The organism is Eubacterium sp. An11 (assembly GCF_002161065.1).
Lineage (GTDB): Bacteria > Bacillota > Clostridia > Lachnospirales > Lachnospiraceae > Anaerobutyricum > Anaerobutyricum faecale.
Genome location: NZ_NFLV01000023.1, coordinates 1 through 50,945 on the forward strand (window position 1 = coordinate 1; position 50,945 = coordinate 50,945).

The following is a 50,945-nucleotide window of genomic DNA, read 5'->3' on the forward strand; positions in this document are numbered from 1 at the left end:
TTTCTCCAGGTCTTAGACAGTCCTCCCTCACAGCTCGCGGTCGGAAACTGTATGCACTCCGAATGGCATCTGTATATTGGAAAAATCTTTGTTCCACCTTTGCAAAAATCCTGTGCTACGCTGGCAAAACAGCAGTCTATGGCTACAGACAAATCAACTGATACCCAAATTTATGGTTGTGTCTGTCTGGTATAAACCTGCAGAGCAGGCCACACAGGTAGCTCTTCTGTCGGTTTGAATCAGGTACTTTTGCTATAATCCGGGTGATGCAGGAGACAGGAATTTGCGGCACGGTAGAATCGTGATAGAAAAACGGATCAGGGAAGATCGACGACGACTGTGAGCGCAGGCGTCGATGGTAATTACCAAAAAGGAATCCGGTTACCAGCCTGCCGAAGTGGAGGAGGAGACTTCCCTGACTGTGTTTTTCTATGATACATATAAGACCGCAAATTCCGTCTGTTCTTCTTCGCCGGGATCATTTCAAAACCTATAGGTTCAAAGCGACAAATCCTAATTCTCCTGTATTTTTCCGCACATGGCGTGATTAGATACTGCGTCAAATACAAAAGTAAATCCCCTGCTTTCTCTTACGGAGATCATTCCGGCAAGCTCCGGATATTCCGGGCAGATCTTCAGGAATATGTCCGGCTGGTCCAGGAGAAGTTCCGGGCGGAAGGACAGGGTTTTCTGATTATTCCAGATGGCGCAGTAGATCATTTCCGCTTCCACCAGATCCTGGAACATATGGCTGCCATAACTGAGTTCCGGCATATAACCCACCCGATTGTCAGCCACTTCGCAGATAATGGAAAAGTTTGAGATATCTCCAAAAGCTACTGGTACGCCCAGCTCAGGTGAGGAGGTGCCGATGCGCCCCGGTGTCATCAGCATAATGTTATCTTTAGTCCCTTTACGATCCTGATAATGGCGGTTTATTTTATGAATGGCAGATACCACGTCATACTTTTTGTTGTATGGATAGCTGTAATAGAGAACCGGATCTACCTGGATTACCACATCCACCGGGCGGCGGTCGGAGGCGCCCATGGAAGCGTCTTTAATGTCAAAGAAAATGTCGTCCCATTCTATTTTAGAAAAATCAACCTGTTTGCTCTTTTTGCTGGTATAAAGCGGACGGCACTGCAGAAGATTGACGACAAAATCCCCGGTTTCATCCATATTTACCGTATATTCGATATCTACCGGGTTATGGTATACCTTTTCAAGGGTGTGAAGAATGCACTGCATCAGTCCGGTAAACCCGGAGTTGGACAGAAGACCCTGACAGCTGACAAACCACACATCCCGGTAAATACCCCGTTGCTGCAGGAGCATTTCCGCATCCCGGTCGTGTTCCAGAAGAAGTTTTTTGTACCAAAGCGGAAGAACAGGAAGAAGCTGATTTAAAGGAAGCTCACGGGCGCAGTTTTCCGTGCAGTCCAGCACATCGATATTACGCTGGGAATACCGGTGTTTCTGCTCTGTGGTGCTGTAAATGGTGGCTGTAGGGCGGTCCAGGTTGGACAGACGTGGATAGTCTTCGGAGGTCCGGTCCACGGCTTTGGTGCCAAGACCCATGACGATGCGCAGCATTCCCGCAGAGGAATCCATATCCGGCATCCACTTGTAGGTACTGTGGCTGTAGCCGACTCCGGCGGCGCCGGGCATGAAATAATTGCCATATCCGGATCCGGACACGCGCTGTACAAGAATTGCCATCTGTTCGTCCCTGGTATCCAGTCCGCGCTGGTAGCGGTATTCCAGAGCAGAATAATTCATGGTGCTGGCATATACCTGCCGCACAGCCTGTTCAAATTTCTCCAGACGTTCCTGAGGACTCCCCTGATTGACACAGAAGACAGATTCATATTTTCCTGCGAAAGCATTTCCGAAGCCGTCTTCCAGAAAACTGGAAGAGCGGACGATGATCGGACTCTGCCCGTAGTATTCCAGCATGTTCAGAAATTGTTCCCGGATATTGGCCGGAAACTGTCCGGTGAGCAGATGGTCCCGAAGTTCTCCGGCGGCGCTGAAATAGCCTTCTTTTGTCCGCTGCCGGATGCGGAGCCGCCAGCAGTCGTTGGACACAATGTAGGTATAAAAAACGTCGGAGCCGATATAAAAAGAGTCATGGGGCTCGTTGTGTCCTGTGAACTCCGGGATCTCTGTCTCACAGATTTTCCGGGCGAGAACCATACCACAGGCTTTGCCGCCAATGGCACCGCTGCCGATCATCCGGTTGCGGAGCAAAAAATAGTCATCCGGAGTGAAATACTGCCGGACCAGCTTTTTCAGCCGCTCGTCTTTTGTCATGGTGCTGTCGATGATCTGTTCCTCGGTATCTTCACTGAAGATTCCCCGGGTATATTCCATTTTTGCCAGATTAAAGAAACGGTCATAGCTGTCGTAATTCTGGTCCGGATGATTTAAGGAAAGGTTCTGCAGAAGCTGATAATACCGACTCATGCCAACGCCGCCCTCCACCGGGCGGAACTGCCCGTCTTTTCTTGAAAAGTGGTGGGGCAGAAACATCTGGCCCGAATATCGGTTCCATACCTTGAGAGGATGCAGATAGATATCGTCCCCGCCGGAATAGACGTCCAGCAGAAGCTGGGTGGTATCCCGGATCCTTGCCACGGCGTCGAAGGAATGTCGTCCCCGGAGCAGTGGAAAATAAGCCACCGTATCCAGCTCAAACAGGTAGGGGCAGGTTACCCGGAAAAAGTTTCCCATCATCAGATCTGTATACCAGACAGACTGCAGTTCTGAGAGACAGTCAAACACATAGAACGCGTCCTTTCCGTGAAGAGTGATTTCATTGTGAATGGCCACGGTGAAAGCCTCAAAACCTTCATCCGGATTAAATCGTCGGACGGTCACACCGCTTAGATCTTTGATGACCGGGTCATGATGCGCAAAGCGTATGTAAATGACATCCCGTTTATCTCTGACTGCCTGACGGACAAAAGGTTCCGCAAAGATACGAAATTCCTCCACATCGTCCACCTGCCAGACCACATTGTCTCCGAGACGGATGGAATCAAGCAATGCGTCGAGACCAGCATATCCGCTTCGTATTCTGTCAAAAGCTGCCATAAATATTTTCCGCTCCTTTCTCCGGGCCGGTGCCGGCAAAGGCATCCGGCTGTTTTATTTTATGCGATAAAAAACAGGACAAAGAAGTCACAAAACTTCTTTGTCCTGTTGCTGAAACTGTATTTATCATAGCATATCCGGCAGGGAGGCGCAAGCCTTCGCCGGATATGACGGCTGAAAAGCAGACTAGAAATCTACCTCGGTTCCGTAATAGGTGCAGGTAAACAGACGTTCCATTTCAGCCGGAGTGATCTCACGAGGATTGGAACCAGTACATGCATCGCCAACGGCCAGCTCAGAGATATTGGCGACCTTGCTCTTGAATTCTTCTTCATTGATGCCGAATTCTTTCAGAGTCTTTGGAATGCCGAGGATGACATTAAAGTCATCAATCTTTTTGCACAGGCTGTTGATCAACGCCTTCTGGCTGGTGCCGTCCAGTCCCATGCGGCGGGCAATCTCAGCGTAGCGTGCAGCAGCTACCGGATCCTTTGCGTTATATTTGATAACATATGGCAGATAGATAGCGTTGGCGCATCCGTGCGGAATATGTCCGGTGGAGAAAGCAGCGCCGGTCTTGTGTGCCATGGAGTGGACGATGCCCAGCAGCGCGTTGGAGAAAGCCATGCCGGCCAGACACTGTGCGTAGTGCATCTGTTCTCTGGCGTCCATGTTACCATGGTAAGAAGCCGGCAGATAATCAAGAACCATCTCGATGGCCTGCAGTGCCAGAGGATCAGTGAACGGTCCGTTCAGAGTGGATACATAAGCCTCGATGGCGTGGGTCAGAGCGTCCATGCCGGTGTAAGCCACCTGTTTTGCCGGAAGTCCGGAAACCAGATCAGGATCTACGATGGCAACGTCCGGTGTGATATTGAAGTCAGCCAGCGGATATTTTACGCCGGTCTCATAGTTGGTGATAACGGAAAATGCGGTAACTTCTGTAGCGGTACCGGATGTACTCGGAATAGCGGCAAATTTAGCTTTTTGTCTCAGTTCCGGGAAATTAAACGGAATACAGAGATCTTCGAAAGTAGTATCCGGATACTCATAGAATGCCCACATAGCTTTTGCAGCGTCGATTGGTGAACCGCCGCCCATGGAAACGATCCAGTCAGGCTCAAACTTGCGCATAGCCTCAGCACCGCGCATAACAGTCTCCACGGATGGATCCGGCTCAACGCCCTCAAATACTTCCACTTCCATACCTGCCTCTTTCAGATAGCCGACGGCTTTATCAAGGAAGCCCTGACGTTTCATGGAACCGCCGCCCACTACAAGGATGGCTTTTTTTCCTTTCAGGTTCTTTAATTCTTCCAGACTGCCCGGTCCGTGGTAAATATCTCTAGGTAAAGTAAAACGACTCATAACGCTCCTCCTCACATAAAAAAGAAAATGTGTTTTTTTTAACAATCTCATTGTAACATAGAATTGTAAAAATACAAGTAAAATTAAGAAAAATTTTTATATTATTTTTGATAATGTGAAAAAATCCTAAAAATGACAGGAGAAAATTTGTGAGATAGGAAAAAAATGTGAAGAAACAGGAAAGAAAAGAAGAAATATATATAAAATCCTGACGTTGAAATTGTTTTAAAAATAACGAAAAATGCAGGAGTGAAAAGAGAAAATTGCAAAAAATTGGCCGCGAAGGGCAGCGCCTGCTGGAGGCGTCTGCCCTTCGCGGCCGAAATATACGGAAATTACCTGCCTGCCGCTTTGTCAGTCATTTCATTTTTTACAATGGATGCCACTGCCTGATGCACGGTCTGAGGTGCTTCCCTGGCAATTCGGAGATCAGACAGAGGGATGGCCTTTTCACCGTCCGCCGTGGTCAGTGCTTCCCCGTTTTCGCCGGTGATGTAGGCTTTTCTGTTTTCAAATTTGACGATCAGCCCGTAAGTGCCGTTGTAAGAGACCTTATCTCCCAGATGGAAAGTGATAGACTTCTCGTCTTCACCATCTTTGACGTAGATGACGTAATCGTTCTGCGGAGATGTGTAGGTGACAGTTTCTTTGGCTTTTTTCTTCTTCTGTTTCGGTTTCGAAATCACCCAGAACGGTCCGCCGGCGCTGGCGCTCTTGGACTGAGCGATGATATCGGAAAGCGCGTATTTATAGGCGGAACGTGTCCGGCTTCCCACATCGGCTACAGTGACATTGTCATCATCGTCGATGCCGATCAGCACCATGAAATGCCCTTTTCTTGTGAAATATCCTGGCCCCATGAGAGCAACCACCGGTTTTCCTTTTTTGAGAGCCTTTTTGATGGAAGCATAGTCGGTGCCGACGCCTTCACAATTTAATCTGTAGGCCTCAGATATGGCGGGGATCAGTGCGTGGGCGGAACCGGCAGAAGAATAGTAGCCGTGCTCATATGCCCAGACCGTAGTATCCACCGGGGTCACCCACTGATCAGTGAGAGAGGAGATGACCACCGCCATGGAAGTCGGACCACAGCCGGCGGACGCGATCTGATATCCATTCTGGTTCCAGATACTGTCAGTCTGATTGAAATAAACGAAGTCCCCCATGTATTCCGCGTCATCTCTGGTGACAATCTGGGCGCTTCCGTAAATTTTTGGAATGATCGCGGAAGGATCTTCATCTTTTTCCGCGGATTCCTCTTCGTCAATGACTGTGCCGTCCAGTTTCTTCAGCTCTTTTTCGTCTTCTGTGTTCTTTGCTTCATCTTTGGAAGACTTTTTGGCATTCTTTTTGTCAGAAGAACTGTCTTTGTCAGAATCTTCAGAAGAAGTTTCTTCTTTTTTGGAAGTGGAGGCAGCCTTTTTGCTGCTGGTGGAAGTTTCGGAACTTTCACTGGAAGAAGTGTTCTTCGTCTCCTCTGTGTCTTCCTTTTTGTCGGTTTTTTCTGTGCTGCCTCCGGTGCCTGCTTCCGTGCTGGAAGAGGTTTCGGATTCAGAAGACGAACTTTCCGTGGTACCCTCTGTGGAGGATGAGGTGCTGGTTTCTTCGCCGCTGTCAGTATCATCGGAGCTTTCCGAAGAATCTCCTTTGGAATCAGGGGAATCCGGAGCAGACTCATCGTCCGGAGAACTTTCCTTTGACGGATTTTTTGTCTCTGATTTTGTGGTGGAATATGTATCCGTTTCCTGAGCCGGAGTCTTTGCCGCATAGGTAAGAGCCGGCTGTGTCCCAAGCATGATGGCACAAAGCCCCCACACTGTAAAATGTTTTAAAAAGTGCAAGTGTGATTCCTTCTTTCCTATATATAGATGTAATGGTTTATAAATATCTCTCTGTTTCAAACTCCCTGGAAGGAGCTTATATTATACCATAAAAATAAAAGATTGTGAGCGGTTTACGGTGAATTAATTGTGAAATTTTACGAAATAATGAATAAAAACATGGAAAAACTAGTATTTTTTCAGGAAAACATAGGAAATGTGTCCGAAAAGACATATTTAAAACCATTACACTTGAAAAATGTGACTAGGAGAGAACTTTTGCCGGATGACCGGTGCGGAAGTTTTAGGTGGAGAAAAGGAACGGGAAGTGATAAGATAGAAACAGAATAAAAATAAGCAGGCCGGAAATAAAAAAATTAAGAATCCGGCACAGAAATAAAAATATGTAATAAAAAAGGAGAATTGATATGAAAATTGTCATTTTGGACGGATACGCGGAGAATCCCGGGGATTTATCCTGGGAAGGTTTTGAAAAACTGGGAGAACTGACAGTATATGACCGGACGCCCCGGGAGGATGTGGAAGAGATACTCCGGCGGATCGGAGATGCGGAGATCATCTGTACCAACAAGACGCTGATCGGCAGAGAAGTCATTGAGAGAGCGCCGAAGCTTCGATATATCGGTGTGCTGGCGACGGGATACAATGTGGTGGATGTGGACGCAGCCGCAAAGCGGGGGATACCAGTGACCAATATTCCATCTTACGGTACCGCCGCTGTGGCTCAGCATGTGATGGCGCTGCTTTTGGAGATATGCAACCGGACCGGACACCACAGCCAGGCAGTTCATGAGGGAAGGTGGCAGCGGTCGGAAGATTTCTGTTTCTGGGATTATCCTCTGATGGAACTGGCCGGAAAAACCATGGGGATCATCGGATACGGACATATCGGAAAGGCTGCGGCCCGGCTTGCCGGGGCCTTTGGGATGAAAGTGATCGCCTGTCGCAGGCCGGGACACAGTGTTTTAGAAAATGTACAGGACGACGGGGTATCCATGGTTACCATAGAGGAGCTGTTTGAGCGTGCGGACGTTATCTCGGTCCACTGTCCGCTGTTTCCGGAGACAGAAGGGTTGATCTGCCGGGAGAATATTTCCAAAATGAAGGACGGAGTCATTATCATCAACACTGCGAGAGGGCCGATCGTGCAGGAGAAGGATCTGGCGGAAGCGCTGAACAGTGGAAAGGTGTACGCCGCCGGCGTGGATGTGGTTTCCACGGAACCAATCCGCGACGACAATCCTCTGCTGACAGCCAGAAACTGTTTTATCACGCCGCACATCGCCTGGGCTTCCAGGGAGAGCCGGCAGAGACTGATGGATACAGCGGTGGACAATCTCCGGGCATTTCTTGCCGGAGAGCCGGTCAATGTGGTGAATTAGAAAGGACGGGTTATGGCAGAGCAGGTATCACAATGGAGAAAAACATTTTGGAAGTCCCTGCGGTCAACGTTTCCGGTGATTCTCTTTTTCCTCACCACATTTTTGAGCGTCTATTTTCTCTTTGGCATCCATTACGCGATGATGGTGTCCATCATCACAGTCTTTTTTAAGACAAGATATAAGAAAAATGATAATACGCTGATACGGTACATAAGACTTATTCTGGTGGGAAGCCTGCTGGTGGTGCTGGCCTATGTGAGTTCATGGAGTCTCTGGATGTGTGTTCTTTTGAACATCACTGTGCCGTTTTGCCTGGTATTTACCCAGAGTACACAGTTTAAACCGAAGGGATACTTTTCTTACGCCATGATTTTTGTGTTTTTGTCCCTGATCCCCCCGGATAACCTGGCGGGGCTGGGACAGGAGCTTACGGTTTTCTGGTTCTGTGTGATTTTGCTGGCGGTTTTCATCGGAGGATATTACCGGTTTTTTGCCCGGACTTCAACGCAGACTCTGACGCTGGAGTACATTTTCTGTGAAGTTTCGGGCATGATGTTCCTGCTTTTTCAAAAGGGAAAGCAGAAAGAACTGGAACGGCGTTTTCAGAATCTGCTCCATGATTTCAACCAGACTTCTTACCATCAGAACTTTTTTTCCACCAGAACCAGAGAGAATCAGATTTATGATATGGTAAATACCCTGCTTCAGAGATTTTCCTACCTGATCACAGACGAAGAATGGCGCAGCGAGATGGATGAGGAGGGCATTCTGCTGCTGGGGCGGATCGCCACTTTTTTGAGGGAGACGGCGGAACGGCTGGATCCTCCGGCAAGTGATAAGCAGATAAAAATCGCACAGATGTATCTGGACCGTATGGTGGTGCCGGAAGGAAGAATCCGGATCTTCTGCCGGAGCATGCTTCACATGATGATCCTGATTTTAAAGACGCGGAACAGAAAAAAGACGCCGATGGAAAGACTTCATCAGGTTAATTGGCGGGAAATCTGGCAGCAGATACGGATGCGTTTTTCACTGGAATCCTTTGAGACCCGTGTGGCTATGCGGGTTTCTGCTGTCATGACCATCAGTTGTGTGGTCAGCTATGTGCTGCCGGTCACACATTCCTACTGGATTCCCCTCAACGCGTTTCTTTTAGTGCAGCCCAGCTGCGAGGAGAGCAGTTACCGGATGAAGACAAGACCCATCGGGACATTGATTGGCTGCTGTATTGAGTTTTTGCTGCATCCGTTTCTGCCGGGAATCGTCGGACAGCTGGCTTTTGCGCTGGTGATGATTTCGCTGATGTATTGTTCCACGCCGGGAACCTGGTATCATCCGATCTTTTCTACCTGCTATGCGCTGACGCTGGCGGGAATGGTCATGAATGAGACCACGGCTATCACTCTGCGGCTGCTGTTTCTCATGGCAGCGGTAGCGATTGTGTTTGTGGTGAACCGTTTCTTTTTCCCGGTGCGCAGAGACGCGCTTTTCCGCTATAATATTAAAGCGCTTCTGCGCTTAAACTGCAGCTATTGGAAAATCATCGAAAAAGGGTTGAAACGAGACATAGATCTGTCGGTGTCCGGAGAAATCCTCACGTATTTTCATATGATCTATGAAGAATGTATCGGATATCTGAAAAAACATCCCGGACTGCCCACTTACGAGGGACTGCGGGTAATTCTTCTGACCCTGTGGCATATGTTTTCAGAACTGGAACAGATGCACTATCTGGTGAGTGCGGGGGTGATACATCCGGAGGAAAGGGAGCGTATCGAAGACTTTATAGAGAGAATGCGAAAAGCGTTGTATCCGAAGTTTGACAATAAGGAGGTCGCGGCATTGCGCAGACAGGTGAGTTACCTGGAACCGGAAGTAAATTATGTGCTGAACAAATACGTACTCCGGGCGGAGCGGCTGGGACGATACCGGACATGTATTCCGGGAAATGAAAGATAAAAAGGGAGCGGCAGCGTTTTGACTGCCGCCCTGTTTTTTTATCTCCGGCAGCGTCCGTTCCTGCAGCAGCCATTACTGTTTGCATTTACGCCTTTATCAAAGGCCGGGTTAAAGGCGTAGAAGTTCCGGCTGTCCAGATGATCCTGCACGATCCTGAGACCTTCGCCGAATCTCTGGAAATGCACGATTTCCCGGGCCCGGAGGAATTTGATGGCGCCGTAGACGTCCGGGTCGTCTTTGACGAGACGGAGGATATTGTCGTACGTGATCCGGGCTTTCTGTTCCGCAGCCAGGTCTTCCGTCAGGTCTGCGATCGGGTCGCCGGTGGACTGGAAGGTCGCCGCGGAAAACGGCACGCCGCTGGCGGCCTGCGGCCACAGACCGGTGGTGTGATCCACATAGTAATCGGCAAACCCCTGTTCTTTGATCTGTTCCACAGTGAGATTGCGTGTCAGCTGATGGACGATGGTACAGATCATCTCGATGTGATTTAACTCTTCTGTACCTGTATCGGTGACAAAACCGCTGTCAGGGAGCGGACGGATGCAGGGGGTGCGGCGAATGTTTGTGTTATTTTACTCTGCATGGAGCAGGCGGCGCACATGGGCTTTTTCCAGAGCCGCGGCGATGGCGTAGTAGGCGGCGATATTGACAACGCCCTCCAGAATCAGGCCCGGTGCGGAGGCCAGTCCCGCAGGAATACTTCCATATAAAATACTGCCGACGACAACATAACCGATGACCATCCACGCCATGGAAAGCACAGCGGCGAACAGATTGCGCGGGTGCCAGAGACGGTAGCCGCCTTCTTTATCGAACATCAGCTGGCTGGCAATGAGTACGATGATGACCTTGATGAAAAATGTAGGAATCACCCACTGGGTAAATCCCGTTAGAAGGTCGGCCAGAGAAGAGCCGATACCGCTGGCCCAGACGGCTTCCCTCCGTCCGAAGTATGCCACGCCCAGCAGAATCATCGCGTCGCCCAGATGTGCATATCCCAGAGGAATGGGAATCTGAATGACCATGGTCATGATGCAGACAAGGGCGGTCAGAAGGGCGCCGCAGCAAAGGGAAAAAGTACTGATTTTGTGTTTCATGATGTCACCTCATTTTTCTTTTTTGTACATGTGCCACTATATCACAAAACTGGCATGTCATATAGAACCAATTCATGACAAATATAAAGGTCAGATTAGGAATCTACCGTCAGCGAAGAGATGGCTGGGGCAGGTCGGTCAGATGTTTTGTACAGGTCAGATTGCATGGGATAGGTTCACGTTTTGGACGGACGACGCCGGGAGCGGCGGGCCAGTTCTTCCTGCGTCCGGTTCCAGAGCTCCCGATCGATGATGGGCGCATGGTGGTCTGTGATGGTGATGAAAGCTTCCTCTCCGTGGTTGGATTTTTTCAGATGGGTGAGATAGTCGGGAGTGATAGTTTTTTTCTGACAAAGATCGCCGACATATTTTTCATTTCTCAGAATCTTGATGATGACGCCGGGAGACCAGCGGGCGGCATATTTGGGCGAAAAGCCCTCTTCCAGCAATTCCGCTGCAATCCGGCGGGCGCTCTTTCCTTCTTCCGTATATTTGTGAAAAATGCGCCGGACGACGAAGGCCTCCGGTTCATGGATGGAAAGCCGGCCATCCCGCACGGTATAGCCAAGAAGATCCCGGCCGAAAACAACACCCTGCTCCATTCTCCTTTTCTGTCCCCATTTCACCCTCTCCGAGATCTTGCGGCTTTCTTCCTGGGCCAGGCTTGCCATGAGAGTGAGCCGCAGTTCCCCGTCGCAGTCTCTGGTGTCAATGTGATCCAGAATAAAAATCACGCCGATGCGACGTTCCCGAAGCATCCGCGTGTAGGCCAGAGCGTCTACCGTATTTCTGGCAAAACGGCTCACCTCCTTGGTGAGGATCAGATCGATCCGTCCATCCATGGCGTCGTCGATCATCCGGTTAAATCCCGCTCTTTTCTTTGTCTGCGTTCCGCTGATCCCCTCATCATAATAGACTTCGGTCAATGTCCAGTCCTCCCGCTGCCGGATATAGTCCGCAAAGTACTGCTGCTGGCTGCGAAGAGACTGGGCCTGTTCTTCCCTGTCGGTGGAAACCCGGCAGTAGGCGGCAGTTCGCAACATCATGAACTCCTGTGAATATGGTTATTACAAGAAATATGAAGAAGATAGGGGGAGTATTCCGTATTCCGGCCACTTAGTCTGAGAAATTAATTCTTCTTTCTCGTGGCCGTGGTCTGAAAGGAAAAGTAGTCCGGGCGGTGGCGGGAATGGGTGTACTCAAACATGATGCCGTCGTCGTTGAAGGTCTGGCCGGTGACCACTGCCAGGCAGTTGTAATCGCCCAGTTCCAGAAAGGACTCGTCCGCCGGGGTGACGTGTTCCACGGTCATGGTCCTTCTGCTGGTCACAATGGCCATTTCCAGCTCATTTTCAATGTATTCGTAAATGGAAGTCTCGGCGATGGCTTCCGTGAGGCCGGGCACCAGACTTTTCAGAAAAAAGTTCGTGTCAAGAATCAGCGGTTTGCCGTCCAGATACCGGACGCGGCGCACATAATAAAGTTCGTCGCCAGGCTGAAAACCGGTGCGGCGGGAGAGCCGCTCGTCGCAGACAATCTCGTCAAATTGTACTACTTTTGTCACCGTGGTCCGGTGATTGCGCCGGGCGGATTCCTGAAAGGATTCGATGCCGCCCATGAGAAAACTGTTGGTGTGGACAGGCTGGTAGATGACGCGGACGCCTTTTCCGTGCAGCGGCTGCACATAGCCGTCATCGGTCAGCATGGAGACGGCGCGGCGGACCGTATTGCGGGAACAGTCATAGATATCCACCATGGTGTTTTCCGACGGGAGCATCTGCTGATATTCATATTCGGACGTCTCTATCTTAGATTTTAAGTCTTTATATATCTCATTAAATTTTACTCTGGGCATAAAATCTCCTCTATTTTCTCATAGTAAATGTTTGGTAACTAATATCATTATAACAGAAAAATGAAAAAATACAACTTGTTTAAACAAGATAGAAAAATGTTCTTGACTTGTTTAAACAAGTGTGCTATAAATAAATCATCAAACTTGTTTAAACAAGATAGATGCATAAATTCCGGAACTTGTTTAAACAATAAACCGATGCTTTATTCAAGGAGAAATGATAGGGAGGAATAGTAATGGGAAGATATCAGGAAGATTCCAAAGAACTTTTGGAACTGATAGGTGGAAAGAGCAACATTGCCGCAGTATCGCATTGTATGACCAGAATGCGTTTTGTACTCAATGACCCGGGAAAGGCGGACATAGAAGGCATCGAAGCCATGAAGGTGGTCAAGGGAAGTTTTACCCAGTCGGGGCAGTTTCAGGTGATCATTGGCAATACGGTGGCAGATTTCTATAATGACTTTGTGGCGGTTGCCGGCGTGGAAGGCGTCAGCAAGGATCAGGTGAAACAGGCCGCCAAGCAGAATCAGAACGTGCTGCAGCGAATCGTCACAGCACTGGCGGAGATTTTCGCGCCGTTGATCCCGGCCATCATCACCGGTGGTCTGATCCTCGGTTTCAGGAACTGCATCGACAGCCTTTATCTTTTTGAAAACGGAACGAAGACCCTCTGTGATCTGAGCCAGTTCTGGAGCGGCATGGACAGCTTCTTATGGCTCATCGGTGAAGCTATCTTCCACATGCTGCCGGTGGGTATCTGCTGGTCGGTGACCAAAAAGATGGGAACCACCCAGATGCTTGGTATTGTTCTTGGTCTGACCCTGGTATCCGGACAGCTGCTGAATGCTTACGATGTGGCAACCACAGCCGCAGCGGATATTCCGGCGTGGGATTTCGGATTTTTTAAAGTGAACATGATCGGTTATCAGTCTCAGGTGATTCCGGCGATTTTGGCCGCATTTACTCTGGTATATCTTGAGAAGTTCTTCCGTAAGATCACGCCTGCGGTGGTTTCGATGATCGTCGTGCCGTTCTGCAGTCTGGTTCTCGCCGTCGTTGCGGCACATTTTATCCTCGGACCGATCGGCTGGAAGATTGGCTCTGCCATCTCCTCTCTGGTCTTCGCAGGTATCACCGGTTCCTTCCGTGTTGTATTCGGCGCTGTCTTTGGTTTCATATATGCGCCGCTGGTCATTACAGGACTTCACCATATGTCCAATGCCATCGACCTGCAGCTGATCGCTGACTATCGCGGAACCATGCTCTGGCCGATGATTGCTTTATCTAATATCGCACAGGGCTCCGCAGTTCTCGCCATGATCGTTCTGCAGAGAAAGAATGCGGAAGCCCAGGAAGTCAACATTCCATCCTGTGTTTCCTGTTATTTAAGTGTAACGGAACCGGCCATCTTCGGTGTGAACTTAAAATATGTATTTCCATTTGTGTGTGGTATGATCGGCTCCGCCATTGCCGGCGTTGTCAGCGTGGCCACAGGCACCACAGCATCCGCCATCGGTGTCGGGGGACTGCCGGGAATCCTCTCCATTCAGACCCAGTCCATGCTCAGCTTTGCCATCTGTATGGTCATTGCCATCGTGATTCCGTTTGTGCTGACTTTGATCGTGGGACAGAAGAAACTGACCGCTTCCCAGAAATACGGACCGGCTGTCATGGAAGGAGAAGACACTGCCGCTGCAGACGCACAGGGAGCAGGGAAGGACGAAATGTCCGATCATGAAGTTTCTGATGCAGGCAGTAATGCAGTTTCTGCCGCAAAAGAGATGCCGAAGGAGCTGGTTGCTTTCCTTGACGGAAAGGTGATTCCGGTAAAAGAAGTGGGAGACGGCGTGTTCTCCGAGGGAATCATGGGAGACGGCATCGCCATCATCCCGGAAAATGAAGTGCTGGTTTCTCCGGTGGCCGGTGAAGTTGCCGTGACCATGGATGAATCCCGCCACGCCTGCGCCATCAAGGCGGACAATGACATGGAGATCCTGCTGCATATCGGTCTTGATACCGTGGATATGAACGGGGATGGTTTTGAGTATCTCATCACCAAAGGACAGAGAGTGGAAGCAGGCACGCCGCTGATCCGGTTCAACAGGGAGAAAATTCAGGCGGCCGGACACAGAGACGTGACCATGTGCATTATTTCTGATCCGGGCAGGGCAGAAAATATTCAGTATCAGTTTACAGAAAATGCAAAGGCAGGCGAGACTGTCGTTGCCACATTTGAGTAAGGAAAAACATTTGCTGAGAAATGTCAGCATCCTCAAGACGAGAAAGAAATGGGTGAAAACAATGAATAATTTCAGTGATAAAGTCATTTATCAAATATATTTGAGGTCCTTCAAAGATTCCAACGAAGATGGAATCGGAGACATCAGAGGAATTACACAGCAGCTGGATTATCTGAAGGAACTGGGTGTGGATTATCTGTGGATTACTCCTTTCTTCGTATCTCCACAGAACGACAACGGCTACGATGTGGCTGATTACCGGAACATCGATCCGATTTTCGGCACCATGGAGGATCTGGAGGAGCTGATCCGGGAAGGCAAAAAACGGGGCATGGAGCTGATGCTTGACATGGTGTTCAATCATACTTCCACCAGCCATGAGTGGTTTCAGAAGGCCCTTGCCGGTGATGAAAAATATCAGAACTATTACATTTTCAAGGATGGAACACCGGACAAAATCCCGACCAACTGGGAATCCAAATTCGGCGGCCCGGCATGGGAATACGTGCCGCATCTGAAAAAATGGTATCTGCATCTGTTTGATGTAAGCCAGGCCGACTTAAACTGGGAGAATCCGGAAGTGCGGGAAGAGTTGAAGAACGTCATTCGATTCTGGCAGAAAAAGGGGATCGGAGGATTCCGGTTTGATGTGGTAAATCTTATCTCCAAACCGGAGCATTTTGAGGATGACCATATTGGCGATGGCCGCCGTTTCTACACAGACGGCCGCCACGTCCATGAGTTCTTAAAAGAACTGACCGCCGATACCGGTCTTGATCAGTATGTGACCGTGGGAGAAATGTCATCCACCACTCTGGATAACTGCATCCGCTACTCCAATCCGCAGGAGAAGGAACTGAGCATGTGCTTTAATTTCCATCATCTGAAGATTGATTACAAGGACGGAAAGAAATGGGAGTTGATGGAACCGGATCTGATGCGTTTAAAAGAGCTGTTTGAAACCTGGGGAACAGGTATGCAGGAAGGAAACGGCTGGAACGCCTTATTCTGGTGCAACCACGATCAGCCGAGAATCGTCAGCCGTCTGGGAGACGAGGATCGTTACTGGAAGGAATCGGCCGAAATGCTGGCTGCGTCCGTACATTTGATGCGCGGCACGCCGTACATTTACCAGGGAGAGGAAATCGGCATGACCAATCCGCATTTTGACGACATCCGCCAGTACCGCGATGTAGAGAGTCTGAATTATTACCGCATTCTGCTGGAACAGGGCAAAACCAGCAGGGAAGCCATGGATATCCTTCAGGCGCGCTCCAGAGACAACGGCCGGACGCCGGTACAGTGGAACGCCGGGGAAAACGCCGGATTTACCACCGGCACACCGTGGATCGGCATTGATAAAAACTACCAGACCATCAACGCGGCCGCGCAGCGAAATGACCCGGATTCCATCCTGGCTTTTTATAAAAGACTGATTCAGCTTCGGAAGGAGAAAAAAGTGATTGCGGAAGGCGAGATTGCTTTCCTCGAGAAAGAGAATGCAAACGTGCTGGCCTACCGCCGTGTCCTCGACGGAGAAGAACTGATCGTGTTTAATAATCTCACCGGTCATCCGGCGGAGGTACATCTGGATGAAGCCTGGAAAAATTATTCTATACTGCTGACAAATTACGAAGGGGAAAAAAGCAGAACGGAAGAAGCGCTGCATCAAGCTTCGGGAAATACATGGACCCTGCGTCCTTATGAGACGTTGACGCTGGAAAAATAGTTTCCGAAAAGGCAGTGCAAAAATAAAACCGGGGGACGGGAAGTCCTCCGGTTTTATTCTGCCATGAGAGTCATGACAGATAACTTTTCAGATAATGTCTTTATACTCTATACGCAATCAAAGCGATATTTTTTCCTGTTTCCTGACGGATGGAATCCTCCAGGGCACGAATCTTCTTCAGATATGTTTCTGAAAGAGACGCAACCGGTCTTGACTCAGTACCGTAAGCAAGAGCGGAATTGTTGGCAGTAGTTGGCGCTGCGTGATAGAGGACCTTCGATGAAGTCTTGTAATACATAATGCCGTCACTCCTTTCACAGATAATATGCACAATGAAACTATTGCTATACAGTTAATTATATCCAGCGAAAACCACCTGTGAAAGCTGTAGAAAGCAGATAACGGGAGTCGAACCCGCCTCTTCGGCTTGGGAAGCCAATGTTCTACCGATGAACCATATCTGCACACACCAGCCGGAGCGTGTTCCTCCGGGAAAATCTAATGTGTGAACCGAGACACCTCCGATACAGTGTAAACCATACTCCTCCCAGAACTGGTGCTATCCTCATTATAGCACCGGAAAAGAAAAATGCAAGGCTGCATTTCTTAGAAAAATTCGCCAATTATATATTTTATATGAACCGGAAATTTATCCGAAAGACAAAATCCATGCGGATAAAACGGACGCAGTTTCCGTGTCACCGACATACCTATATCGGTCAATATTCCCATCACTTCCCGGTACGGCATGGCGAAGCGCTGGGAGAGATAGCGGAGGGAGGCGCCGGTCTCGCCATCCGGACCTCCGAACTGCGTAATGATCGCCTTTGCCATCTGCGCGTCTGTTCTCCGGATATTTACCGGGTACTGTAATCTTTTCTCATAATTAAACATATCAACAATCCCCCTCCCAAGGCCAAGGCTGTGTCGCCCATTTCCAGGTATCATCTGTCTGCGCGCCGTTTAAGGTCAGAGGACCGAAGCGGACAGCGTATTCGTGGAGCGCCTGCTGTCTTGCTTTGTTAAAATGATGAAAATATTCGAGAGCTTCCGCGTCGTTTGGATGGGTATCCAGGTACAGAGAGGCGTCCAGAGCCGCAAAACTCACCGCGTCAATATAAAATAAAAGATTTTTCTGCTCCATTTTGGACATTATTTCACACATCTCCTTCCGGTAAAAGGTAAATTGAGTTCTTCAAAAATGGTGCCTTCCATGAGAGCGTCTTCCGCTTTATATAAATTCCCCCAGCTTTGCCATGGAACGTAGGCCATGGCCAGAGGGAGTGAATCAACATTTTTTATGTCAGTCGGATGATGATGCTCGGAAAAAGTTTTTATTTCTTCCATGTCCGTCTCCTCTCGGATAATTTGTACAATATCAGTATATGAAAAAGCAGAGCAAATGCGACACGGGAAAAAGAGGATATCGGTTCGGGATGCAGAACAATGCTTGCATTTTTGAAAAAAAAGGTTACAATATATTAGATGTTTTGTAAACGTTTTAAAATGGAAAGGACTGAAAAACATGACAAAGATAGATATTATCTCCGGCTTCCTGGGAGCCGGAAAAACCACATTGATCAAGAAGCTCATCGCAGAGGCGCTGCAGGGCCAGAAAGTTGTGCTCATCGAAAATGAGTTTGGCGAGATTGGCATTGACGGGGGATTCCTCAAGGAGTCCGGCATCCAGATCAATGAGATGAACTCCGGCTGTATCTGCTGCTCTCTGGTGGGTGACTTTAACGCGGCCCTCAAAGATGTGCTGTCCCAGTATGAGCCGGACCGGATCATCATCGAGCCGTCGGGCGTCGGCAAGCTGTCCGATGTCATCAAAGCGGTGCAGAAAGTGGTTGACGGAGAAAATGTAGTGCTTGACAGCTACATCACTGTGGCGGACGTGAAACGTGCAAAAATGTATTTAAAGAACTTCGGTGAGTTCTACAAGAATCAGGTGCAGTACGCCAGCGCCATTATTTTAAGCCGTACCCAGGATGTGAAGGAAGACAAGCTGGAGAAGACCATTGAGTTGATCCGCACCCTCAACGACCGTTCCCCGATCGTCACCACGCCGTGGGAGGATATCACCGGCGGGCAGATCCTTGCCGTGATGGAAGGAAAGAATGATTTTGCCGAGGAACTGCTGCGGGAGGCAGAGATCTGTCCGGAATGCGGCCACCATCATCATGATGGAGAACACTGCCATCATGAAGACCATGACCATCATCATGAGCACCATGAAGATCACGACCACTGTCACCATGACGACCACGGACATGATCATGACCACTGTCACCATGACGACCATGACCATCATCATGAGCACCATGAAGATCATGACCACTGCGGTCATGACCATCATCACGGTCATGAAGGCCATCATCATGCCGATGAAGTATTTACCAGCTGGGGTAAGGAGACGCCGAAGAAGTTCACAGAAGAACAGGTGCGGGGAATCCTTGAGAAACTGGCCGATGAGGACAGCAGAGAGTACGGTATTATTTTGAGAGCCAAAGGGATCGTTCCGGATGAGGAAGGCAGATGGCTGCACTTTGATCTGGTTCCTGGTGAGGAAGAAGTACGGTACGGTTCCGCAGAGTACACAGGAAGAATCTGTGTCATCGGTTCTGAACTGAAAGAAGATAAGCTTATGGAGCTGTTTGGCTTATAGAATCTGACGGAGGATGCGTATGCCGGGAAAGAAAGAAATGGAGATTCCTGTTTATGTGTTCATGGGATTTCTGGAGAGCGGAAAGACCACATTTATTCAGGAAACACTGGAAGAAGATTATTTTAATAACGGAGAGAGAACACTCTTGTTTGCCTGCGAGGAGGGCATGGAAGAGTATGATGAAGATCTGCTGAAGAAGACCAACACGACCATCGTATATGTGGAGGAGGAAGAAGATTTCAATAAGGATTTCCTCATCAGTAAAGTGCTGCAGTATTACCCGGACCGGGTGATCATCGAATACAACGGTATGTGGTCGGTGGAGCGGATGCTCACGGAGATGGACAATACGCCGTTGTTGGTGTTCCAGACCATCGTCACGGTCAACGGAGAGACCTTTGATCTGTACATGAATAACATGCGCTCGCTGGCGGTGGAAATGTACAAGATTGCGGAAATGGTCATCATCAACCGATGCACGCCGGAGATGCCGCGGGCAACCTGGCGAAGGAGCATCAAGGCGGTGAACCGCCGGGTGCAGGTGCTCTTTGAATCCGTGGATGATGACGATATGGGAGAGGAAGATGATACTCTGCCATTTGATACCGAGGGCGATGAGATCCATCTGGAAGATGAGGATTACGGCATCTGGTTTGTGGATGCCATGGAACGGCCGGAGGTTTATAATGGAAAGACCATGGTCATGAAGACAAGAGTCTTTAAATCCATCCGTCTGCCGAAGGGCTGTTTTGTGCCGGGACGCCACGCCATGACGTGCTGTGCCGACGATATCCAGTTTATCGGATATCTGTGTCACACCAATCATGCCAAATCATCTACGATCAAATCGCTGAAGAATAAAATGTGGGTGAATCTGACAGCGGAAGTCCGCATTGAATATAATAAAGAATACGGAGAAGAAGGGCCGGTGCTTTACGCTAAAAGAGTGGAGGTGGCAGAGCCGCCGGAAGAGGAACTGGTTTACTTCTAAAAAGAGATAACAAAAGCGCGGCGGGAAATCCCGGCCGCGCTTTTTGTCACTGTTTTTTGGAAAAATATTCTTTGGTCAGCCGGAATACGGTGCCTGACAAGAGGAAGACAGCAATCAGATTCGGAATGACCATCATGCCGTTAAAGGTGTCGGCGATACTCCAGAGAAGACCCAGATCGACGGTGGCTCCCAGGATGGAAACCAGAGAGTAAACCACCAGGAACGGCCGTGTGCTTTTTGGCCCCAGCAGAAATTCGATACAGCGGGAGCCGTAGAGTCCCCAGCCGATGGTGGTGGAGAAAGCAAAGCAGCAAAGGGCGACTGCAGTAAAGATGGATACCCAGCTTCCGTAGGTGGAGGTGAATCCGGCGATGGTCAGTTCTGCTCCGGCGGCAGCGCCGTACTGGAAATCAATCTGGCTGCACAGGATGACAAGGGCAGTCAGCGTACAGATGACAATGGTGTCAGCGAATACTTCGAAGATGCCAAAAAGTCCCTGCTGTACCGGATGGGCCACGTCGGCGGTGGCGTGGGCGATGGACCCGGTTCCCAGCCCGGCTTCATTGGAGAAAATGCCTCTGGAAACGCCGCGTTTCATGCTGACAAACATGGAGCCCACTACGCCGCCGGTGACGGCGGACGGCTGAAAGGCGCCCCGGAAAATGGACGCAAGTACTGCCGGCAGGTGCTGAATATTTAAGAAAACGACGCCCAGTGACAGGACGATGTATAAAATGGCCATGAACGGCACCAGTTTCTCGGAAACCCGGCCGATGCGCTTAAGGCCACCCAGAAGGATCAGTGCCACAATGACGGCGATGACGATTCCAAGAATCAGATGGAATGTCGGCTGAAAATCCGCGGACATCAGATGGTAGTTGAGCAGCGCGGAGTCAATGGCGGCGGTGATGGTGTTGACCTGAGTGGCATTTCCGGTGCCGAACACCGTGAGGATTCCCAGGACGGAGAATAAAATAGCCAGCCAGTACCAACGGCGGGACAGCCCGTTTTTGATATAGTACATCGGTCCGCCGACCCACTCGCCCCGGCTGTTTTTCTCCCGGAAATGCACGGCGAGAGTCACCTCGGAAAATTTAGTGCACATGCCGAGCAGCGCGGACACCCACATCCAGAAGACTGCGCCGGGACCGCCGATGGCGATGGCGCCGGCGACTCCCGCGATGTTTCCCGTTCCCACGGTGCTGGCAAGAGCGGTACAGACTGCCTGGAAAGGCGTCAGGGAGCCTTCGGCGGATTCTTTTTTGTCGAAGACTTTGCCAATGGTATGTTTCAGAGCGTAGGGTAGTTTGCGGATCTGGATGAATCCGGTCCGGATGCTCAGATAGAGTCCGATGCCGATGATGCAGATCATGGCAGGGAGACCCCAGATGAAATTATTGACGGCAGTATTTACATTTTCAATAACAGATAACATAAAAACCTCCTTTGTTGTTGATAATATTTCTGTAAGCTTTTCTGTTGAAGATTTACAGGAATTTCACGATTTTTTTACAAAGCGCGGGTTCTAGTTTATCACAAAAAAAGAAGGAAGTGTACTGTAAATACAGAGATTGTATAAAAAATAATACAGGAATGGGTGACTTCTTCAGTAATTCCGTGGCAGACTTTATGAGAAATTCATTCTTGTCTTTTGTCAGAAAATGTACTATACTATCCACAATTGGATAATATAAATCAGGGGAGCTTATGAATAAGCTGAGAGTAAGGTTAGACCTTAGACCCTTTTAACCTGTTGGATAATGCCATCGTAGGAAGTATTTGTGATGTTTTTTGCGTCTGCATTATGCGGGCGCTTTTTTCTTTGATAAAAATTTCACTGTAATTTCCAAAAAATTTACTGATAAGAACAGGAGGAAAAGTAAGATGAACGCAAGTGTTGCAATTCAGGTTTTACCAAATGTACAGGATGAGGATGAAGTAATCCGCATCGTTGATGAAGTGATCGATTATATTAAATCCACAGGTCTTCATTATTATGTGGGACCGTGTGAGACATCCATTGAGGGCGATTATGACCAGCTCATGGAGATTGTAAAGAACTGTCAGATCGTGGCTGCAAAGGCCGGCTGTCAGGCAATGAATACTTATGTAAAGATTTCTTATAAGCCGGAAGGAGACGTGCTGACCATTGACAAAAAGGTTACAAAGCATCACCAGTAAACTGCCGGCGGCTGTGGCTCTGGCGCTGATCGTTCTGTTCTGGTTTGTGCTGAGTGAAACCGGCGTGGTGCCGGGCTACATGCTTCCGTCGCCGGTGGACGTGGTGAAGGCGCTGATCGGAGATTTTCCGATTATCATGGAACATGCGGGCGTGACGCTGCAGGAAGCCTTTTACGGTCTTGCCATCGGAATTATACTGGCTTTTATCACAGCGACGCTGATGGATCATTTTCTGATGCTCAACAGGGCTTTTTATCCAATTATGATCATCACCCAGACCATTCCGACCATCGCCATCGCGCCGGTACTGGTTTTGTGGATGGGATTTGGGATGGCTCCGAAAATTACCCTGGTGGTCATCACCACCTTTTTCCCGATCACGGTGGGACTTCTGGACGGCTATAAGAGCGTGGACAGAGACTCCGTTGACCTGATGCGGGCTATGGGAGCCACGAAGCTTCAGATCTTCTGGCATGTGAAGATTTCGGCGGCGATGCCGCAGTTTTTTGCCGGACTCAAGATTTCCGCCTCCTATGCCGTAGTAGGCGCGGTCATCTCCGAATGGCTGGGCGGTTTTGTGGGACTTGGCGTTTACATGACCAGGGTGAAACAGGCGTATGCCTTTGACAAAATGTTCGCTGTCATCATTTTTATCGTGGTCATCAGTCTGCTGCTGATGGCGGTGGTCAATGTGATACGGCGGGTATCCATGCCATGGCTGGCAGTGGAAGAAAGAGGAGAGAAAAATGAGAAAGAATAACTGGAAAAAAGCAGTATCTGTTGTACTGGGAACATCCCTGCTTCTGGGACTGACCGCCTGCGGCTCCGCCGGCAATGAGGCGTCTTCCACAGAGGGGAAGAAGGATCTGACAAAGATTACCTTCTGTCTGGACTGGACGCCGAACACCAATCATACAGGAATCTATGCGGCTGAGGCCCTCGGCTATTATGAGGATGCCGGACTGGATGTGGAGATCGTCCAGCCGCCGGAAAACGGAGCGGCGACCATGTGCGCTTCCGGACAGGCGCAGTTTGCCATCGAGGCGCAGGATACCATGGCGGCAGCCCTGGATTCCGATGAACCGCTGGGTATCACTGCTGTGGCAGCGGTGCTTCAGCACAATACTTCCGGTATCATTTCAAGGGCCGGCGAGGGGATCGACAGCCCGAAAGGACTGGAAGGCAAAACATATTCCACCTGGGAGTCCCCGATCGAACTGGCGACTCTGAAAACTGTGGTTGAAGAAGACGGGGGAGATTTCAGTAAAGTGACGCTGATTCCCAACGATATCACAGACGAGCCGGCAGCCCTGGAGGCGCACCAGACCGATGCCATCTGGATTTTCTATGGATGGGGCGGCGTCAACGCCGAAATCCGCGGCATGGATTTTGACTACTGGAACTTCCGGGACATTAATCCGGTATTCGACTACTACACACCGGTGATCATCGCCAACAACGATTTCCTGAAGGAATCTCCGGATACAGCCAAAGCATTTATGGAGGCCACAGCCAAAGGGTATGAATATGCGGTGGAGAATCCAAAGGAAGCAGCCGATATGCTTATGGAAGGAGACAATACCGGATCCCTTTCCGGCTCACAGGATCTGGTTTACGCCAGCCAGGACTGGATTTCCAAACAGTATGTGGCCGATGCGGACGCCTGGGGTGTCATTGATCAGGGCCGGTGGGACGCTTTCTACACCTGGTTATATGAAAATAAACTGACAGATAAGGATTTGACCGGTATCGGTTATTCCAACGATTATCTGCCGCAGTAAGGGAAGACGGCATGACAGTATTAAAAGCGGAACATATCACAAAACAATATAGTGGACGGACCATCATCGAGGATATCAATATCGATCTGAGAGAAGGAGAGCTGGTTTCTCTTTTAGGCGTGAGCGGCGCGGGCAAAACCACGCTGTTCCACGTCCTCTCCGGCCTGGTTCCCCCGGAAGAGGGGCGGGTGCTTCTCTCCGGCGAGGACATCACGGCAAAGCCGGGCAGAATCAGCTATATGATGCAGAAGGATCTGCTTCTGCCCCACAAAAAGATCATCGACAACGTATCCCTGCCGCTGGTGTTAAAGGGCGAGAAGAAAAAAGAAGCCAGACAAAAGGCGGAACCGCTTTTTGAGGAATTTGGACTGGAAGGGACCCAGTATCAGTATCCCAGCCAGCTTTCCGGCGGTATGAGACAGCGGGCAGCCCTTCTCCGGACCTATCTGTCATCCAACGGCGTGGCCCTGCTGGATGAGCCATTCAGCGCGTTGGACACCATCACGAAGTCCAGCATCCACCGCTGGTATCTGGACGTGATGGAGCATATTAAGCTGTCCACACTTTTTATCACCCATGATATCGACGAGGCGATCCTGCTCTCAGACCGTATCTACATCTTAAATGGAAAACCGGGCAGGATCACAGAAGAGATTGTCATTGAAGAAAAGAAACCGCGGCCGGCGGACTTTAATCTGACGGACACATTCTTTCGTTATAAAAAAGAGATCATCAGTAAGCTGGCACTGGACAGATCACAGGAGCAGCGGCCATAAATTGGGATTTGTAAAGGTGGTAACAGATTTCTCATATATCAGACGATGCCATTCGTTTTCATACAGTTCCTCCCGACTCGACCCTCACTCGGACTGCTGATGTTTTCTGATCAGCAGGGAGAAACCGCAAAGCGGTTTCGGCTGCGCCTTACAGGATGAAAAAAGGCCTGCTCCTCGTGTAAACACGAGAGATATCCCTTTTTTCATCCTGCTCCCTGCTTTCTCCAGGTCTTAGACAGTCCTCCCTCACAGCTCGCGGTCGGAAACTGTATGCACTCCGAATGGCATCTGTATATTGGAAAAATCTTTGTTCCACCTTTGCAAAAATCCTGTGCTACATTGATAAAACAGCCGGTTATGGCTACAGATGAATCAGCGGATACCAAAATTTACGGCCGCTTCTGTCTGGCATGAACCAGCAGAGCAAGCTGCACGGGCAGCGCTTCTGTCGGTTTGAATCAGGTATTTTTGTTATCATCGATGGACCACAGTCAAAAACTGCCACAATCTGTTGTTTCGCCAGGGTAGCCAGGATTCTTTGTAAATCTCTATGCACGTAGACTGCATTTGGAGAAGACGAGGTATTGATATGGTTTGACGACGACTGTGAGCGCAGGCTGCCACGAACAGCCGGATATCTTCATTATCAAATAGAATCTGTTGCTCTGCCAGCGTAGCACAGGATGTTTGTAAAGGTGGAACGAAGAGGATTTTCAATAGACAAATGACGTTTTGGACACATACGGCTTTCGACCGCGAGCTGTGAAGGAGGACGAACGGAATCGTTTGATACAGGTATCTTTGACAGTCCGACTGAGGGTCGAGCCGGGCGGATCCGTATGTGTCCTTGCGTCATTGTCTGTTTGATCAGAGAACTGTTGCAACCTTTACAAATCCCTATTTTTTCAATTCCTCAATCCAATGTTTCATTAGAGCATTTCCTTTTTTGTAAGACTCTTTTTCAAAATCTATATTCGATTAATTCAGTACAGTAATCCACATTGTATCAATTCCCTGTATGTTATTTTATAGAATATGAATCTTAAGCTATGCTGTCCATAGCAATGTCGCACCCCGTAAGAACTAGTAAAAATTTAGTACTTGACTATACATAGTACCTAGTATAATATAGTATTCACAAGAAAGCAGTAGCCACGGAAAGGAGTGGATGGATGAACGCACAATTTAAGAAAGGAGTTCTGGAGCTGATGGTCCTGGCGGCTGTTTCCAGCCGGGATATGTACGGCTATGAGCTGGTGGCGGAGGTTTCCAAGGTGGTCAATGTGAAGGAGGGGACTATTTATCCTATCTTGAAACGTCTGACCAACGAGCATTATTTTGAGACTTATCTCAGAGAATCCAGCGAAGGGCCGCCGCGGAAGTACTATCATTTGACAGCGGCGGGCATCATGCATCTGGATGAGACCAGGAAGGAATGGAAAGAATTTTGCCAGAATGTCAATGAATTTTTAAAGGAGCAGGGATATGAATAAGAAGGAATTTTTAGATGTGATGGAGAGAAGGCTCTCGGTGCTGGAGGCGCAGGAGAGGGAAGATATGCTTTCGGAATACGAGCAGCATATCGAATTGAAGATGAAAAGCGGGATGAGCGAGCAGGAGGCTATCGAAGATTTTGGCGATATCGACAGTCTTATTGCGGAGATTCTGGAGGCATACCACATTGACCCGTCCTATAAGGGGGTACAGAAAAAGGGCGCCGCGGAAGGAATCGGCAAAAAAGCCAGTGGAGTGTTTAGCAAATCAAAACAATCTTTGTCGAACTTCATGGAACAGCAGAAAGAAAAGCAGGAGCAGAGAATGGAGCAGAAAAGGGAAGAAGATAAAGAAAAGCCGTCGCGCTGGAAACGGCCGGAGGGTGTGTTTGAGAGCGGCAGAGGAAGTGAGACTGCGAAGGCGGTAGGAAGAAAAACTGCAGATATTATTAAGAAGATTCTCATTTTCTGTATCAAGGTACTGCTGGTACTGGTGATGCTGCCGGCGGTGGCCGCCACACTGTTTTCTCTGTTTGGATTCGGAGTGCTGGTGATACTTCTGCTGCAGGGGTATCCTCTGGTGGGCGCCACCCTGGTCATGCTTGGATGTATTTTAGGTTTTGGCGCCTTCAGCCTTTTTGTATTAACCTTTATCACCAGCAGATGGAGTAAAAGAAAGGATGTGGAAGCATGAGCGACGGAAAGGCAGCAAATAGCAGAAAGATGATGGATAACGGAAAGACAATGAATAAGAGGACAATAAAAAAGAACGAAAAGGGCATGGGCACAAGAAAGATGTTGGCCGTGGTGTTCTGCGCTGGTGCGCTCATATGCGGCGCTGGTGTGGGCATCAGTCTGGTGGAGTATTCTTCCTTTGAATTTCTCGGCGAGAAAAATATCGGCGGCAATGATGTGACGTCAAAGACCATCACGGAAGATCTTTACCGGGGAGCAAAAGGCAACGGTAAAGTATATATTCATTCTTATTACGGGGAAAATCAGCAGATGTCGCTGGAGACATCCAAGGATGTGCCGGAAGACCAGATTCAGTTCGTGGTGGAATATAACACAAATAATGTAAAAGATATTATTGTGGACCGGGAAGAGCTGGTAGGCAATGACCCGTATTATGATGGATATTATGATTCCTATTACGGAGATGTGTACGACGGAGGAACCTACAGTGAATACGCTGCCTATGAGGGCGACGAGACAGCCATGGAAGAGGGAACGACCGTACAGGCGGCGGATGCCCAGACGGACCAGTCTGGAGATACCCAGGCGGCTCAGCCGGAAAATACCCGGAACGGGCAGAAGGATCAGCCGCAGACCTATATCACTTATATGGTCAATGCGGTGATGAGTCAGGAGAGCGGACTGGAGGTATTCTTCACTTATAAAGATGAGATATTGCAAAATATAAAAGAAAAAAGATTTTATGAGTATGAATATCCGTCCATCACTTCTGTGAAAGTGCGGATTCATCCATCCAATAAAAAAATAGTTTCTTTGTATTAAAAAGAAGCTTGAGGCTTCGGGAAGAAAAGAGACGAAGCGGCACGAAAAAGTAAACCATGAAAAAAGGATACCCTGCCGGGAAATCAGCAGGGTATCCTTTTTGTATAGGCTGTTCATATTTTGATAAACGTTATGATCAGACTAATCTTTTAGTATTTCTTTTTGGTGTATTTTGGATCTGTCGGGTCGATCTTCGTGTTGCCCGGCAGCTTTCCTGTGGTATCATCCAGTGTAACTTTGCCGAAAGGTCCTTTGTCTTTGGAACGGAAAATGTTTACCCATACACGGGCCTTCGGGTTCGTCTTGGTCGCGATATCGTAGATTAATTTAGCGTTGACTGCCTGCATACGGATACAGCTGGTAGTCTGGTCAGTACCAAGATAATTATATCCGTTGTAATGGTTCGGAGAAATTAACTTGGTTGGGTCTGTGGTTGTATATAAGGTAGAGTGGAACCAGGAATCACTGCCCTTGATATGTACACCGTACTGATAGTAACGCCATGGGTTCGCCTTCTTGTAAATGAACCATCTGCGGGCGGAAGTCTTCTCCAGACGTCCTTTCTGTCCGGCACGGATCCTGGTACCGTTTTTGTAACGGGATGTAGAGCAGATGACCGTCTTTGCCGGGATGCAGTATTTCTTCTTCTTCTGATCATAAAGATAGAAGGTCAGATTGTGTGTAGTCAGATTGACTTCGATGGTCATTGGTTTCTGGATCCATTTGTTATATTTTCCTTTGTAGTTAAACAGGTTGGTGACCAGAACGCCGTTTGGTTTGAAGCGGTATTTGTATTTGGTGCTGCCGCCGCTGTAGCTCTTTAAGTACTTCCAGCCTTTGACAGCTTTTCCCTTTTTGAAATAATAGATTTTACCGTTGATCTTCTTCCAGCCGGTGTAATCACTCTGTAAAACGCCGTTCTTATAATAAAGACGGTTGATCACCTGCTGTTTGTTTGTGGTGGTAGTGGTTGTGGTCTCTTCCTGTGAAGCAGTATCGTCAGTGGCAGCAGATGCGTACACTGTGCCCAGAGAAGTGCTGAGCATGATTCCCGCAAGAAGACAGGCAGACGCTGTTTTTACGTGCAATTTCATAGTATCCTCCCTCTTTTGATGAAATGCTGCGGCTGCAGAAGACAGCCGGTTTACAGTTGCCCTGTGGCGGTACTTGGTACCATACTGTTTTGTAAGAAATAAAACATAAATGCGTCACAATTCTCCGGTGAAAATGATCAATGTGAAGAAAAAGTGACAGGATAATGTAAAAAATGTTAAGTATTTTATACCACAAGTTTATGACTGTAATATGATTGCGAATATTTTTCTACTTTATCCTTAAATGAAAGAAATGTCAAGAGAAGGTGAACATTTGGAAAAGTTTCCACAAGATTTTACCGATATGAAAGAAAAGGGACAGAAAAAACTTGCGATTTGTACAGCAGGTCATCAAGAAATTATGTCTGTTAATGTTTGACCCTTTCCTGTGCAAATGTTATAATTTAAACAGATTTATATGCTTTTTTATTCAGACGTGTGCTGCACGAAAGATGGCTGAATAGCAGGCAGGAAAGGATGGAAACGTATGAAGTTTGTAGCGGGTGTTGATATTGGCAATGCCACAACGGAAGTTGCTCTTGCCAGAATCGAGGGAAAAGATATACATTTTCTTGCCAGCGGTATCGGACCGACCACCGGTATCAAGGGTACATTGAAAAATATCAACGGCGTGTTCATGTCACTGAATAACGCCCTTAAAAAGGTAGGTCTTGAGTATTCAGATCTGGATGAGATCCGGATCAATGAGGCCGCACCGGTAATCGGAGATGTGGCCATGGAGACCATCTCCGAGACGATCATCACAGAGTCCACGGTGATCGGACATAATCCGAGCACACCGGGAGGAACAGGAATCGGCGTTGGAACTTCAGTCCTGGTCACTGAGCTTTCCAAGATCACAGAGGAGAAGGATGTCATCGTGGTGATCCCGTCCAGCGTGGATTTCGCTGAGGCGGCCCGCCTGATGAACGAGGCGAAGAAGAATGTGACGATCAAGGGAGCCATTGCCCAGACCGACGACGGTACGCTTATTACCAATCGTCTGGACAAAAAAGTACCGGTGATTGATGAGGTGACCATGATCGAGAAGGTTCCTCTGGGTATGGAGTGTGCCATCGAAGTGGCCCCGATCGGAAGTGTTGTATCGGTGCTGTCCAATCCATACGGAATCGCTACCTTATTTAATCTGTCTTCCGAGGAGACCAAGCGGGTCGTTCCGATTGCGCGGTCATTGATCGGAACTCGTTCCGGCGTGGTCATCAAGACACCGGAAGGCGATGTGAAGGAGCGGAGCATTAAGGCGGGAACGATCACCGTCATTGGCAGCAAAAAAGAAGTGGAAGTGGACGTTGACGAAGGAGCGGAAAGGATCATGGAAGGCATTGCATCCATCCCGGATATTGAGGATATCCAGGGCGAGGTGGGAACCAATGCCGGAAATATGCTGGACAAGGTGCGCCGGGTTATGGCGAACCTTACGGACAAGCACAAAAGAGATATCAAGATTCAGGATCTTCTGGCAGTGGATACCTTCAATCCTCAGAAGGTAAAAGGAGGCATTGCCGATGAATTTTCCCTGGAGAACGCTGTGGGTATCGCGGCTATGGTTAAGTCAGACCGCCTGCAGATGGAGATTATCGCCAGAGTTCTTTCTGAGAAGCTCAATGTGCCGGTTTACGTGGGCGGCGTGGAAGCAGACATGGCTATCAAGGGTGCGCTCACTACACCGGGAACCAGCACACCGCTGGCCATCGTGGATATGGGAGCCGGTTCCACCGACGCTTCTATCATCAACCGGGAAGGAAAGGTGAAGCTGATTCATCTTGCCGGCGCCGGTAACATGGTATCTCTTCTGATTCAGTCTGAGCTGGGACTGGACGACTTTGATCTGGCGGAAGATATCAAGAAGTACCCGCTGGCCCTGGTGGAGAGTCTGTTCCACATCCGTCATGAGGATGGCACTGCGCAGTTCTTTGACAAACCACTGGATACTTCCGTATTTGCCAAGGTGGTATTGGTAAAAGATGACGGAGAGCTTGTTCCGCTGGAAGGAATGGAATCCATGGAAAGAGTGCGCCAGGTACGTATGGAGGCCAAGAGAAAGGTCTTCGTGACCAATGCGGTTCGTTCCTTATCGAAGGTAAGCCCGACAGGCAATCCGAGAGATATTCAGTTTGTGGTTATGGTCGGCGGTTCAGCCCTCGACTTTGAGATCCCGAACATGGTAACAGACGCGCTGTCCGAGTATGAGATCGTTGCCGGACGAGGCAACATCCGTGGATGTGAAGGCCCGAGAAACGCGGTGGCGACAGGTCTTGCCCTCGCCTGTGTGGAAGAAGAGGAATAAGGATTGACCGCCGCAAGGGGGATTACCATATAAAGATACATATATGATCGTGAAAAGTGGTCAGTTGGCATATCAGCTGAGAAACTGTGACAGAAAGAGGAGGAGACATATCGGTGGATCCTCCTCTTTTCCTGTAAGTTTGGATTTTTTTACAAAAAACATATTTTGTGGTTTTTCTGCTTCTATAATAATATTGTAGTTTTCTGCAGTTTTGAAAGGCCGGCGTTTGGATGACAGCATTCAGTGATGTGATGATATTATTCAGTGATTCAGATATATGCCGGCTCAGACGATGAGCCGTCGTCGCGGCCTGGCAGAATTTATTCCCGGAAGTTTCGCTGTGTTGACATAAAACAGGGGCTCCTTTATAATACTAAAGATAATGAAAACACTGTTTTATGACGTTTTCCGCCAATAAAAAGCGGGGCGTTATTCAGCTGAGCAAAACAATGGAAGGATAGAAAAATATGGGGAAAATTCAGGTTATCACCGATTCAGCCAGTGACATTTCTTATGAAAATGAAAAAAGATACAATATACACATTATTCCATTTCCGGTCGTTATAGGGGAGAAGTCATATCTCAGCAGAGTGGATATGGATAATGAAGGCTTTTATAAACTGATGGAGGAACAGGAAGATGTGCCAAAGACTTCACAGATCACCTCCTATCAGTTTGAGGAGCTGTATTATGAGTGTTATCAGAAGGGATGCACAGATGTCATTCTTGTGATGATCAATTCTAAGGGGTCAGCCACCTATGAGAATTCACTGCTGGCCATCGACACATTTTTTGAGGAGCATCCGGAGTGTGAGGGTAAGATTTCTATTTACAGTCATGACGGGCGCAGTTATTCCGGCGCCTACGGCCAGCCGGTGATCAAGGCCTGTCAGATGGCGGAGGCGGGGGCATCCGCAGAGGAGATCAACCGGTATCTGGAAGATATCCTGGTGCGGCGCTGTGTTTATTTTGGCATTTATAATCTGAAATACGCCGGCAGATCCGGACGGATTCCGAGCGCCGCCGCCTTCGTTGGCGACAAGCTTGGGATCAAGCCGATCATGAAGATCTGGGATAGTGAGATCACCACCGCGGCCAAATGCCGGGGAGAAAAGAAAGTGGTGGCCAAAATTGCAGATATGACCGTGGCGGAAATGGAACCGGGATCGGAGTATCAGGTTGTTTACGGCAGCGATCAAAGCTGTGCGGACGAGATGATCCAGAAGATGACGGAGAAGGTCGGCTACGGCCCGACGGAAGTCTATCAGATTGGCGTGGCAGTGGCAGCCAACGCCGGACCAAAGGTATCCGGAGTACTTTTTGACCGGAAGAAATAATGGAGAAGAAAGGGGAGGCTGAAGGTTGGAGATGCAGAAAAAAAGAATATCAATCCTGGGGGATTCCGTCAGTACATTTGCCGGGTATACACCGGACGGAGCGCTTTTTTACGATTCGTGGAGACAGGGAGAGACCGGCGTGACCAGCCCGGACGATACCTGGTGGATGCAGGTGATCCAGGGGTTGGGCGGCGTGCTGGGCGTCAATAACTCCTACGCCGGGAGTACAGTATCCGGCAGTCTTGCTTCCTCCGGAACATCGGAGCAGAGGCTGCAGGCTCTGGGAGCCGAGGGTGATCCGGATATGATTCTTGTGGCCATGGGCGCCAACGACTGGGGATTTGGCGTGAATCCGCAGGAGTTTGAATATGAATACCGGCGGATGCTGCAGCGCCTCAATCGTCTGTATCCGAAGGCGGAGCTTTGGTGCGCCACATTGCTGCGGGGCAGATCGGTGGAGGAAGAAGAAATGTTTTTCAATGTGGAGAGCGTTCTCTCTCCCGGTATTTATTCTGATATCATCAGGAAAACCGCTCTGGAAGAGGGAGTTCATCTGGCGGATCTCGCCGGCTATCATGCGGAGTATGAGACCATCGACGGCGTTCATCCTAATAAAGAAGGAATGAAACTGATTTCCTGCCTGTGGCTGAAGGAACTGCAGAAGTAGCAGGAAGGAGAAAGGAGACGGATATGAAGCGACATACGAAATGGCTGTTTGCCGCTCTGTTTGTACTTGCGGGAGTGTTGTTCCTGCCGAAAGCGCAGACAGAGGCGCAGGCAGCGGCGAGAATCAATTATACCTCGCTGAAATTAAAACAGGGAACCACCAAGAAGCTTAAGATCAAAGATTCATCCGCCAAGGTGCAGTGGTCCAGCAGCAAGCCGAATGTGGTCGCTGTAAATAAAAAGGGACGAATTACCGCTGTCAAGGGCGGCAAGGCGGTTATCACCGCAAAGACCAGGAAAAAAGAGTTTCGCTGCAAGGTGACGGTGACGGGGTTAAACACCAGCACCCTGACACTCAGCAAAGGAACAAAATATACGTTGAAGGCCAAAAATACAAAGGTCATCAGCTGGTCCAGCAACAATGAAAAGATTGCCAAGGTGAGCAAGAAGGGCGTGGTCAAAGCAAAGAAGACGGGGAAAACGGTTATCAAATGTAAGACAACGTCCGGAACGCTGAAATGTAAGGTCTATGTGGCGGCCCTCAACACCACCTCTCTGCGGCTGGCTGTGGGCTCTCAGTATCAGCTTAGTGTCAGCAAAACAGGAGACGACTGCCGGTGGTCTAGCGCCAATGCGTCGGTGGCTTCCGTGGACGCCAACGGAGTGGTCACAGCTAACGGATACGGCGGCACCACCACCATTACCTGTAAGACCGGAAAGGCAGCCCTTCAATGTACGGTGAAGGCTGTATCGCCGGGGAATATCACCACGCCGATGAGCGCTCTGCCATCCACAAGCGTGGCAGATGTACTGGATGTGACAGTGGAAAGTTACCCGGGAACAAGAACCTATACGGTATACAGGCAGTCCGCCAGCGTGAATAAGACCAGCGGCGATAACGGCGTATACTCTGGTTATATGCCTGCCCATGGATGTGCTGCCTGCGCAGTTTCCACCGTGTTGAGCGGATATTCAGGTATGAAGATGGGGCCAATCTACATGACCGAGTCCATCGAGAGACGGATTTTCGGCACGGCATGGCAGGAGAATTACAGCAAAGCGCAGAGCAAACAGATGCCTGTTTCCCTTTACGGTATCACGAAGATTCTGGACGCCTACAATGTGTCCAATGAATATGTGAGACAGTTTGATCAGGTTATGGCCGTTCAGCAGATCACGAATCATTTGAAGACCGGCAACGCCGTGATCATTGAGGTGAAGAAGATTGGCAGTGACGCCAAATGGTCCAACAGCAAGCATACGCTGGTCCTGCTGGGCATGACCGATAACGGATATGCCATCGTGGCTGATTCTGCGGACCGGGCCGATTATTTCGGCGATCAGAGAAGGATCAAATATGCCACTGTGATGGAGCTGGTACAGTACATGTTCCCATGTACAAACCCTACATCCACTTCCGTATACTACACTTCAGAATCCGCTTGTGGCGGTTACATTCTGGTGAATCCGCAGTAAACAGGGGCCGGAGGAGCGTTTGCGGTGAAGATATATTTTACAGTGGAGATATATTCTTGTGACGATGCGGGCAATCTGTATCTGAGAAAATATCACGGATAATTGAACTACATAAAGACGCCGGGTAAAGGAACTGCAGTTGGCAGCAGACTTTACCCGGTTTTTTTTATTTCATAGAAAATTGCATTCCTATGAAATAAAAAACGCTCCGCGAGGATCGCACTGCGGCGGATAGGAAGATGCAGGCGCCATCATAGAAATGCTGAGAGATATTTACAAGAATATTCAGGATATCGTACTGGATGGAGTGACGGAGGAAGAGCAGGAAGTGTTAGCCAGAGTCGCCAGAAAGGTAAACCAGAATATCAGCAGGGTACTGTAATGGACACAGAGCGCATATGAATGAATAAACCGATGGTAGTATTTTATAAAAAAGAAGAGGTGCAGGATATTTTGAAAAAACTGGTTATTTTTTATGATGACACAAAACAGAGTTGCTGCGATTATGTCAGTGAATTTGAGAAGCACGGGAACGTCGATGTCAGAAAGGCATCGGAACACCGGGACAAATCCATGATTTTTGCCACGGGCGCCAGCATCGGTCTGGTTTTTGAAAGTAAGAATGGAAAGATTCCTTATGAGATTTCCCATGTGATCTGGCGTCTCATTGCGGATAAAAAAGAATCCCACATGATTCTGGTAACCGGCGGAAGCAGAGAGTTAAAGGCCATACAGACCGCGAAAAATGAGATGGAGCAGCGGGGATATCAGGTGAAGAATGTGTATTCCAAATATACTCTTCAGAAAAGGAAGCTGGAAGGAGCAGCAGCTGTGGAAGGCATCCTTGCAGATCTGGCAGAAGGACGGGAGCACATTTTCCCGAGAGAACGGTTCCGTCATATGACGAAGAAAGAGCGCAGGAGACATATGCGGAACGAATTAAAAGCCTACCGCAAATATGTGAAGAATGAGGAAAAGAAATTAATGGAAGGCTGACAAAATGTATGACAAAAAGGACAGTTTCCTTTTATTTCTTAGGCAAATGAAATATTAACTAAATTAAATTGCATTTTTTTCGAAACCTGCCGATAAATCATGGAAAATCTGCAGAAACTGTGATACAATGGTTGCAATTGCAGAGGCAGAAAGGAAGTTATAGTTATGGAAAAGAAAAATTTAGACTGGAGTTCCATAGGATTTAATTATCGGCAGACAGATGCCAGATTTGTGGCAAATTATAAAAACGGCGCCTGGGATGAAGGTACCATGACAGACGACGCCACAGTAGTGATCAGTGAATGTGCCGGTGTTCTTCAGTATGCACAGACATGTTTTGAAGGACTGAAGGCTTATACAACGGAAGACGGCAAAGTAGTCTGCTTCCGCCCGGATTTGAATGCAGCGCGTATGGCGGACAGCTGCAGAAGACTGGAGATGCCTGTCTATCCGGAAGATAAATTTGTAGATGCAGTAGTGAAAACTGTGCAGGCGAACTTAGCTTATGTTCCGCCGTTTGGCTCAGGAGCGACTCTGTATATCCGTCCGTATATGTTCGGATCGGATGCGGTCATCGGAGTAAAACCTTCCGAAGAGTATCAGTTCCGTGTATTTGTGACACCGGTGGGTCCGTATTTCCAGGGCGGTGCAAAACCGATCACCATCCGTGTCTGTGATTATGACCGTGCGGCACCTCACGGAACCGGACATATCAAGGCAGGTCTTAACTATGCCATGAGCCTGTATCCGATCGTGGAGGCGCATCGTCTTGGCTATGATGAGAACATGTATCTGGATGCTGCCACAAGAACCAAGGTGGAGGAGACCGGCGGAGCTAACTTTATCTTTATCACCAAAGATGGTACCCTGGTAACACCGAAGTCTGACAGTATCCTTCCATCCATCACCCGTCGTTCCATCGTATATGTTGCAGAACATTATCTGGGAATGAAAGTAGAGCACAGACCAGTATACTTTGATGAAGTAAAAGATTTCGCGGAATGTGGTCTCTGTGGTACCGCAGCTGTTATCTCTCCTGTTGGAAAGATTGACGACCACGGAAAAGAAATCTGCTTCCCAAGCGGTATGGATGAAATGGGTCCGGTAACGAAGAAGCTTTACGATACCCTGACCGGCATCCAGATGGGCCACATTGAGGCTCCGGAAGGCTGGATCAAGGTAATCTCCGAATAAGATTCTCCCCGCACTGCCCCCACAGACATCATGGAGGGCATGAAAGAGAATAAAGAAACATAAGATACTCTGTCTGCAGAGAAATGTTTGAAAGGACATTTTTCTGTACAGACAGAGTTTTTTTATTTCATAGGAAATTGCATTCCTATGAAATAAAAAACGCTCCGCGAGGATCGCACTGCGGCGGATAGGAAATTGGATCCGGGGCTCTGGTTTTTATGCATAATAGCTAAAGATATGTAAATTAAAGATGTTTTTTATGTCATTTTATGATATACTGTATTAAACCAAACGTAGGGAGGATTTACAGATGCAGGATAGTAAACAGATAAAAAATAAAAAGCAGAATAGTGAGTCGGCTTATGATTTTATAACGGAGTTTGACCAGTATCTTTTTGGCCAGGGTACCCATTATGATTTATATAATAAGCTGGGCGCGCATCCGATGACACTGGAGGGGCAGCAGGGGGTATTTTTTGCTGTGTGGGCGCCAAATGCTCAGAAGGTTTCTGTTGTGGGTGATTTCAATAAATGGGACAGAAAAGCACATTTAATGAAAAGAACAGAGCCGATGGGAATTTATGAACTGTTTATTCCAGATCTGGGAGAAGGGGAGATTTACAAGTACTGCGTCACAACCAAACAGGGCAACGATGTTTTGAAGACAGACCCTTATGCCTTCCAGATGGAAAAGAGACCGAACAACGCCTCCGTGGTAACAGATATTTCTGATTTTAAGTGGGGCGATAAGAAATGGATGGAACACCGGAGAAAGTTTGATGTGCGGAAAGATCCGATGTTTGTCTATGAGGTGCATCCGGGTTCCTGGAAGAAACATCCGATCACCGATGAAGATGAGGACGGTTTCTATAACTACAGAGAGCTGGCAGTGGAGCTGGCGAAATATGTGAAAGATATGGGCTATACCCATGTGGAGCTGATGGGTATCGCGGAACATCCGTTTGACGGTTCCTGGGGTTATCAGGTGACAGGGTATTTTGCGCCGACATCCCGCCATGGTTCCGCACAGGACTTCCAGTATTTTGTGAATTACCTGCATGAACATAAGATCGGCATCATCCTTGACTGGGTTCCTGCGCATTTCCCTCGGGATGCCTTCGGACTGGCTGAATTTGACGGCACCTGCCTTTATGAGTATGCGGACCCGAGAAAAGGCGAGCATCCGGACTGGGGAACCAAAGTATTTGATTACGGCAAGACAGAAGTCAAGAATTTCCTGATCTGCAACGCTCTGTACTGGATCGAGAAATATCACATTGACGGCCTGCGTGTGGATGCCGTTGCGTCCATGCTGTACCTGGATTACGGCCGGAGAGACGGACAGTGGGTGCCGAATATTTACGGCGGCAATGAGAACCTGGAAGCCATTGAGTTCTTTAAACATCTGAATACCGTGGTGGAGGGACGGAATCCTGGCGCTGTGATGATCGCGGAGGAATCCACCGCGTGGCCGAAAGTAACGGACAAGGCAGAGTACGGCGGATTGAATTTCAGCCTCAAATGGAACATGGGCTGGATGCATGACTTCCTGGAATACATGAAGCTGGACCCGTATTTCAGAAAATATAACCATAACAAGATGACTTTTGCCATGATGTATGCTTATGCGGAGAATTATATGCTGGTACTCTCCCACGATGAGGTGGTACATCTGAAATGTTCCATGATCGAGAAGATGCCGGGACTTTACGATGATAAGTTCCGCAACCTGATGGTGGGTTATGCTTTTATGACCGGACATCCGGGCAAGAAGCTTCTGTTTATGGGACAGGATTTCGGACAGCATCAGGAGTGGAGCGAGGCCAGAGAGCTTGACTGGTTCTTGCTGGAGAAAGACAGAAACCGTCAGCTGCAGAACTTTGTGCGGGCGCTTCTGCACATTTACAATAAAAATAAATGCCTTTACGAGTATGACTGCTATCCGGAAGGATTTGAGTGGATCAACGCCAACGATGGCGACAGGAGCATTTTCTCCTTCACCAGACATTCCGAGAACGGCAAGAACAATCTGCTCTTCGTCTGCAACTTTACGCCGGTGGCAAGACCGGATTACCGGGTGGGCACCACCTGCCGCAGAAAACATACGCTGATCCTGAACAGCGACGCTGCGGAATTCGGCGGTTCCGGAAAGAAACGTCCGGAAGTGTACAAGCCGGTGAAGAAGCCTTGCGATGACCGTAAATACTCCATCGCTTATGACCTGCCGGCATATGGAGTGGCGATTTTTAAATATTGATCGGAAAGTTCCGTCGATGGCAGTCCGTCGGCGGGATTTCTGTTTGTTCGATGATTTTTTATTTCCGGAGAAAATATGACAGATAACAAAGACAGAATAATTCTATATTGGAAAAAGGACGCTTCGGGGCGGTATTTTCTTTCGCCCGGAGGAAAGACCGGACGTCTCGACGGCCCGGAGCTGGAAGTTGTGATTAAAATGTCTGAGGAGGAAACGGAGAACCAGATGACCCGGGCAACGCAGACAACCCGGACAATCCGGGCAGCCCGGACCAAAACGGTGGTATCCGAAGACAGAGGAAGCGGCGGGAACGGACCGGAGGCCCGTGTGTTCCGCGTTTTTCAACAAAAAGCTGGAACTTATGGTGCGTACAGCGAATATATGACCCGGCATGGCTGTGCCTGCTGTTCGCTGACTACCCTGTTGGCGGCCTATGTGCCGCAGTATCTTGATTTGCGTCCCGATGAGACCATCGCCCGGGTGGAGAGAGAACATTTTGATGAAAAGGTCTGGCAGAAGAATTACAGCAGACATATCGCCAGACAAATGCCGGTTTCCCTCTATGGCATTTCCCGGATTCTTACGGATTATCAGGTGCCGCACCGGTATGTGGGAGCCTTTGCGGATGACGAGGCCATGGAAGAGATTGGCGTGCATCTTCGTTCCGGCCGGCCGGTGGTGGTGGAGACCAGCCGTATGAAAAGAGAGAACGGTCGGATTGTCCGGTGGTTTGACAAGCGGTTCGCCGGTTCGTATCATACCATGATTCTCCTGGGAGAGGATGAGAGCGGGCGGGTGATCTTCACGGATTCCGCCACCAGAGAGTGGTCGGGAGACTGGCAGCGGCTTAAGAAAGCAGAGCTTTCCGATTTGCTTTCTTATATGTTCCCTCAGCGGAATACAGAGGACACCCACGTGTATTTCAGCCGGAGACGGAACACCGGCGGTTATATTTTGGTAACCGTTCTGCCATAATCGAGGAAACAGGCGCGCAGTGCCGGGTAAGCTGCATTAGCAGCGAGTTTCTGAGATGTCATGGCTGAACTGTTACATGTCCTGATGTAGCAAGTGCGTTGGAATTCCCGTTGGGTTAAAAGACTTCCGACTGGAAGATTTCTGGTTGACAAACCCTGTTTTTTTGCTTACAATAGGTTACATCAAAAATCATCCGATTGAGATAACAACCACAAAGATGATAAAAACGGTGACGGAAACAAGTAGCTTTCGCAGGAATATCCAGAGAGCGGCCGGCTGGTGAAAGGCCAATAGGACTGTGGACAGTGAATACATTCCCGAGTTGCACACTGAACGGAGAGCCAAGAGACGGCGGATGCGTATGGCAGATGACGGACAGAAGGCTGCCGGAGATGCTTCCGGTTCCTGCGCAGGGACGAAGGAGAGCAGTCCTGGAGGATCTCCCTGTAGGCTGTGACGGGGTGGCGGGCGTTATTCCCGCTGAGACTGTGAATACGCAGCCTCATGAGACGGACAGCGTAAGCTGTCAGTGAAATAAGGTGGTACCGCGAGAACTTTCGCCCTTATCTGTTTGAACAGATAGGGGCGTTTTTTATTTCATAAGAAATTGTATTTCTATGAAATAAAAAACGATCCGCGAGGACCGCGCTGCGGCGGATAGGAAGATGCCGCAGATGCGGCTGCACTCGGCTCAGGAGTTCCATGTGGCAGAACTCCTTTTTACGCACTACAAATCAGGAGGAAAGAAAGATGACATTATACGATGAATTAGTGGCAAGGGGACTTATTGCTCAGGTGACCAATGAAGAGGAAATCAAAAAGATGATCAATGCGGGAGAGGCGACTTTCTACATTGGTTTTGACCCGACGGCGGACAGCCTTCATGTGGGACATTTCATGGCTCTGTGCCTGATGAAACGTCTGCAGATGGCAGGCAATAAACCGATCGCCCTGCTGGGAGGCGGAACCGGAATGATCGGCGATCCGTCCGGACGGACTGACATGCGTCAGATGATGACCAAGGAGACCATCAATCACAATATCGAGTGCTTTAAAAAGCAGATGAGCCGTTTTATCGATTTCTCCGACGGCAAGGCGCTGATGGTCAACAATGCGGACTGGCTGCTGGATCTTAATTATGTGGATCTGCTCCGTGAAGTGGGAGCTTGCTTCTCCGTCAATAACATGCTTCGTGCTGAATGCTATAAACAGCGGATGGAGAAAGGCCTGTCCTTCCTGGAGTTTAACTACATGATCATGCAGAGCTACGACTTCTACGCATTATACCAGAAATACGGCTGTAATATGCAGTTTGGCGGCAATGACCAGTGGAGCAACATGCTGGGCGGAACAGAGCTGATCCGTCGTAAGCTTGGCAAAGACGCTTACGCCATGACTATCACCCTGCTGCTGAACTCCGAGGGCAAGAAAATGGGTAAGACTCAGTCCGGCGCTGTATGGCTGGATCCGAATAAAACTTCTCCGTTTGATTTCTACCAGTACTGGAGAAATGTGGCTGACGCCGATGTTATGAAATGTATCCGTATGCTGACTTTCCTGCCGCTGGAAGAAATCGACGCCATGGCAGACTGGGAAGGCAGCCAGTTAAATAAAGCCAAAGAAATCCTTGCTTACGAACTTACTAAACTGGTGCATGGCGAGGAAGAGGCAAAGAAGGCAGAGAGCGCAGCAAAAGCATTCTTCGTGCAGGGCAGCGCGGCAGGCGCAGATATGCCGGAATGTGTGCTGGCGGAGGAAGACTTTACGGACGGCAGCATTGATATCCTGAGTCTTCTGGTAAAAGCAGAGCTGGCGGCAACCCGTTCCGAGGCAAGAAGAAATGTAACCCAGGGCGGCGTTACCATGGACGGCGAGAAAGTAACGGATATCAAAGCTTCTTACACCATGGATGATTTCCAGGGAGACGGTCATGTTTTAAAACGTGGCAAGAAGAAATTTAAAAAGATTCTTGCAAAATAATTTTCGGACAAAATACATTTGTCAGGAATACTTTTCAGGGGCATGGGTATACTGTTTCTGTCAGTTCACAGCGTAAAGCGTGAGCGGGAAAGGAGTAAATCTTATGTCTAAAAATCAGAAAAACAGTCAGAATAACGCAAAAAACCGTTCCGGAAATTCTTCCAGAAACAGCAGTCAGAACTGCCCGAGAAGTTCTTCAAAGAGCGGTTCTCAGAACAGTTCCCGGAATCAGTCTGATGATGAATCCGACGGGGACGGGCAAGGGCATCTGAGCAAAGGCGGGGCAGAGACAGTGCCGAAGGACAGCGATGATTTTTGGCGCCGGCAGAACGGGCAAATTTGCCGGATCCATAAAGGCGCGAGGAATTATCTGCCGTCCGGCACACGGTGGTGCTGGTAAATGTGCCGCAAAGTCCGGGATGCGGTGGACGGTGCCGCAAAACTCATGGCACCGATGACTGTGTTGCGAAGACAATGGAATAAATGAGCATGGAGGCTGTATTGCCGGCAGAAGATTCAGACCGGCAGGCAGCCTCTTTGTTTTTTATTTAAGAAATACAGATGGGATTTGCTGTTAAGTAAAAAACTATCCGGCAGGGAGCGTGTCGCCATGGAACAGGAAACCGGGCAGTTTTGCTGCATAATATGATAGTAAAGGACAGGGGAGGAAACAGTTCATGCTGAATTTTATTTCCGTATCGGATGCGCTCAGATTATGCTATGATAAGAAAGGGATTCTTGTGGACGTTCGTTCAGAAGAAGATTACAGAAACGGCCATCTTCCCATGGCGGAACATGTGCCGCTGGAAAAAATACTGCAGGGAGGATACAGGCCGGAGAACGGCATGCCGGTATTTTTATATTGCGACACAGGGGCAGCCAGCCTGCTGGCGGCCAAAAAGCTGGGAGAAGAGGGTGTGGAGGCATACAGCGTGGCCGGAGGCCTGACCTCTTACCGGGGATACCTGGAAAAAGAGGAGGATAAGCTCTGGACCATGGTATTTGTGGAATAAAGGGTCCCTGCGGAGCCGGGGGATTGCAGACCGGAGGAGGCAAAGCGGGGATAGGAGTTGACACATTCCTGCGGAATCAGTAAAATACTTCTATATTATAGTTTACAGTGAATTTACAGCAGAGCAGATGGAGGAAGAATGGAAGGCAGATATGAGTTTGTGGCGCCGTGTCATTTTGGACTGGAAGCGGTGAGCAAAAGAGAAATCAGCGATTTGGGATACGAGATTGTCCGGGTAGAGGACGGCAAAGTGACTTTTACCGGGGATGTGGAGGCTCTGGTAAGAGCCAATATTTTTTTGAGGACAACTCAGCGGATTTTGTGGAAGGTGGCGGAGTTTCGGGCTGTGACCTTTGAGGAGCTGTTCCAGGGGATTAAAAATATACCATGGGAGGAGTATTTCCCAAAGGATGCCCGTTTCTGGGTCACCAAAGCGACCTCAGTGAAAAGCACGCTTTTCAGTACTTCTGATATCCAGTCCATTGCCAAGAAGGCTATGGTGGAGAGGATGAAAGAGCATTATCATATCAGCTGGTTTGCAGAGACCGGGCAGGAATACCCGGTGCGTATTTCCATTTATAAAGATATGGTGACCGTGGGACTGGATACTTCCGGCGAGAGCCTGCATAAGCGGGGGTACCGGAAGATGGTCAGCAAGGCACCGATCGAGGAGACGCTGGCAGCGGCTCTTATCAGGCTGACTCCGTGGAATAAGGACAGGATTTTGGTCGATCCGTTCTGCGGCAGCGGTACATTTCCTATTGAGGCGGCCATGATGGGGGCAAATATCGCTCCTGGTATGCGCCGGACATTCCAGGGACAGCAGTGGAAGAATCTTGTTTCGGAAGAAGTATGGCAGAGGGGTTTTGAGGAGGCGCAGGATCTGGTGGATACCAGTGTGAAGATGGATATCCAGGGATATGATATTGATCCCCTTATCGTAAAGGCCGCCAGAGAAAACGCCGGCCGCGCCGGTGTGGCGGAACTGATCCATTTTCAGCAGCGTCCGATACATAAACTGCGTCATCCGAAGAAGTACGGTTTTGTCATCACCAATCCTCCGTACGGAGAGCGGATGGAGGAGAAAGAGGACATGCCGATTCTCTACCGGGAGATCGGCGAGGCGTTTTCCCATCTGGACGACTGGTCGGAATACATTATCACCGCCTATGAGGATGCCGAACGGTACATCGGCAGAAAGGCGGACAAGAACCGGAAAATCTATAACGGCATGATGAAGACCTATTTCTATCAGTTCCTGGGACCGAAGCCGCCGCGGCGCAAGCGGCCGGAGCAGGCAGGCAAAGCGTGAGGCGGCGGATAATGTATGCATAAGAGCTTGTGGAAACGGTAAAATGCAGAAGAGTGAAAGGTGTGGATAAATAGAATGAAAAAGAAACTGATATTTGCAACGGGAAACGAAGGAAAAATGCGGGAGATCCGCCAGATTCTCGGCGACATGGATTATGAGATCCTTTCCATGAAAGAAGCAGGCGTGGATGTGGAGATCGTGGAAGACGGCGAAACCTTTGAGGACAATGCCATCATCAAGGCAAAGACCGTCATGGAAGCTACCGGCTGTCTGACATTGGCGGATGATTCAGGGCTGGAGATTGATTACCTTAACAAAGAACCAGGTGTGCTTTCCGCCAGATACATGGGAGAGAACACATCTTACCGCATCAAAAATCAGATTCTGCTGGACCGGCTTCACGGCGTGCCGGCGGCAGTGCGGGGCGCGCGGTTTGTCTGCGTCATCGCCGCCGCATTTCCGGACGGACACATTGAGACAAGGCGGGCTACCATCGAGGGACGGATTGCCGATGAACCTGCGGGAGAAAACGGTTTTGGCTATGACCCGATTTTCTATGTGCCGGAGCTGGGAAAGACCACCGCGGAGCTTTCCGAAGAAGAAAAAAATGCCATCAGTCACAGAGGGAAAGCCCTCAGAATGATAAAGGAGATTTTGTAAATGAGAATTTTAGTGATCAGTGATTCTCATGGACGTAATGATGATGTGTCCGGTGTCATCCGTCAGGTTGGCCCCATCGACACACTCATCCATTGCGGCGATGTGGAACGCGGAGATGATTATATCCGTTCACTGGTAGACTGTCCGGTATACATGGTCGCTGGAAATAACGACTACAATCTGGACCTTCCGCCGAAAATCATAACAAAGATCGGAAATTACCGGGTGATGATCGTCCATGGACACACCTATCATGTATACAGAGGCGTCGATTATCTGAAACGGGCAGCCCTGGAGGAAAAGGTGGATGTGGTCATGTTCGGCCATACCCATGTTCCTTTCATCGATATCGGCCATACCCTCACGATCTTAAATCCGGGCAGTTTGTCTTATCCGAGACAGACATCCCGCAAACCAACCTTTCTCCTCATGGAGATTGATGAAAACGGACAGGCTCACTACGGACATGGCTACTACAAATCAAAGTTCAGCGAGCTGACCATATAGACGAGTCAGAAAAACAGAATAGAAGGAGATGAACATGAAAAAAGGAGACATTTTAGAAGGAAAAGTATTGAAAACAGAGTTTCCCAACAAAGGGATCTTATATATAGAAGAGAAAAAAGTGGTCGTAAAAAATGCACTGGAAGGCCAGACCATCCGCTTCTCTGTCAGCAAAAAGCGAAAAGACCGGGTGGAAGGCCGCCTGCTGGAAGTACTTGCGCCGTCGCCTCTGGAGACTGCATCCCAGGACCGTGTCTGTCAGCATTTCGGTATCTGCGGCGGCTGCGCCTACCAGACTCTACCTTATGAGGAACAGCTGGCCCTGAAGAAACGCCAGGTGGAAGATCTCATTGAAAAAGCCGGCTTTGATTTTCCTGTGGAAGATATCTACGGCAGTCCCATCGCCCGGGGTTACCGCAATAAGATGGAGTACACTTTCGGAGATGAGGAGAAGGGCGGACCGCTGGCGCTGGGCATGCACCGGAAAAACAGCTTTTATGATATTGTCTCCTTAAAGGACTGTCACATCGCAGACCCGGATTTTATGATTATTTTGCAGGCAGTCCTTCAGTATTTTACGTCCATCGGCGCATCCTACTACCACAAAATGCGAAAGGAAGGGTTCCTCCGTCATCTGGTGCTGCGCCGATCCGTCAAGACCGGCGATATTCTTGTAAATCTGGTCACCACCACTCAGTCGGAGCTGGATACCGACGTCTTTGTGCAGGCGCTCACATCCGCAAAAATCGATGGAAAGATTGTGGGGATTCTCCACACCTTAAACGACAGTCCGGCGGACGTGGTGCAGAGCGACGAGACCCGTCTCCTCTACGGCCAGGACTATTTTTATGAATACCTGCTGGATATGCGTTTTAAAATCTCTCCGTTCTCCTTTTTCCAGACCAACACTCTGGGAGCGGAGGTTCTCTACGAAAAAGTAGGCGAGTACGTGGGAGATACAAAGGACAAGCTCATCTACGACCTTTACACCGGCACCGGCACCATCGCCCAGATGATGGCGCCATACGCCAGGAAAGTGGTCGGTGTGGAAATCGTCGAGGAAGCCGTGGAGGCTGCCCTCCTCAACGCCGGGGATAATCACCTGACTAATTGTGAATTCATTGCCGGCGATGTCCTCAAGGTTGTGGATAACCTCACCGAAAAACCGGACATGATCATCCTCGACCCTCCCCGCGACGGTGTCAATCCGAAGGCCCTTCGCAAGATTATCCGCTTCGGCGTCGACGAGATGGTCTATGTCAGCTGCAAACCAACCAGCCTCATGCGCGATCTGGTGATGCTCCAGGAGGCCGGCTACGCCGTGAAGCGCTGCTGCTTGGTTGATATGTTCCCGATGACCACGGGAGTGGAGACTGTGTGCCTTCTTTCTCGCAAAAATCAGACGGTTTGAGCGTCAGAGCAATACCTCAAAATGCAACTTGTATTTACCAAGTGAGAAAAAGTACTGCGAGAATTATAATTGTCAAATATAAAAAGATAAAATGTGTCAAAAAAAGTAAATGACCCAGGATCTGACCTGCGGGTATCTTAAATAAGGTAACCGCGGGTCTTTTTTCGTATCTTCCAAAATGTTATGATAAGCATGACAGACAGTTGTCATGTTTGGATTGTTATGATACAAGCGGGAGGGGCAAATGAAAACAGATCGACTGATTGGTATTTTGTCGGTTCTTTTGAAGAAGGAGAAATGCACCGCTCCGGAGCTGGCGGAGAGGTTTGAGGTTTCAAGGAGAACGATTAACCGGGATATAGAGGCGCTGTGCAGGGCAGGGATACCTATCTGTACCATGCAGGGAGTCGGCGGTGGTATCCGCATTATGGACGGATACCGGATGGACAGGACATTGTTGACTTCCAGGGATATGCAGATGATTCTGGCGGGACTGCGCAGTCTGGACAGTGTCAGTGGCAGCAGTTATTACAGGCAGTTAATGGAAAAGCTGCAGGTGGGCGGAGCGGATTTCGTCAGCGGCAGGGATTCCGTGCTCATTGATCTGTCCTCGTGGTATAAGGAATCCCTAGCTCCCAAAATCGCACTGGTCCAGGATGCCATTGCCGAAAGAAAGCGGATTGCATTTCATTATTATGCGCCGGGAGGAGAGAGCATCCGGCAGGTGGAGCCGTATTATCTGGTGTTCAAATGGTCCAGCTGGTATGTGTGGGGCTGGTGTCTGGCACGAAAGGATTTTCGTTTATTTAAACTGAACCGGCTGGATCGTTTAAAAATAATGGAGGAAGATTTTGCGCCCAGGCCGGTGCCGATGCCGGATTTGTCCAATGAAAGAATCTTTCCGGCGAATATCCGGGTAAAAGTTGCCTTTGAATCAGATGCGAAATGGAGACTGGTGGAAGACTTCGGACCCGAATGTTTTGTGGAGCAGGAAGACGGGCGCCTTCTGTTTCAGATGGATTACACCGACGAGGAATCTCTGGTGGGCTGGCTGCTGACTTTTGGGGCAAGAGCAGAGGTTCTGGAGCCGGAAACAATAAGGGAGAAATTGCTGAAAACAGTGGAAGGAGTTATATCTGTTTACCAAAGAGAAGGAGAAAAGAAACGGGAGAAGTAGGGCATACTGGTATGCCTGCGTGAGACAGTAAGACAATTAAAGCAGATGATAGCAGGAGGAAAATCTATGGCACAAAAAGAACTGGCGCTTTATGTGGCAGAACAGCTGGAACCGCTGGAAGATATCCGATATATTCCCATGATGGGAGGCTGGCTGTTTTATTATCGGGAAAAGTTAATTGGCGGCATATACGAAGAAGGATTTGCTGTGAAGGATACATCGGCGTCCAGAAGATTTATGCCGGACTGCCGGAATGAGGTGTGGGAAAATACCCCGGCGGCTTTGCTGCCCTGCACTATTTTGGAAGACAGTGAGAAATTGTGTCAGATGGTAAGGGAAATGTATCCGGAACTTCCGGCTCCGAAGGCGAAGAAACCGGGAAAAAGAAGGAGGAAAACAGATGGCGTTTGATTATAAGAAAGAATACAAAGAATTTTATCTTCCGGGCAGGAAACCGCAGATCATAGAGGTTCCGAAAATGAACTTTATTGCCGTCAGAGGAATGGGCGATCCCAATGAGGAGGGCGGCGCTTATAAAGAATCCATCAGCCTTTTGTACGGCATTGCATTTACCATTAAAATGAGCAAGAAAGGTAGCCGTCAGATAGAAGGGTATTTCGATTATGTAGTGCCGCCGCTGGAAGGATTCTGGCGACAGGAAGGCGTTCAGGGAATTGATTATGGGAGAAAAGACGAACTGCAGTGGATATCTGTCATCCGTCTGCCGGATTTTGTGGACAAAGAGGATTTTGACTGGGCAGTTGCGGAGGCAGAGAGGAAGAAAAAACAGGATTTTTCCAAGGTGGAATTTCTTACCATAGAAGAAGGATTGTGCGTCCAGTGCATGCATATCGGAGCCTTTGATGATGAGCCGGCGACCATTGATCTGATGGATACATTTCTTGAGAAAAAGGGTTATATAAACGATTTCTCCGATGAGCGGATGCACCATGAGATTTATCTGTCCGACGCCAGACGTGTTCCGGTGGAGAAATGGAGGACAGTGGTGCGGCATCCGGTGAGAAAGGCGTGACAGATTAAAATATGTTTTGGTTAGTTATTAAGTTCTGCAAGCATGATTTGTTCCAGACGAGTGATATCTGGAAACACAACTTTTTTGCCTCTTGCATGAAGCTGACGAAGCCGTTTCATGTTAGTGCTGACTTCTTTGTGGATGGAGTGTTTTACTGGTACGGGATTGTTATTGCGGGTATGTATATGATCCAGATAGTACTCCCGGACTGGAAACATATTCTGAAGGAGAAATGCAGCTTCACGCCCATCAAATTCACCAAGAACAATAGTGAGGCATCGGCCATATTTTTGTACCTGTTTATCATGAATCGCCCGAAATTTTTCCACACGGGTACTTAACGGGACCATCCATAGCAGGGAGGTTTTTTTGTCGCGGAGACAATAAAAGGTAGGACGATATGTGCCGTTTTCTTTATTCTGCATCAGTCTGCTGTCATGCACTTTTTCGAAATATTCGTCTTTAATATGGTAAACATAACCTTCCTGATAAATCATTTTTCCTCCCTAAAAAATCAGCCCTGCCATGCAGCAGGGCCGAGAATTTTCAAGCCGGACATTTATTAGACGCTTCCGGTGAGCGAGCCATATTTTCGAGCCGTTCATTTATAGGCCGCCAGCGGTAAGCGGACAATATTTTCGATGACAGGAATCCCTGCCTCTATTATTATTATATGTTTGAACATGAAATATGTCAATGAAAATAAGAAAAAAATATAGTATAAAGAATGTAATAATGATAAAAATATAAATGTTTTAATCTTATTCCTCTCGACAGAAAGTAAGGCAAAGCTGTATAATATTTGTGGTACAATACTTTTTGTGCTTTATATCAATGAAAAAAGACAAAGATAAAAACGCAACGTACGTCTTTTGGATGTGCCAGAGCCGGTAGGTAGCCCGGCCGTCCCGTTCGGTGAAACGGGGTAAGTAACCTGCCCCTCCGGGTTGTCCGTTCTTTGTCCATAACACATTTTAGGAGGGAACGTTATGGACAAGATAAGCGGAAAACTGACGGTATATTTTGAGGATCCTTTTTGGGTGGGAGTCTTTGAACGGATTTCCGATGGAAAATTATCCGTATGCAAGGTCACATTTGGTGCGGAGCCAAAGGATTATGAAGTATGGGATTTCGTCCTCAGATGTTACAGCAGGCTTATGTTCAGTCCGGCTGTTGCAGCTCGGTTGAAACCGATTGCCAGGAATCCAAAGCGCAGGCTGCGGGATGCTAAAAAGCAGACGCAGAGCGTCGGGATAGGAACAAAGTCTCAGCAGGCCCTGCAGATGCAGCGGGAGGAGAAGAAACTCAGCAGCAGAAAGGATAGCAGGACAGCGAAAGAGGCAGGAAAAGAGCAGAGATTCCAGTTAAAACAGCAAAAACGAAAAGAAAAGCACAGAGGACATTGAATGGCTTTTCTGTCATTACCGGTTTGCGGTCATACGCAGACCGGTTTTTTGGTATGACGGGCATGCCGTCAGTCTGTGGTGAAAGTCCACAAGGGGCGTAGTTGCCGACGAACCCCATAGCGACTCCCAAGGTTTACATCGTGAGGTGTGGGTGAGAAGAAGG

The 50,945-nt window shown here is 48.8% G+C and carries 49 protein-coding genes, 1 tRNA gene, 1 pseudogene and 1 riboswitch; of the genes and pseudogenes, 36 read left to right on the forward strand and 15 right to left on the reverse strand.

Annotated elements, in window-relative coordinates:
• Window positions 1-513: 513 nt before the first annotated feature.
• From B5E53_RS14090 to B5E53_RS14100, 3 genes are all read right to left on the reverse strand, one after another.
• The gene (locus tag B5E53_RS14090; protein ID WP_087316129.1) at window positions 514-3,099 is read right to left on the reverse strand and encodes a PEP/pyruvate-binding domain-containing protein; all 2,586 of its coding nucleotides are present in this window, start codon (window positions 3,097-3,099) and stop codon (window positions 514-516) included.
• 186 nt (window positions 3,100-3,285) lie between these two features.
• Window positions 3,286-4,467 (reverse strand): iron-containing alcohol dehydrogenase, encoded by a 1,182-nt coding sequence (locus B5E53_RS14095; protein WP_087316131.1) that lies wholly within the window; start codon window positions 4,465-4,467, stop codon window positions 3,286-3,288.
• 335 nt (window positions 4,468-4,802) lie between these two features.
• Window positions 4,803-6,308 (reverse strand): C39 family peptidase, encoded by a 1,506-nt coding sequence (locus B5E53_RS14100; RefSeq protein ID WP_087316133.1) that lies wholly within the window; start codon window positions 6,306-6,308, stop codon window positions 4,803-4,805.
• A gap of 129 nt (window positions 6,309-6,437) precedes the next feature.
• On the opposite strand from B5E53_RS14100, the gene B5E53_RS18920 reads away from it, so the two are divergent.
• The 3 genes from B5E53_RS18920 (at window position 6,438) to B5E53_RS14110 (ending at window position 9,649) form a co-directional block, all read left to right on the forward strand.
• On the forward strand, window positions 6,438-6,638 hold the full coding sequence (locus B5E53_RS18920; RefSeq protein WP_140401506.1) for a hypothetical protein: 201 nt from the start codon (window positions 6,438-6,440) through the stop codon (window positions 6,636-6,638).
• Window positions 6,639-6,715: 77 nt separating this feature from the next.
• A complete protein-coding gene (locus B5E53_RS14105) occupies window positions 6,716-7,690 on the forward strand; it encodes a D-2-hydroxyacid dehydrogenase (RefSeq protein WP_087316134.1) in 975 nt (324 codons plus the stop codon).
• Between the two features lie 12 nt (window positions 7,691-7,702).
• Window positions 7,703-9,649, forward strand: coding sequence for an FUSC family protein (locus B5E53_RS14110; RefSeq protein WP_087316136.1), 1,947 nt, complete (start codon window positions 7,703-7,705; stop codon window positions 9,647-9,649).
• Window positions 9,650-9,687: 38 nt separating this feature from the next.
• Here B5E53_RS14110 and B5E53_RS14115 read toward each other — a convergent pair whose 3' ends face one another.
• The 4 genes from B5E53_RS14115 to treR form a co-directional block, all read right to left on the reverse strand.
• Window positions 9,688-10,212, reverse strand: coding sequence for a manganese catalase family protein (locus tag B5E53_RS14115; protein ID WP_087316138.1), 525 nt, complete (start codon window positions 10,210-10,212; stop codon window positions 9,688-9,690).
• Between the two features lie 12 nt (window positions 10,213-10,224).
• Window positions 10,225-10,749 (reverse strand): ECF transporter S component, encoded by a 525-nt coding sequence (locus tag B5E53_RS14120; protein ID WP_087316140.1) that lies wholly within the window; start codon window positions 10,747-10,749, stop codon window positions 10,225-10,227.
• Window positions 10,750-10,925: 176 nt separating this feature from the next.
• Complete coding sequence (locus B5E53_RS14125; protein ID WP_087316142.1) at window positions 10,926-11,795, reverse strand: recombinase family protein; 870 nt, start codon at window positions 11,793-11,795, stop codon at window positions 10,926-10,928.
• A gap of 83 nt (window positions 11,796-11,878) precedes the next feature.
• Window positions 11,879-12,604 carry a trehalose operon repressor gene (gene treR / locus B5E53_RS14130; RefSeq protein WP_087316144.1) on the reverse strand — a complete coding sequence of 242 codons (726 nt, stop codon included), beginning with the start codon at window positions 12,602-12,604 and terminating at the stop codon, window positions 11,879-11,881.
• Window positions 12,605-12,840: 236 nt separating this feature from the next.
• On the opposite strand from treR, the gene treP reads away from it, so the two are divergent.
• The gene (gene treP, locus B5E53_RS14135; RefSeq protein ID WP_087316146.1) at window positions 12,841-14,847 is read left to right on the forward strand and encodes a PTS system trehalose-specific EIIBC component; all 2,007 of its coding nucleotides are present in this window, start codon (window positions 12,841-12,843) and stop codon (window positions 14,845-14,847) included.
• Window positions 14,848-14,908: 61 nt separating this feature from the next.
• Window positions 14,909-16,576 (forward strand): alpha,alpha-phosphotrehalase, encoded by a 1,668-nt coding sequence (treC, locus tag B5E53_RS14140; protein ID WP_087316220.1) that lies wholly within the window; start codon window positions 14,909-14,911, stop codon window positions 16,574-16,576.
• A gap of 100 nt (window positions 16,577-16,676) precedes the next feature.
• Here treC and B5E53_RS14145 read toward each other — a convergent pair whose 3' ends face one another.
• From B5E53_RS14145 to B5E53_RS14165, 5 genes and pseudogenes are all read right to left on the reverse strand, one after another.
• Window positions 16,677-16,874: a hypothetical protein gene (locus B5E53_RS14145; protein WP_087316149.1), complete on the reverse strand. Its 198-nt coding sequence runs from the start codon at window positions 16,872-16,874 to the stop codon at window positions 16,677-16,679.
• Between the two features lie 95 nt (window positions 16,875-16,969).
• Window positions 16,970-17,040 (reverse strand) — tRNA-Gly (locus B5E53_RS14150).
• Window positions 17,041-17,284: 244 nt separating this feature from the next.
• A pseudogene (locus tag B5E53_RS19820) lies at window positions 17,285-17,470 on the reverse strand (manganese catalase family protein); the annotation flags it as partial.
• A 1-nt stretch (window position 17,471) separates the two neighbouring features.
• The gene (locus tag B5E53_RS14160; protein ID WP_343215663.1) at window positions 17,472-17,720 is read right to left on the reverse strand and encodes a spore coat protein CotJB; all 249 of its coding nucleotides are present in this window, start codon (window positions 17,718-17,720) and stop codon (window positions 17,472-17,474) included.
• A gap of 8 nt (window positions 17,721-17,728) precedes the next feature.
• On the reverse strand, window positions 17,729-17,923 hold the full coding sequence (locus B5E53_RS14165) for a spore coat associated protein CotJA (protein ID WP_087316155.1): 195 nt from the start codon (window positions 17,921-17,923) through the stop codon (window positions 17,729-17,731).
• Window positions 17,924-18,101: 178 nt separating this feature from the next.
• On the opposite strand from B5E53_RS14165, the gene B5E53_RS14170 reads away from it, so the two are divergent.
• A complete protein-coding gene (locus B5E53_RS14170) occupies window positions 18,102-19,244 on the forward strand; it encodes a CobW family GTP-binding protein (RefSeq protein ID WP_087316156.1) in 1,143 nt (380 codons plus the stop codon).
• A gap of 19 nt (window positions 19,245-19,263) precedes the next feature.
• On the forward strand, window positions 19,264-20,235 hold the full coding sequence (locus B5E53_RS14175; RefSeq protein WP_087316158.1) for a GTP-binding protein: 972 nt from the start codon (window positions 19,264-19,266) through the stop codon (window positions 20,233-20,235).
• A gap of 46 nt (window positions 20,236-20,281) precedes the next feature.
• Here the strand turns inward: B5E53_RS14175 and B5E53_RS14180 are convergent, their stop codons facing one another.
• Window positions 20,282-21,670 carry a sodium:alanine symporter family protein gene (locus B5E53_RS14180; protein WP_087316160.1) on the reverse strand — a complete coding sequence of 463 codons (1,389 nt, stop codon included), beginning with the start codon at window positions 21,668-21,670 and terminating at the stop codon, window positions 20,282-20,284.
• A 252-nt stretch (window positions 21,671-21,922) separates the two neighbouring features.
• Window positions 21,923-22,028, forward strand: a riboswitch (TPP riboswitch).
• 91 nt (window positions 22,029-22,119) lie between these two features.
• Here B5E53_RS14180 and B5E53_RS14185 point away from each other — a divergent pair.
• The 7 genes from B5E53_RS14185 (at window position 22,120) to B5E53_RS14215 (ending at window position 27,984) form a co-directional block, all read left to right on the forward strand.
• On the forward strand, window positions 22,120-22,416 hold the full coding sequence (locus tag B5E53_RS14185; protein ID WP_087316162.1) for a thiamine-binding protein: 297 nt from the start codon (window positions 22,120-22,122) through the stop codon (window positions 22,414-22,416).
• Entirely contained in the window at window positions 22,385-23,176 is a 792-nt protein-coding gene (locus B5E53_RS14190) for an ABC transporter permease (protein WP_087316164.1), read from the forward strand. The genes B5E53_RS14185 and B5E53_RS14190 overlap by 32 nt, the downstream gene beginning before the upstream one ends.
• Complete coding sequence (locus B5E53_RS14195; RefSeq protein ID WP_087316166.1) at window positions 23,163-24,197, forward strand: ABC transporter substrate-binding protein; 1,035 nt, start codon at window positions 23,163-23,165, stop codon at window positions 24,195-24,197. Before B5E53_RS14190 ends, B5E53_RS14195 begins: the two co-directional genes overlap by 14 nt.
• Before the next feature lie 11 nt (window positions 24,198-24,208).
• Window positions 24,209-24,973 carry an ABC transporter ATP-binding protein gene (locus B5E53_RS14200; RefSeq protein WP_087316168.1) on the forward strand — a complete coding sequence of 255 codons (765 nt, stop codon included), beginning with the start codon at window positions 24,209-24,211 and terminating at the stop codon, window positions 24,971-24,973.
• Window positions 24,974-26,145: 1,172 nt separating this feature from the next.
• Entirely contained in the window at window positions 26,146-26,466 is a 321-nt protein-coding gene (locus B5E53_RS14205) for a PadR family transcriptional regulator (protein ID WP_087316170.1), read from the forward strand.
• The gene (locus B5E53_RS14210) at window positions 26,459-27,160 is read left to right on the forward strand and encodes a DUF1700 domain-containing protein (protein WP_087316172.1); all 702 of its coding nucleotides are present in this window, start codon (window positions 26,459-26,461) and stop codon (window positions 27,158-27,160) included. The genes B5E53_RS14205 and B5E53_RS14210 overlap by 8 nt, the downstream gene beginning before the upstream one ends.
• Window positions 27,157-27,984, forward strand: a complete 828-nt coding sequence (locus B5E53_RS14215) for a hypothetical protein (RefSeq protein WP_087316174.1) — start codon at window positions 27,157-27,159, stop codon at window positions 27,982-27,984. The genes B5E53_RS14210 and B5E53_RS14215 overlap by 4 nt, the downstream gene beginning before the upstream one ends.
• Window positions 27,985-28,133: 149 nt before the next feature.
• Here the strand turns inward: B5E53_RS14215 and B5E53_RS14220 are convergent, their stop codons facing one another.
• Window positions 28,134-29,078: a L,D-transpeptidase gene (locus B5E53_RS14220; RefSeq protein WP_087316176.1), complete on the reverse strand. Its 945-nt coding sequence runs from the start codon at window positions 29,076-29,078 to the stop codon at window positions 28,134-28,136.
• Window positions 29,079-29,322: 244 nt separating this feature from the next.
• Here B5E53_RS14220 and B5E53_RS19995 point away from each other — a divergent pair, with 244 nt between their 5' ends.
• The 21 genes from B5E53_RS19995 to B5E53_RS14310 all read left to right on the forward strand — a co-directional run bounded on the left by B5E53_RS19995 (window position 29,323) and on the right by B5E53_RS14310 (window position 49,376).
• Window positions 29,323-29,457 carry a hypothetical protein gene (locus B5E53_RS19995; protein WP_275532692.1) on the forward strand — a complete coding sequence of 45 codons (135 nt, stop codon included), beginning with the start codon at window positions 29,323-29,325 and terminating at the stop codon, window positions 29,455-29,457.
• A gap of 108 nt (window positions 29,458-29,565) precedes the next feature.
• Window positions 29,566-31,386 (forward strand): diol dehydratase reactivase subunit alpha, encoded by a 1,821-nt coding sequence (locus B5E53_RS14225; RefSeq protein WP_087316178.1) that lies wholly within the window; start codon window positions 29,566-29,568, stop codon window positions 31,384-31,386.
• A 467-nt stretch (window positions 31,387-31,853) separates the two neighbouring features.
• Complete coding sequence (locus B5E53_RS14230; protein WP_087316181.1) at window positions 31,854-32,723, forward strand: DegV family protein; 870 nt, start codon at window positions 31,854-31,856, stop codon at window positions 32,721-32,723.
• 31 nt (window positions 32,724-32,754) lie between these two features.
• The gene (locus B5E53_RS14235; protein ID WP_140401507.1) at window positions 32,755-33,390 is read left to right on the forward strand and encodes an SGNH/GDSL hydrolase family protein; all 636 of its coding nucleotides are present in this window, start codon (window positions 32,755-32,757) and stop codon (window positions 33,388-33,390) included.
• 23 nt (window positions 33,391-33,413) lie between these two features.
• Complete coding sequence (locus tag B5E53_RS14240) at window positions 33,414-34,865, forward strand: Ig-like domain-containing protein (RefSeq protein ID WP_087316185.1); 1,452 nt, start codon at window positions 33,414-33,416, stop codon at window positions 34,863-34,865.
• A 259-nt stretch (window positions 34,866-35,124) separates the two neighbouring features.
• The gene (locus tag B5E53_RS20000) at window positions 35,125-35,247 is read left to right on the forward strand and encodes a hypothetical protein (RefSeq protein WP_275532693.1); all 123 of its coding nucleotides are present in this window, start codon (window positions 35,125-35,127) and stop codon (window positions 35,245-35,247) included.
• 20 nt (window positions 35,248-35,267) lie between these two features.
• A complete protein-coding gene (locus tag B5E53_RS14245; RefSeq protein ID WP_087316187.1) occupies window positions 35,268-35,861 on the forward strand; it encodes a hypothetical protein in 594 nt (197 codons plus the stop codon).
• A gap of 165 nt (window positions 35,862-36,026) precedes the next feature.
• Window positions 36,027-37,055, forward strand: a complete 1,029-nt coding sequence (locus tag B5E53_RS14250) for a branched-chain amino acid aminotransferase (RefSeq protein ID WP_087316189.1) — start codon at window positions 36,027-36,029, stop codon at window positions 37,053-37,055.
• Window positions 37,056-37,365: 310 nt separating this feature from the next.
• Window positions 37,366-39,312 carry a 1,4-alpha-glucan branching protein GlgB gene (glgB, locus tag B5E53_RS14255; protein WP_087316191.1) on the forward strand — a complete coding sequence of 649 codons (1,947 nt, stop codon included), beginning with the start codon at window positions 37,366-37,368 and terminating at the stop codon, window positions 39,310-39,312.
• 75 nt (window positions 39,313-39,387) lie between these two features.
• Window positions 39,388-40,287, forward strand: coding sequence for a cell division protein SepF (locus B5E53_RS14260; protein ID WP_087316193.1), 900 nt, complete (start codon window positions 39,388-39,390; stop codon window positions 40,285-40,287).
• 368 nt (window positions 40,288-40,655) lie between these two features.
• Window positions 40,656-40,820, forward strand: a complete 165-nt coding sequence (locus B5E53_RS19320; RefSeq protein WP_162611927.1) for a hypothetical protein — start codon at window positions 40,656-40,658, stop codon at window positions 40,818-40,820.
• Between the two features lie 217 nt (window positions 40,821-41,037).
• Window positions 41,038-42,267: a tyrosine--tRNA ligase gene (gene tyrS / locus B5E53_RS14265; RefSeq protein ID WP_087316195.1), complete on the forward strand. Its 1,230-nt coding sequence runs from the start codon at window positions 41,038-41,040 to the stop codon at window positions 42,265-42,267.
• 103 nt (window positions 42,268-42,370) lie between these two features.
• Window positions 42,371-42,667: a hypothetical protein gene (locus B5E53_RS14270; protein WP_087316197.1), complete on the forward strand. Its 297-nt coding sequence runs from the start codon at window positions 42,371-42,373 to the stop codon at window positions 42,665-42,667.
• A 277-nt stretch (window positions 42,668-42,944) separates the two neighbouring features.
• Window positions 42,945-43,280, forward strand: a complete 336-nt coding sequence (locus B5E53_RS14275; protein WP_087316200.1) for a rhodanese-like domain-containing protein — start codon at window positions 42,945-42,947, stop codon at window positions 43,278-43,280.
• Window positions 43,281-43,418: 138 nt separating this feature from the next.
• On the forward strand, window positions 43,419-44,591 hold the full coding sequence (locus tag B5E53_RS14280; protein ID WP_087316202.1) for a class I SAM-dependent RNA methyltransferase: 1,173 nt from the start codon (window positions 43,419-43,421) through the stop codon (window positions 44,589-44,591).
• Window positions 44,592-44,666: 75 nt separating this feature from the next.
• Window positions 44,667-45,251 carry an XTP/dITP diphosphatase gene (locus B5E53_RS14285; protein ID WP_087316204.1) on the forward strand — a complete coding sequence of 195 codons (585 nt, stop codon included), beginning with the start codon at window positions 44,667-44,669 and terminating at the stop codon, window positions 45,249-45,251.
• Window positions 45,252-45,758 carry a metallophosphoesterase gene (locus tag B5E53_RS14290; RefSeq protein WP_087316206.1) on the forward strand — a complete coding sequence of 169 codons (507 nt, stop codon included), beginning with the start codon at window positions 45,252-45,254 and terminating at the stop codon, window positions 45,756-45,758. It begins immediately after the preceding gene.
• Window positions 45,759-45,792: 34 nt separating this feature from the next.
• Window positions 45,793-47,166 (forward strand): 23S rRNA (uracil(1939)-C(5))-methyltransferase RlmD, encoded by a 1,374-nt coding sequence (rlmD, locus tag B5E53_RS14295; RefSeq protein WP_087316208.1) that lies wholly within the window; start codon window positions 45,793-45,795, stop codon window positions 47,164-47,166.
• A 244-nt stretch (window positions 47,167-47,410) separates the two neighbouring features.
• Window positions 47,411-48,343 carry a YafY family protein gene (locus B5E53_RS14300; protein ID WP_087316210.1) on the forward strand — a complete coding sequence of 311 codons (933 nt, stop codon included), beginning with the start codon at window positions 47,411-47,413 and terminating at the stop codon, window positions 48,341-48,343.
• 66 nt (window positions 48,344-48,409) lie between these two features.
• Window positions 48,410-48,754 carry a transcriptional regulator gene (locus B5E53_RS14305; RefSeq protein ID WP_087316212.1) on the forward strand — a complete coding sequence of 115 codons (345 nt, stop codon included), beginning with the start codon at window positions 48,410-48,412 and terminating at the stop codon, window positions 48,752-48,754.
• Window positions 48,744-49,376 carry a GyrI-like domain-containing protein gene (locus B5E53_RS14310; RefSeq protein ID WP_087316214.1) on the forward strand — a complete coding sequence of 211 codons (633 nt, stop codon included), beginning with the start codon at window positions 48,744-48,746 and terminating at the stop codon, window positions 49,374-49,376. The genes B5E53_RS14305 and B5E53_RS14310 overlap by 11 nt, the downstream gene beginning before the upstream one ends.
• Window positions 49,377-49,396: 20 nt before the next feature.
• On the opposite strand, the gene B5E53_RS14315 is transcribed toward B5E53_RS14310, so the two are convergent.
• Window positions 49,397-49,873: a hypothetical protein gene (locus tag B5E53_RS14315; protein ID WP_087316216.1), complete on the reverse strand. Its 477-nt coding sequence runs from the start codon at window positions 49,871-49,873 to the stop codon at window positions 49,397-49,399.
• A gap of 492 nt (window positions 49,874-50,365) precedes the next feature.
• Here B5E53_RS14315 and B5E53_RS14320 point away from each other — a divergent pair, with 492 nt between their 5' ends.
• Entirely contained in the window at window positions 50,366-50,782 is a 417-nt protein-coding gene (locus B5E53_RS14320) for a YjdF family protein (RefSeq protein ID WP_087316218.1), read from the forward strand.
• Window positions 50,783-50,945 lie beyond the last annotated feature (163 nt).

Bases quoted from the DNA above. Each gene is read 5' to 3' on its own strand.
- B5E53_RS14090 (WP_087316129.1), bottom strand. From the start codon at position 3,099: ATGGCAGCTTTTGACAGAATACGAAGCGGATATGCTGGTCTCGACGCA.
- B5E53_RS14095 (WP_087316131.1), bottom strand. From the start codon at position 4,467: ATGAGTCGTTTTACTTTACCTAGAGATATTTACCACGGACCGGGCAGT.
- B5E53_RS14105 (WP_087316134.1), top strand. From the start codon at position 6,716: ATGAAAATTGTCATTTTGGACGGATACGCGGAGAATCCCGGGGATTTA.
- B5E53_RS14110 (WP_087316136.1), top strand. From the start codon at position 7,703: ATGGCAGAGCAGGTATCACAATGGAGAAAAACATTTTGGAAGTCCCTG.
- B5E53_RS14120 (WP_087316140.1), bottom strand. From the start codon at position 10,749: ATGAAACACAAAATCAGTACTTTTTCCCTTTGCTGCGGCGCCCTTCTG.
- B5E53_RS14125 (WP_087316142.1), bottom strand. From the start codon at position 11,795: ATGATGTTGCGAACTGCCGCCTACTGCCGGGTTTCCACCGACAGGGAA.
- treR (WP_087316144.1), bottom strand. From the start codon at position 12,604: ATGCCCAGAGTAAAATTTAATGAGATATATAAAGACTTAAAATCTAAG.
- treP (WP_087316146.1), top strand. From the start codon at position 12,841: ATGGGAAGATATCAGGAAGATTCCAAAGAACTTTTGGAACTGATAGGT.
- treC (WP_087316220.1), top strand. From the start codon at position 14,909: ATGAATAATTTCAGTGATAAAGTCATTTATCAAATATATTTGAGGTCC.
- B5E53_RS14145 (WP_087316149.1), bottom strand. From the start codon at position 16,874: ATGTATTACAAGACTTCATCGAAGGTCCTCTATCACGCAGCGCCAACT.
- B5E53_RS14160 (WP_343215663.1), bottom strand. From the start codon at position 17,720: ATGGAGCAGAAAAATCTTTTATTTTATATTGACGCGGTGAGTTTTGCG.
- B5E53_RS14165 (WP_087316155.1), bottom strand. From the start codon at position 17,923: ATGGAAGAAATAAAAACTTTTTCCGAGCATCATCATCCGACTGACATA.
- B5E53_RS14170 (WP_087316156.1), top strand. From the start codon at position 18,102: ATGACAAAGATAGATATTATCTCCGGCTTCCTGGGAGCCGGAAAAACC.
- B5E53_RS14175 (WP_087316158.1), top strand. From the start codon at position 19,264: ATGCCGGGAAAGAAAGAAATGGAGATTCCTGTTTATGTGTTCATGGGA.
- B5E53_RS14180 (WP_087316160.1), bottom strand. From the start codon at position 21,670: ATGTTATCTGTTATTGAAAATGTAAATACTGCCGTCAATAATTTCATC.
- B5E53_RS14185 (WP_087316162.1), top strand. From the start codon at position 22,120: ATGAACGCAAGTGTTGCAATTCAGGTTTTACCAAATGTACAGGATGAG.
- B5E53_RS14195 (WP_087316166.1), top strand. From the start codon at position 23,163: ATGAGAAAGAATAACTGGAAAAAAGCAGTATCTGTTGTACTGGGAACA.
- B5E53_RS14200 (WP_087316168.1), top strand. From the start codon at position 24,209: ATGACAGTATTAAAAGCGGAACATATCACAAAACAATATAGTGGACGG.
- B5E53_RS14205 (WP_087316170.1), top strand. From the start codon at position 26,146: ATGAACGCACAATTTAAGAAAGGAGTTCTGGAGCTGATGGTCCTGGCG.
- B5E53_RS14210 (WP_087316172.1), top strand. From the start codon at position 26,459: ATGAATAAGAAGGAATTTTTAGATGTGATGGAGAGAAGGCTCTCGGTG.
- B5E53_RS14215 (WP_087316174.1), top strand. From the start codon at position 27,157: ATGAGCGACGGAAAGGCAGCAAATAGCAGAAAGATGATGGATAACGGA.
- B5E53_RS14220 (WP_087316176.1), bottom strand. From the start codon at position 29,078: ATGAAATTGCACGTAAAAACAGCGTCTGCCTGTCTTCTTGCGGGAATC.
- B5E53_RS19995 (WP_275532692.1), top strand. From the start codon at position 29,323: ATGAAAGAAATGTCAAGAGAAGGTGAACATTTGGAAAAGTTTCCACAA.
- B5E53_RS14225 (WP_087316178.1), top strand. From the start codon at position 29,566: ATGAAGTTTGTAGCGGGTGTTGATATTGGCAATGCCACAACGGAAGTT.
- B5E53_RS14230 (WP_087316181.1), top strand. From the start codon at position 31,854: ATGGGGAAAATTCAGGTTATCACCGATTCAGCCAGTGACATTTCTTAT.
- B5E53_RS14235 (WP_140401507.1), top strand. From the start codon at position 32,755: ATGCAGAAAAAAAGAATATCAATCCTGGGGGATTCCGTCAGTACATTT.
- B5E53_RS14240 (WP_087316185.1), top strand. From the start codon at position 33,414: ATGAAGCGACATACGAAATGGCTGTTTGCCGCTCTGTTTGTACTTGCG.
- B5E53_RS20000 (WP_275532693.1), top strand. From the start codon at position 35,125: ATGCTGAGAGATATTTACAAGAATATTCAGGATATCGTACTGGATGGA.
- B5E53_RS14245 (WP_087316187.1), top strand. From the start codon at position 35,268: ATGAATAAACCGATGGTAGTATTTTATAAAAAAGAAGAGGTGCAGGAT.
- B5E53_RS14250 (WP_087316189.1), top strand. From the start codon at position 36,027: ATGGAAAAGAAAAATTTAGACTGGAGTTCCATAGGATTTAATTATCGG.
- glgB (WP_087316191.1), top strand. From the start codon at position 37,366: ATGCAGGATAGTAAACAGATAAAAAATAAAAAGCAGAATAGTGAGTCG.
- B5E53_RS14260 (WP_087316193.1), top strand. From the start codon at position 39,388: ATGACAGATAACAAAGACAGAATAATTCTATATTGGAAAAAGGACGCT.
- B5E53_RS19320 (WP_162611927.1), top strand. From the start codon at position 40,656: ATGACGGACAGAAGGCTGCCGGAGATGCTTCCGGTTCCTGCGCAGGGA.
- tyrS (WP_087316195.1), top strand. From the start codon at position 41,038: ATGACATTATACGATGAATTAGTGGCAAGGGGACTTATTGCTCAGGTG.
- B5E53_RS14270 (WP_087316197.1), top strand. From the start codon at position 42,371: ATGTCTAAAAATCAGAAAAACAGTCAGAATAACGCAAAAAACCGTTCC.
- B5E53_RS14275 (WP_087316200.1), top strand. From the start codon at position 42,945: ATGCTGAATTTTATTTCCGTATCGGATGCGCTCAGATTATGCTATGAT.
- B5E53_RS14280 (WP_087316202.1), top strand. From the start codon at position 43,419: ATGGAAGGCAGATATGAGTTTGTGGCGCCGTGTCATTTTGGACTGGAA.
- B5E53_RS14285 (WP_087316204.1), top strand. From the start codon at position 44,667: ATGAAAAAGAAACTGATATTTGCAACGGGAAACGAAGGAAAAATGCGG.
- B5E53_RS14290 (WP_087316206.1), top strand. From the start codon at position 45,252: ATGAGAATTTTAGTGATCAGTGATTCTCATGGACGTAATGATGATGTG.
- rlmD (WP_087316208.1), top strand. From the start codon at position 45,793: ATGAAAAAAGGAGACATTTTAGAAGGAAAAGTATTGAAAACAGAGTTT.
- B5E53_RS14300 (WP_087316210.1), top strand. From the start codon at position 47,411: ATGAAAACAGATCGACTGATTGGTATTTTGTCGGTTCTTTTGAAGAAG.
- B5E53_RS14305 (WP_087316212.1), top strand. From the start codon at position 48,410: ATGGCACAAAAAGAACTGGCGCTTTATGTGGCAGAACAGCTGGAACCG.
- B5E53_RS14310 (WP_087316214.1), top strand. From the start codon at position 48,744: ATGGCGTTTGATTATAAGAAAGAATACAAAGAATTTTATCTTCCGGGC.
- B5E53_RS14315 (WP_087316216.1), bottom strand. From the start codon at position 49,873: ATGATTTATCAGGAAGGTTATGTTTACCATATTAAAGACGAATATTTC.
- B5E53_RS14320 (WP_087316218.1), top strand. From the start codon at position 50,366: ATGGACAAGATAAGCGGAAAACTGACGGTATATTTTGAGGATCCTTTT.